A 57,054-nucleotide genomic window follows, 5' to 3' on the forward strand; every position below is an offset into this window, starting at 1 on the left:
TTGTCGAACTCGCCCGGGATACCGGCGCACTCACCGCGCTCCCCCTCGCGCTGTCCATGCGCATCGGCATGCACGTGTGGGTTGGCGAGCTGGGCGCCGCAGCGTCACTGATCGAGGAGCTGGAGACCGTCACCGAGGCGACCGGGAGTCACCTCGCGCCCTACGGTGCCCTCGCGCTCGTCGCCTGGCGGGGCCGCGAAGCCGAGGGCACCGCGCTCATCGAGGCCACGCTCGAGGAGGCGGCACGCCGGGGCGAGGGGATCGGTGTGGCCTACGCCCACTGGACAGCGGCGGTCCTGTACGCGGGCCTCGGCCGGTACGAGGACGCGCTGGCCGCGGCCGGCCAGGTGACCGAGCATCCGCACGAGATGGGCGTGTCCACCTGGGGCTCGCTCGTCGAGCTCGTCGAAGCCGCGACCCGGACCGGGGACCTCGGACGCGCGGCCGACGCGCTGCAGTCGCTCACTCGACTGACGCGCGCCGGCGGCACCGACTGGGCGCTGGGCCTCGAAGCGCGCTCCCGCGCACTGCTGGGTGACGGCCCGGCAGCCGAGGCCGACTATCGCGAGGCCATCGACCGCCTCTCGCGCACCCGCGTTCGGGGCGAGCTCGCGCGCGCCCAGCTGCTCTACGGCGAATGGCTGCGCCGCGCGAGTCGCCGGCTCGACGCGCGCGAGCAGTTGCGCACCGCCTACAACGCGTTCACCGCGATGGAGATGGAGGCGTTCGCCCAGCGCGCCGAGCGCGAACTGCTGGCCACCGGCGAGCACGTCAGAAAGCGCAGTGTCAGCACCATCAGCGATCTCACCGCCCAGGAGGTCCAGATCGCCCGCCTCGCAGGCGACGGCCTCACGAATGCCGAGATCGCCTCCCGGCTGTTCATCAGCCCGCGCACGGTCGAGTGGCACCTGGGCAGGATCTTCGCCAAGCTCGAGATCACCTCACGCAGGCAGCTCCAGCGGCGCTGACCGCCGGAATCGCGACGTCGCAGCCCGTCGTACGTCCTCGCAGCACGCCGGGGCGCTGCGAGGTCACCCCACGTGCTGCGAGGTGCCGGCGCCGACCCCGGCGATGTGGTCGATCACCGTGTCCAGGGCAGCCTCCAGCCCGGCGGTGTCCCGGCGAACCTGGGTGAGCAGCAGGCCTCCCTGCAGCGCCGCAAGCAGCGCCCTCGCCATGCGTTCAGGATCGGCGTCTGCGGGCAGCTCGCCGCGGTCGCGCATCGCCTGGATCCCCGCCCGGATCGCCGATTCCCACGTGCCGAACCCGGCGGCGAGAGCCGCTCGGGCTGCTGGGTCCGTCTCGGCGAGCTCGCCGGCCAGCGAGCCCAGCGGACAGCCCCCTTCGTAGTGGCGCTCGCGCTGGAGCCCGACCAGGAGGTCGCGCCACTTCCGCAGGGCCTCCACGCTGTCCAACCGGTCCAGGAGAGGCTGCTGGGCGCCGAGTACCGCATCCGTCTGACACGCGATCACGGCGCGGACGAGCGCCCGCTTGTCGCGGAAGTAGTGGTAGATCTGTGAGCTGCTCACCCCGGCTGCGGCCTGCACGTCCTCGATGCTCGTCCCGGCGACACCGTGGTCGAACATCAGCCCTGCCGCCGTGGTGACGATCCGCTCCCGGGTCGCCCGGCCCTTGCGCGTCAGACGCGGCTCCGCGGACACGACCCCGTCTGTGCTCACGGCAGCCGATCCTACATTTTGGACCTATCGCTCCAGTCCGAGCGATGCGACGTATGAACCGTCAGCCGCAGTCGATCACGGACCGGCGAGCACCCGCTCTTAGGGCTCTCTTACCGATCGGCCGGGCCGACCGATTTCCCACAGCCGTCACCGTAATTTGGAGTGTCCACACCATTCGAAGGGACCCCCGATGACGCTCCTGCAGGGCGGCCCACGTTCGCGCGCCGGAAATCCCATCCGGTTCCGCAGCCCGCTGCGCGGCCCGTGGCTGACCTCGGTCTTCGGGGCCGTGCTGCTCGCAGCGCTGCCCCTGGTGGTGATCACCGGCCTGCTCGACTACGTCGCATACGGACCGGGACAGAGCATCCCCGGCGACGTCGGCTGGCTGCACCTGCCGTTCTTCGACTGGCCCACCCGCCCGTCGTGGCTGTTCCGGTTGACTCAAGGGCTGCACGTCGGGCTCGGGCTGGTCGTCGTCCCGGTCGTGGCGGCGAAGCTCTGGTCGGTCATCCCGAAGCTGTTCACCTGGCCGCCGGTGCGCACGCCCGCGCAGTTGCTCGAGCGTGCGTCGCTGCTGCTGCTCGTCGGCAGCATCCTCTTCGAGATCGTCACCGGACTGCTCAACATCCAGTACGACTACGTCTTCGGTTTCAGCTTCTACACCGGGCACTACCTCGGAGCGTGGGTGTTCGTCGCCGCGTTCGTCACCCACGTCTCCCTCAAGCTGCCCACGATGGTCCGGTCGCTGCGCTCGCGGTCCCTGCGTGCCGAACTGCGCACCCCGCTCGCCGACACCCGGCCCGAGGAGCCCGACGGCGAGATCGGGCTCGTCCCGACCGCACCCGCGGCACCCACGATGAGCCGGCGGGGGGCGCTTGCCCTCGTCGGCGGCGGGGCGCTGTTCGTCGCCGCGCTGACGGCCGGTGAGACGGTCGGCGGCCCGCTGCGTCCCCTCGCGCTCCTGCTCCCCCGCAGCCGCAACCCCGGCGGTGCCGATGCCGGAGCCAACGAGTTCCCGGTGAACCGCACGGCCGCTGCCGCCACGATCCATTCCGCCGCCACCGGGCCGTCCTGGCGGCTGGACCTCCGCGGGGGCCGGGTCGCGCAGCGGCTGGACCGGGAGATGCTCCTCTCCGGAAACGGCCCGCTGCCCCTGCACACAGCGCGGCTCCCGATCGCCTGCGTCGAAGGCTGGTCGACGGTGCAGACCTGGACGGGGGTGCGACTGCGCGACCTCGCCACGCTCGCCGGAGTCCCGAACCCGGCCTCGGCGTTCGTCGACTCGCTCGACCCGGGCCCGTTCGGCCGGGCCACGCTGTCGGCAGGCCAGGTCCTCGATCCCGAGTCGCTGCTCGCCCTGCGGGTCAATGGCGCCGACCTCAGCGCGGACCACGGCTTCCCGGCCCGTGTCATCGTCCCCGCCCTGCCCGGCGTGCACTGCACGAAGTGGGTTCGCTCGATCGACTTCCGGGCCGTGTGATGGCCCCGTTCCGCCGTCGCTACGGCGCGCGTCCCGGGCACCTCGCGCTCCTGCTCGCCTGCTTCGCGCTCGCCGGCTACGCGGCGTCGTTCCTGCTCGGCGATCCGACGCTGCTCACCGTGCTCGTGTGGTTCGTCGGCGCCGCGGTCGTGCACGACCTGGTGCTGTTCCCGCTGTACGCAGGAGCCGACCGGCTTCTCACCTCGGCTCTCGCCCGCCTGCCGCGCCCGCGCGTGCCGCTCGTCAATCACGTCCGGATCCCCGCCCTGGGCGCGGGTCTGACCCTGCTGATGTTCCTGCCCGGCATCATCCGCCAGGGCGGGGCGACCCACCTGGCCGCCACCGGCCTCGACCAGCAGCCCTACCTGGGCCGCTGGCTCTGGCTGGTCGCGGCGCTGTTCGCCGCCTCCGCGCTGGTGTACGGAGCACGGCTGCTGGTCACTCGCCGCCCGCCCGACCGTGACGGCGGGCCACCGGTGAGCACCGTGCCCGAGCGAACGCCGTAACCGGGTTTTTTGTATCCGCATGCTCGCTCTGCGTAACACGGTGGCACGTGCGGCGATGATCAAGAGTGATCACGACATGATCCGGATCGGATACGCCGTGCTGACCGCGGTCGCCGCGCTCGCGCTGATCGCCGGGTGTGCGATTGGCGATGCAGGTGGATCCACAGGGCCGTCCGCTCAGCAAGTCGTCGACAACTTGAACACGGAGTTCCCGGTGGGTCGTCAGCGGGACAACACGGAGTCGTGCACCTCTGCCGGCTGCGTGCAGCTCATCACCACCGATGCGGTGTCGGTGTACCAGATGCGCGACGACGCGACGGCGGTGCACTTCGCCGACGGGCTCGGCGACAGCGTCGAGCGGATCGGGCCGTTCGTGCTCTCCTACAGCGGGTCCGAGCAGCAGCTCACGACCGCGGAGACACGCGCGGCCTACGCCACACAGGTGCGAGCGCTCCTCAGCGGCTGAGCCGGCCGAGGAGCGGTCTCTCACGACATCGCGGGGATCGCTCCGGTCTTCGCCAGCACCGGGACGTCCACGGGCACCGTGTCCGGATAGATCAGCCCCGTACCGGTGTTGAGCACCACCACATCCTCGGCGCCGGTGAGCCACCCCGACTCCCGCAGCTGTGCGACCGCCGCGAAACAGGCCGCACCCTCCGGGCACACCCAGGTGCCCTCGTCACGGGCCAGTGCGCCCTGCGCCGCGAGCAGCTCCTCGTCGGTGACGGCCACGGCGGTGCCTCCGGTCGAACGCACCGCGTCGAGCACGAGGAAGTCACCCAGCGCCTTGGGCACCGTGATCCCGAACGCGACGGTGTGCGCGTCGGCGGGCGGGCTGCTCTCGTCGAGCCCGGCGTGGAAGGCCTCGACGATCGGCGCACATCCCGCGGCCTGCACCGCGACCAACCGCGGCAGGTCACCGGTGAGCCAGCCCAGCTCACGCAGCTCCAGCAGGGCCTTGTAGATCGCGATGATCCCGACCCCGCCTCCGGTGGGATAGAGGATGACGTCGGGCACCCGCCAGCCCAGTTGCTCGACGATCTCGTAGCCCATCGTCTTCTTGCCCTCCAGCCGGTAGGGCTCACGCAGCGTCGAGGTGTCCTGGTAACCGGGGCGCTCCGCCACCGCCGCCTTGATCAACGCCCCCGCATCCCCGATCAGGCCGTCCACCAGGTACAGCTCCGCGCCGGTCACCACACACTCCCGGCGCGTGATCACCGGAGCATCCACCGGCATCGCGACCAGCGCCCGCATCCCGGCCCGCGCCGCATAGGCGGCCCACGCCGCGCCGGCGTTGCCGTTGGTCGGCATCGCGACACCGGTGACGCCCAGCTCAGCGGCACGTGACACGCCGACCGCGGCACCGCGCGCCTTGAATGCACCGGTCGGGACGAGCCCCTCGTCCTTCATCCGCAGCGTCGGGACACCGATGCGGGCACCGTGCCGGGGCAGGTCCAGCAGCGGGGTCATGCCCTCGCCGAGGGTGACGACGTGCGCGGGATCCCGCACCGGGAGCAGCTCGTGGTAACGCCAGAGATCCGGTGCGCGTGTCGCGATCAGGGCCGGGGTGACGGTCGCCGCCGCCCGTTCGAGGTCGTAGCGGGCCAGCAGCGGGGCGCCGAGCGGGGACGTCCCCTGCACCACGTCGGCATCGTGTCGGGAACCGTCACGGGAACACTCGAGGTGCGAGAGCGTGGAGAACTGGTCGGGACCGGTCGAGGATGTGGCGTTCACGACCAATGGGAACCCCGTCGTGATCCGGTCTCTTCCGATCATGGACCGAGGGCATGACGAACCCGGCGCAGGATGGACGCACACACGAGCGGCATGTGCGTACCCGAGCACTCGACCCCGAGGCCGCGACCTGCGGCGACCGCGCCGCTGCCGGTCGCAGGCCGGGTGGTGCGAGGCCGTCTAGCCCACGCAACTTCGCCCCTGGACCACCCGAGCCAGTCGTTCGCGGGTGTCCGTGGTCAGGTCCGGTATCCAGATCACCATGTGCAGGTCGGGATGCCCTGCGGGGGCCATCCGGTGGAGCCAGAGGTGGAGATCACCGGCGACGGGGTGGTGGATCAACGATCTCCTGGGGGTGAATCCACGGACCTCGTGATTCTCCCAGCAGGAGCGGAAGAGATCGCTCTCGGCGGACAGCCTGCTGATCAGGCGGGAGACCAGCGGGTCGGTCAGCCGCGGACCGACCTCGGTTCTGAAGTCGGCTGCGAGATGTCGCCCGGCGGCCTCCCAGTCGTGCATCAACTCGCGCACGTCCGGATCGGTGAACATGAGCCACAGCTCGTTCCGGTCGGCTTCTCGAACGGTCGCGACGTTGGGGTAGATCGCCTCGAGCGTTCTGGTCCACCCCACGATCTGCCAGTCCGAGGAGGCGACGTATGCCGGAAGGTCGTCCAGCACGGCAAGCAGCCTTCGCGCGTGCGTGGGGGTGCGCCGGGGAATCTTGTCCTCGGTCGGGGGCGGAGCGGCATACCCGGCCAGCGTCAGGATGTAGGCATGCTCGGCGACCGACAGGCGAAACGTACGGGCGAGCGAGTCGAGCACGTTCCGGGACGGTCGGGTATCGCGTCCCTGCTCCAGCCAGCTGTACCAGGTGATGCTCATGCCGGACAGGGCGGCAGCCTCCTCGCGGCGAAGCCCAATGCTTCGCCTGCCGATGGGGGGCAGACCCAGTTCGGCGCGGGGAAGCCGCAACCGCCGGATTCTGAGGAACTCGCCCAGTTGACGCCGCCGTTGCGCATCAGCATTCATGATTCGTGCGACGCACGCATGTAGGGGGCCATGACCTCGGTTGTTGCGGATAGGTCTCCTCGGACGGCTCCGCCGACGGACACGATGTGCAATCGGTCCCGACCGGACGTGCGCATCCGGCGGCCAAGTGCGATATCGGGCCCCCTCGGTGGGCGGCCGGGAGCCTCTCCGGGCATGTCCTGCCGGAGAGAAACGGTGGATGGTGATGACGGAACCGGTTCCTCACGCGAAGTGGAAGGCGCCCTTGGCGCACAGCTCAGGTGGGCAACCGGGGCGGAGCCTTCGATCCGTCGCAGCACCTCTCGACCCGAGACGAGTGGCGACGGACTGTGCCGACCCTGCTGCAGCTCGGGGAGCAGGAGAATGAGCTGCCAGAGCGTGCCCCGTCTCGCGGGGATCCGGCGACCGGATGCAAAACCCGCGCTCAGGATCGTCCAGAGCTGCAAACTGGTCCTGGATCGCGCGCGGCCGACGACGATCCGCCTCGGCAGCCCCGGCACGCTCCGCGTCCCGGCTTCTGCGGGCGTGCCGTCGAGGGGCACGCGTTCTCGGCGCCCGTGGCAGCCGTTTCCGGCAACGTGGCCGGAGAACTACTCGACCTCCTCGTGCAATTGACTCGCGATCGTGTCACAGGCATTCCTTTCGATTCGCTCGATGGTAGACACTCGAAGACAGCTACCTCCCCCCGATACGCATCGTACTTTCGGAAGGTCGAACAGCCGAGGACTGCACTTCTGCTATTGCTGGCGCTAAGCAGAACACCGAGATATGCACGGATCGAGCGGACTGCCCGAAGAGGACAGGAGCCCTGGCCCGTCGCGGAAGCTCTGCGCGCCGGCGTGATCGAAGTTCCCGCATGACCCTGCGGAGATTCTGCGCAACACTGACCAGCGCGCACGCACCGGAGATCCGCCGGTAGCGGGGCCGAAGACCGCACTCCTGGCCGAAACCGAAGGAGCACCCGGATGCGCACTCAACCCCGACCCGACCGCCTGTCGAAGCTCGCTGCTCCCGACGTCGACGTCGCCCGGCTGCGGAAGGGACTGGAGTACGTCACCGCCCACCGCGACGAGCACGAACAACGTTTCTGGGCCCTCCGCCGCCCCGGCTGCGGCACCTCGCACTGCCTCGCCGGCACCGTCGTCCGGCACGAAGGTCTCGCCCTCGACTGGGAACCGATCACCGACCCGGGCTCCCAGTGGCACGGTGCCGACTCCGCGCGCCGGCTCACCGACGGGCGCGAGATCCGCGGCGTCGCGCGCGATCTGCTCGGCCTCACCATGTTCGAGGCCGACGCTCTGTTCTTCGCCGAGAACGACCTGCACACGCTGTGGTGCGTCGCCGAGCACATCACGGGGGGCGAGATCACGGTGCCGCCCGAGGTCCCGAGCGAGCACAGCGATCTGTGCACCACCTGTCGCGTCGTCGCAGGCATACGACCGCAGATCACCTTCTGAGTCCTCACTGACGCACGCGAGAACGCCGACCGCGGTCGCCCGCCGCCGGCGTTCTGCCTATCAGTTCTGCGTGTAGGACGATCCATCGACACGACCCTGCTGCCCGCCCGACGAGTACCCACCCGACGACCGCCCGTATGCCGGCGCCGGGGCAGCAGAAGCGATCTCGCTCCCCTGCGACTGGCTACCCGAGGACTGCCCGTAGCCCTGGTTGCCCCTCTGTCCGGAACCCGTCTGTCCGGAACCCGTCTGTCCGTAACCTGTCTGTCCGGAACCCGTCGAGGATCCACCAGACCTGCTCGACGACTGCCCGTTGCCGGACTGCCCGTTGATCGAGGACTGGCCGTTGCTCGAGGACTGGCCATTGCTCGACGACCGCCCGTTGTTCGACACCTGCACGGCCGTGCTGCCGCCCGTCGGGGTCACGGCGGACCAGGTGTTCGAGACACCCTGGCCGTTGATCTGGCCGGGCCGGTCCTGGGAGTAGTAGTAGACGGGCGATCCGTTGATGGTCACCTGAACGGTGCCGTCGGACCGCTTCATCACGCCGACCTTGGACGCATCGATCCCCGACAGGTAGATCTTCGCGCCGCCGTCCACCGTCATCGGCGGGAAGACCTGCGCACAGCGGCTGTTGCAGGTGGACTGCGGCGGGTTCGTGCTGTCCGAGGCGGACTTGTAGAGCGTCATGCCGGCGCTGTCGGTGACGTAGGTGCCGACCTTGGGACTGGAAGCCGCCTGCATCTGGATGGTCTTGGCCGGCTTATGGCTGGCGGGCGGTGTCACATAGCTCGGGGCCGCCTCCTGGAAGATCTGCACCTGACCCAGCGGCTCGAGCGTCTGCTGGTCCCCTTGCTGGGGAGGCAACGCAAGGGGAGTCGGCGCGATGGGGGCCTGCTGCACCACCGGCGCCAGGGAGGCGGGGGCGCCACCTTGGCCGCACGCGGTGAGCGCGGCGAGGCTCGCGGCGGCGATGACCCCGTACCGGACAACGGAGATGAGCTTCATCAGGAAATCCCTCGATCTGTAGGCGGTCGCTCCGACCCGGTCGCGTGTTCACACGGGCCGACGGCCCGTCGCGGTTCGACGAATCCAGTGATCCACAGCACGACTGCGGACATGAACCGGAAAGCGGCCCACGCCGTGCTCACAATCGGGCGAACCTGGAGTGGCTCCGGCCGTAGCCGCAGTAGACGGCGAGTCCGACAACCATCCACACCACGAACCGGAGCCAGGTCTCGATACTCAGGTTGACCATCAGCCACAGGCAGGACAGCACAGCCAGGATCGGAATGATCGGCATCAACGGGGTGTGAAATGTGCGCGGCAGGTCGGGTCGGCGGCGCCGCAGCACCATTACCCCGATGGACACCAACACGAATGCGAACAATGTGCCGATGTTGACCATCTCCGCCAGATCGCCGATGGGGAACAACGCCGCGACGACGGCCACCACCGCGCCCACGATCACCGTGAGCCGCACCGGCACCTCCCGGGAACCGGTCTTCGCCAGCCCGCGCGGCAGCAGTCCATCCCGGGCCATCGCGAACAGAATCCGGATCTGGCCGAACATCGCCACCAGCACAACGGTCGTCAGCCCGGCCAGCGCTCCCAACGAAATGACCACCACGGCCCAGTTGATCCCGTCCAACGCGAATGCGGTGGCCAAGGTGGCCGTCGTACCGTCTGGCCGAGTAGCGAGCTCGGTGTAGTTGACCATGCCGGTGAGCACGAGCGAGACCGCCACGTACAGAATCGTCACCGGCACCAGCGCGCCGATGATGCCGCGAGGGATGTCCTTCTGTGGGTTGCGGGCCTCCTCCGGACTGGTGGCCAACGCGTCGAACCCGAGGAACGCGAAGAACACCAGCGACGCCGCCGCAAGCAGGCCGGCCACGCCGTAACTGCCGCCCCCGCCGCCCCATATCCTCTCCAGCAGTGTCTGGTGCAGCCACGAGCCCGCATGGTCCGATGTGGACCCGTGGGCGGGCGGCGGGATGAAAGGGCTGTAGTTCGCCGCCTTGACGTAGCCGACTCCGACCACGACCACCAGCAACACCACCAGAACCTTGATCGCGGTGATGACCTGGCTGACCCTGTTGGACAGCTTCACCCCGAGCGCGAGCACCGAGGTGAGAGCCACGACTATCAGCAGCGCGCCCCAGTCGAACTCGAACGGGCCCAACGACACCGTGGCGGCGGACATCGGCACCCCGGCCTGCGCCAGGAACTGGGCCAGATACTGCGACCATCCCTTGGACACCACCGCGCCGGCCACCGCGAACTCCAGCACCAGATCCCAGCCGACGATCCAGGCCACCGTCTCGCCGAACGTCGCATAGGAGAACGTGTAGGCGCTTCCGGCCACCGGGACGATGGAGGCGAACTCCGCGTAGCACAACGCGGCGAGCCCACACGCCACGGCGGCCATCACGAACGCCAGCGACACCGACGGTCCGGCCACGTTGCCCGCGGTACTCGCGGTGAGCGTGAAGATTCCGGCGCCCACCACGGCCGCAACGCCGAACCCCACAAGATCCAGCACTCCGAGCTCCTTGCGGAGCCTTGTGCCCGGCTCATCCGTGTCGGCGATGGACTGCTCGACCGACTTGACACGCGCCCGCCCACCACCGATGGCCGGTGCCTCGTCACGCAGGCTCAAGGAGATTCCCTTCTCCGTCGCAGCACAATGACTTGCACTCACTTTCCGCCATGCCGATCTGATCCATTTCGAATCAGAATGCGTGGAGGGAGCGCCACTACCGGCGCCGGCGCCGCTATCACTACCGCAAAGTCACCCGCCTGCTTTCAGTGCCCGATCGCCCAGGGGCCGCAGGAGGACAGGTCCACTGAGTGGACGCTACCTGGAGTCCCACCACCAGGTCTTCCTATCGTCATCTCCATGACTTCTACGTTGATTGTCGGTGGCACCGGCAGCCTGGGCTCGGGAATCGCCCGCAACAGGGCCGCGCTCGGTGACCACGTCGTACTCACTTCGCGCAGTGCCGATCGCGCCGAGAAGGTGGCCCGCGACATCGGGGGAGATTCCCACGGCCTCGCGCTCGACCTTTCGGACCCCCACGGCATCGAGAGCTCTTTGTCCGAAATCGGACCGGTCGATCACCTCGTGCTCGCCACCGCCGCGAACGACACCTCTCGAAACACCCTGGCGACGTTCGACGTCGACGCCGCGGCGGATTCGGTCACGGTCAAGCTGGTCGGCTTCACCGAGACGATCCGGGTAGTGCGCGAGCGATTCACGCCATCCGCGTCAGTGGTGGTATTCGGCGGATTGGCCCGAAACCGGCCTTACCCCGGTTCCACCATGGTCACCACGTTCAACGCCGGCGTCAGCGGACTGGTCCGCACGCTCGCACTGGAGTTGGCGCCGATTCGGATCAATGCACTGCACCCCGGAGTGGTCGGCGACAGCTCGCGGTGGCGGGATCAGCCCGAGCACCCGGCCATCGCCCGCACGCCGCTCGGCCGGCTCGTCACGATCGCCGAGATCGTCGATGCCACGGACTTCCTGCTCACCAACACCGGCGTTTGCGCGATCGACCTCATGATCGACGGCGGACTGCGAGCGACCTGACCCCGACGCTCACATCGGCTCGGCCGGGTGCGCGGCCAGCAGCGTCGCGATACGGCTCGTGGTTGCCTGCAGCGGAGCGAGAAGAGCGCGCGGCAACCGCGGCAGCGGGACGGCCATGCCGACGCATGCGACGTCGCCGCCGGGCAGCGGGAGCGCATGCGCAGCGCAACTCACACCGTCGATCGCACTGCCGTCGTCGATGGCGAGGGCCGGCCCGCCGGACTGCAGCAGGCGTGCCCCGGCCGAGCCTGAAGGCGCCGGCTCACCCGGCTGACGACGGAACGGCAGCCGACCTCTGCCCACGAACACGTCCAGGTAGATCGGTCCTGTGGCCGCCATCGCGAGCAGGCCCACGTGGGCAGGCGTGGCCGCAGCGAGCTCGATCAGAGGCCGCTGCGCCACGGCGCGCAGCCGTTCGAGCGGTGTCACGTGCTGGCCGAGAGTCAACAGGTTCGGACCGAGCCTGTAGTGCGCGTCGATGCGTTCGACCGCCCCGACGTCCGCCAGTTGGCCCATCAGGCGATGCACGGTCGTGCGCGGCAGCCCGGATTCCCTCGTCAGGTCGGCCAGCCGGGCCCGACCGAGGACGCGCAGCAGTTCGAGCAACTCGAACGCCGACCGGATCACACCCGGTCCACCGTCGTCCCGACCTGCCTCGGCCATACCGGCCCTCCCCCACCGCGCCCGTGACTGCGGGCTCCTGAGCAGCGCGGGAGCCCTCAGCCTACGATCCGCCGTCGATGACCGGAGGCAGGAGCGGCACCGCTACCAGCAGTAATGCTGCTGGTAGCGCTCGCTCGACGTAGGCGCCGCCGAGCGCACGGACAGAATCACGCCGCGACCGCACCGCCGGGCACCCCGGAAAAGATCCAAACCGGGTCCACCATGTGCGCCGGATCACTACTTTCAAGATGAATGTATTTCATCTGCCGTTCCGTCACCGTGATCAATTCCAGGCATCCCGGCCGCGACCAGGTAATTTACACAATTAGTGATCAGATCATTTGATCAGGTGAGATGGGTCACCCAGCGATCATGCGGACGGAACTCGTAGCTTCATGTGGCGGTCGTTCCGGAGAGGAGCGATCGGAAAAACATCCGGAACCGTCGCACCGCCCCCAGTCCCCGGTTCCGGTCCGCCGATCCCCCGTCGGGACTGGGCCGAGACGGCCATTTATCGAGCCGACCCCGTGGCTCGAAGAAGCACCTGGACCCCATTTTTCCAGCTGCCTCTAACCCGCTGCCAAGCAGGTTCGTCTCGGGGTGCGCCATGGAGAAAATCAGAATGAACACCCCGAAACCCCGCAAGAGTCGAGCTCTCCTCCGCGTGGCCGTGGCCGGCGCAGTTGCGCTCGGAATCCCCCTCGCCATCGCCGGAACCGCGAACGCTGCGCCGGCCACCGTCTGGGACCGAGTCGCTCAGTGCGAGAGCAGCGGCAACTGGCAGACCAACACCGGAAACGGTTTCTACGGCGGTCTGCAATTCACGATGAGCACGTGGCGAGGATTCGGCGGCCAGGGCATGCCTCACCAGGCCAGCCGCGACCAGCAGATCGCTGTCGCCCAGCGCGTCCTCGCTGCGCAGGGCTGGGGAGCATGGCCGGCGTGCTCCAGCAAGCTCGGCCTGCGCTGAGCCGAGCCCTGTTCGTGCCCGGGCTCCCCTGCCCTCACCGCTCCCACGGGACGTCGGTGGGGTCGGGCGGGCCCGAGCCCACCGGCCGGGATGTGGTCGGCGGCTAGCCACGGTTACCGCTCGTTGATCACCCGGTGAGGACCAGCGCGTCGACGATGACGGCGCCCTCGCCGGCCGCCCGGAGCATGACCGGGTTGATGTCGATCGCGACGAGGCCGGGGTCGGCCGCCACCATCTCGCCCACACGCACCGCCAGGTCGGCGAGGGCGTCGACGTCCGCGGCGGGTTCTCCACGGACCCCGCCGAGCACGCGGGCGAGCCGCAACTGCCCGATCGCTTGCAGGGCACGTTCGCGCTCCAGCGGCGCGAGCATGACCTGAACGTCCGGGAGGTACTCGACGTACTTCCCGCCCTGCCCGACGAGGACGACAGGTCCGAAGGTGGGGTCGCGGCGAGCCCCGACCACCATCTCGTGCAACGCACGGACGTGCTCGGCGATGATCACGCCACCGAACGTGAGCCCGAGCTGCCGAATCCGCGTGGTGAGCCGGTCGTATGCAGCGCCGGTGGCGTCGGCTGTGATCAGGCCGAGCTCGACGAGGCCGTGCTCGGACTTGTGCGGCGCATCGATCGAGCAGCCCTTTGCGACGACGGCTCCGGGCCCGAGCTCGGCGAACGCCGCGATCGCCTCGTCCCGGCTGCGGCACAGGTGATGTCGCACGACGGGAATCCCTGCGCCGGCGAGCCTCGCGAGCGCGGCGGCCTCGTCGAGTGTGACGGGGTCGGGCGACGCCGCTCCGGTCCCGTACGAACGAGGTTCCGTTCGCGCCGAGCGTCGCAACTGTGCGTGTGTCAGGTAGTGGTCGAGCGCGCCGATCGCGGTCGACTCGTCCGGGTAGACGGTCATGCCGCGGCGACGGAACTCCTCCGCAACCGACTCCTGCGGCGCGGCGACAACCAGAGGTTTGCCCGTACGCGCGGCGAACCCGGCCGCGTCGACGGCGAACCGCGGTACGTCGTAGCCCTTGCCCGCCACGGGAATCCCGAGCAGGAACGCGTCGGCGTCCGGGTCCTCCGCGACCAGGGGCAGTACCTTGCCGAACAGCCCGCTGTCGGTGAGGAGCGCCGCGGTGACGTCGATGGGGTTCGACGAGGTGGCGAAGCCGGGCAGGACCGCGGCGACACGCTCTTCGGTCTCCGCGGACAGTGCGGCGAGCGGCATGGCGCGGTCCTCGGCCGCGTCGGCGGCAAGGACGCACACCGCACCGGAGTTGCTGACGACGACCAGCCGGCGACCCTGCGGGCGCCAGTCCTGCAGATACAACTCCGTCGTGTCGACCAGCTCCGGCATGCTCATGGCCCGCCGGATGCCGAGCTCGGCGAAGTAGGCGTCGATCACGCGGCGCTCGCCGGCGAGCGCCCCGGTGTGCGACTTCGCGGCGCGCTGCCCGGCGGCGCTGCGCCCGCCCATCAGCGCGACGATCGGCAGGTCCCGCTCCCGGGCCACCCGGGCCGCAGCGGCCAGGGACTCCGGGTCGGAGAGGTTCTCCAGGTAGAGCAGGATCAAGCGGACCTGGGGATCGGCCGCGACCGCTGCGGCCAGTTCGCCGACGGTCACGTCGGCGTCGTTTCCGGTGGCGTGTGCGTGCCGGACGCCGATGCCGCGCCGCCTCAGCAGCCCGTAGGGCACCGAGCACATCGCGCCGCTCTGGCTGATGACGGCGACCGGGCCGTCCTGCGGCGGCTGCTCGGCGAACATCGTGGAGAACCCGAGAACCGCACCGGTGCCGAAGTTGGCCAGCCCTTGCGAGTTCGGCCCGAACAGGCGCATTCCGGCCGCCCGGGCCGCTGTGAGCATCCGTTGCTGCTGCGCGACGCCCTCCGGGCTCCCGGTCTCGCCGAACCCCGCCGTCATGACGATCGTCGCGAGGGCCCCGGCTTTCGCCGCTGCCTCCACCGCTTCCACCGCCGACGCTCCGGGTACCGCGACGAGCACGACGTCGACCGGTTCGTCGAGGGCCGCGAGGCTCGGCACCGTACGCAGGCCCTGCACCTCGTCGCGGCGCGGGTTCACGGGATGGATGACGCCACCGAAGCCGTACCGACGCAGGTAATCGACGGGGCGTCCACCGACCTTGTCGGGATCGCTGGACGCACCGATGATCGCCACGGATCCTGGGTCCAGCACAGCGTGCAACGGGTCACGGGCGATCGGCACGGTCGGGGTCCTTTTCTGGGGTCGGGCCGCGTCACGCGAGGGTGAGCAGCGCGGGGACGGACAGGGTGGCCACGTAGTAGCCCATGAACAGCACGCCGGCGGGCACGCGGAGCAGCCGGATGAGGGCGCCCGAGACCACCGAGATCGTGAGCGCCACGGCGAGCCCGAGCAGACCCCCCTCCCACACGCTGATCACGAGCAGAAGGGCGGTGAAGGTCGCGACGACCGTCTCGTGGCTGATGCGCCGCGTCACCCATCTCGCCGCGGAGTGGGCGTAGCGCATGGCGAACGGGTAGGAGATCGAGGCCGCAACGGCCATGGCGATCAGACCGAACACCAGGAACTGCCAGGGGGCGAGCAGGGTGTGCAGGTTCTCGACCCGGCCCGTCTGCTGGTCCACGGTGAACCGCGGTGGAGCGTTGAACAGGGGCGCCGCGACGCTGGCCCCGAGCGGACTCAGCGGCAGGCCGAACGCGACCAGCGGGATCAACGTCTCCCCGAGGTAGGTGGCCTGTGTGACGCCGTTGCGCACCGCCAGCGCAGTGGTGAGCCGGTGATAGGAGTTGGGGATCCGGGCCTTCACGAACTCGCCGACGGCGACCGTCGTCGCGACGGGGCTGAAGACGAAGGTGGCGCTGGTGACGGCGGCGGCACCGACGAGCCACCGGAGCTGAGTGCCGTCCAACACCCGGAACGGGTTGGGGAACCAGCCGCGGCTCTCCGCGCTGTCCGGGGCCAGCCGGACGGTCTGCGGGATCGTGCGGCGCATGCGCTCACGCATGGGCGGCGAGAGGCTCGCGAGGAGATCGAAGATCATCGGGCCGGTGGCGATGCCCAGGAAGAACGCGGCGGACAGGTGGCCGTGATACTGCGTGGCGAGTGCGTTGGCGGCGAGAACCAGCACGACGAATGGCGCCAACGCCGCCACACCCGCCCACCGCGCGGGCGAGAAGTAGGCGATCAGCAGCGCCGCCACCAGGAACAACCACGGCGCCGCGCTCGCAACGGCGTCGGAGAACGGCGCGATCAACGCGGCGACACCCACCGCCACCGGCACCGCGATGAAGGACGCGACGAGCCCGCCCGCAAGGATCTTGTGCAGGGCGATGTGCGGCACGCCGAGCCTGCGCAGCTGCGCGGCCTCGTCCATCAGCGGGACGGCCATCGTGTCGCCGGGAATGCCGAGAAGCGTCGTCGGGATCGCGTGTGTCATGTGCTTGGCCATCACGGCAGCCAGGAAGAACGCGATGACGCCGGACGGCGGGACGCCGAGCAGGATGATCAGCAGCGTCGGCGGGACGATCGTGCCGGTCTCGTCGGTCCCACCGATCACCCCGATGGCGCTGAAGAAGACGGCTGCGACCAGTCCGGCGCCGATGGCCCAGGCGATGTCAGGCAGAAGGCTGGTCACCGCCGGCCTTCCCGGGCACCGCGACGGGCTGCCGGCCTGCCTGATCGACCAGGAGCAGTTGTTCGAGGCCTGCGCGACGCATCTCCTCGATGACGGCGGCGGGCGCGGTGCGCGCGTCGAGAGATCCGCCCGCGACCGCCGAGAGGTCGCGAGCAGCCGCCTCCACCGCAGCAGCGTCCAGCCCGTCCTCGGTCACGATCCGTTTGGGCCGCACCCGCGTCGCGGACACCGCCGCGCCGGCAACCACCGCCGCGAGACCGGCGAGCAGCGCGTACCCGCGGGCGATCCCGGCGTCGGCGATGGCGCCGAACAGAGCGCTCGCGCCGAGGAACACGGCCAACCCGAGGACACTCAACGCTGCGAGCCAGCGCGCGAGCTGCTGCGGATCAACCGTGCCGTCGTAGATCTCCAGCCACGGCCCGCGGTCGCCCCGGTGTGCCGGGTCGGGTTCATCGGTCATGCTGCTCCGCTCGTCGGTGAGCTCGCGGCGTCGTGCCGCTCAAGATCGCCGTCGCGAGATTTCGCCGCACCGCTGCCGGTGTCAACCGCTCGTTCCACCAGTGAAACGGTCTCGTCTGCTTCGAACGCGGCCTTTGACAGGCCGAAGATCCCCTTGCCATAGTCCGCTGACAGTGAGCCAAAGGAACGGCGTTTCATATATGGCACAAACCGGCTATCACTCGCCCGGTGCGGACCTCGCCGCCAGGGTGCTCAAGCTGCTCAGCCGCTACCGCACCCGTGAGAGCACGCTCTCCGAGATCGCCGCCGAGTTGGACGTCTCCAAGACGACCTGCCTGCGTGTCCTGCGCACCCTGCAGGGGCACGACCTGCTCTCCTACGACGACGAGACCCGCCGCTACCGGCTCGGCGAGTACGCGGTCGTGATCGGGGTGCGGGCCGAGGAGGGGCTCGATGTGCTCCACCGGGTGCGCCCGCTGCTCACAGCGATCTCGCGGCACACCGGCCTCACCGCAGCGTTCGTCCAGCGCGCCGGCGACAACCGGATGATGTACATGGCCAAGGTCGAGCCGCCGTCTGCCGCGGGCGTGAGCGTCTCCGTGGGGAATCGGTTCCCGATCACATCGGTCTCCTACGGCAAGTGGGTCGTCGCCTTCGCCGACGACGAGGAGCGCGAGCGGCTGCTCGCCCCCGGACTGGCGCAGATGACGGCAGCGACCACGACCGACCCCACCAGGTACCTCGAACAGGTCGACGCGCTGCGCCGCGGCGAGATCCTCGAGTCCACGGGTGAGTACGTCGCCGGTATCTACGCCGTGTCCTGCCCGGTGGTGAACGCCCGCCACGAACTGGCCGGTGTGCTCGTGGCGCTCGGCGTGCTGGCGGCACTCGGCGACGACGAGCGTCGCGACGTCTGCCGGCACATGAGGCGTATCGCCGCGCAGTGCACGGCGGAGGCCGCTGCGCACCCCCAGCCCTCGACCGGCCGCCCACGCGAGGCGAGCTGACTCCAGGAGGAGACATGCCCCTGTATTTCGAGGACTTCACGACAGGGCAGGAACTGGTGTCCCCCGCTCGGACCGTGACCGAGGCCGACGTCGTGTCCTTCGCGGCCTGGACCGGCGACTACAACCCCGTCCACACCGACGCCGTGGCGGCAGCCACGGGCCGTTTCGGCGAACGCATCGCGCACGGCGCACTCGGCCTGTCCCTCTGCCTGGGCCTCATCTCCCGGACAGGCGCGTTCGAGGGAAGTGCCGTCGCGCTTCTCGGAATCGACGGTTGGCGATTCCGCGCGCCGGTGAGGATCGGCGACACCGTGCACGCGCGGGTCACGATCCTCGACACCCGGTTGACCAGCCGGGGCGACACCGGTGTCGTGGGGCGCCGGTTCTCGCTGGTCAACCAGCACGGCGACGTGACGCAGGAAGGTCGGATGGACGTCATGGTGAAGGTGCGTCCAGCACCCGCGGCCCGATGACCGGCAACGGTGGCCCGTGGCTCAGCGGGGTGGGACTGACCCCGTTCGGCCGGCAGCCCGGTCCCACTGCCCTCGATTGGCAGGCTCGCGCGGCACTGACAGCCCTCGACGACGCGCAGGTTCTCGCGACCGAGGTCGATGCCGTGATCTGCGGCTACGCGACGACCCAGGGCCATCTGATGCCTGCCGATCTGCTCGCCGAGCAGATCGGCACCCGGCCCGGCGCTGCGTTCGGAATGAGTGCGGGCGGCGCGACAGGGCTCGCGATGGTGGCCGCCGCAGCACGGCTGATCCGGGCAGGCGACGCGACGACGGTGCTCGTCGCGGCCGGAGAGGACCGAGCGAGCGGGCAGAGCGGCGACGTCTCGACCAGGACACTGGCCCAGGTCGGGCACCGCCGGTACGAGGTCCCGCTCGGCGCAACCGTTCCCGCCTACTACGCGCTCCTGGCGTCACACCACCTCGCCCGACACAGCCTCACCCCGGCCGACCTCGCGCCGCTGGCCGTGCAGATGCGGGCCCACGCCGTCCCGACCGAGGGGGCTCACCTGCGCACACCCGTCACGATCGCCGACGTCGAGCAGTCGCGCATGATCGCCGAACCTCTCCGGCTCCTGGACTGTTGTCCCGTCTCCGACGGCGGGGCCGCGTTCCTCGTCAGCGCGCAGCCCCGAGGCGGACGGGCAGTGCGCATCACCGGGATCGGAGAGGGGCATCGCCATCAACACATCTGCGAAGCCGACTACGCCGACCTGGGAGCCCGCCGCGCCGCACGCACGGCTCTGAGACGGGCGGGCCGCGATCTCGACGACGTCGACATCGCAGGCATCTACGACAGCTTCACGATCACCCTCGCGATGCTCCTCGAAGAGATCGGTTTCTCCACCCCGGGCACCGGCGGCGCCGACGCCGCCCGCGGCAGCTTCGACCGCACCGGCCGTCTTCCCCTCAACACACACGGCGGCCTGCTGTCCTACGGACACTGCGGGGTGGGCGGCGGGATGGCGCACCTGGCCGAGGTGGTGACGCAGCTGCGCGGGGCCGCCGGAGCGCGGCAGGTACCCCGCCCGCCCCGGACCGCGCTCGCACACGCCGACGGCGGAGTCATGTCGGCGCACGTCAGCATCGTGGTGGAGGCCCCATGAGCACCGAGCTCGGATCGGATGCCGACTGGACCCAGGGCATCCCCCGGATCCTCTACAGCCGGTGCCGGCGATGCGGCCGACGCGGCTACTTGCCCCGGGACCGGTGCCCGACCTGCGGACACGACAGGATCGACCGCCTCCCCAGCGACGGAGTCGGCACCGTCACCGCCATCACCGTCGTCCATCGGGCACCCCGGGGAGGGGATCACCCACCCACACCGTTCGGGATCTGCCTCGTCGAGCTCGACGAGCAGGTCCGCGCGATGGGGCGCTGCGCACCCACGCTGACGGTCGGCGACCGGGTACGTGCCGACTTCACGCACGAGGTTCCATATTTCGAGATGGTCGATTGACGGGAGTCGGATTTATTCTTCCGGTGAGCGAGAATTCAAAAATAGCTCGCCGCTCTGATTCCGCAAGCGGGCGCGTCACCGTACCCTCGAATTCGCTGCGGGGCGAGCGAAAGGGTGATCGTGGACATCTACAGCGATTCCGACACCATTGACTATCTCGTCGTGGGTGCAGGCACTGCCGGATGTGTGGTCGCCTCACGACTGTCCGAGGACCCGGACGTGAGAGTCGTGCTCCTGGAAGCAGGAGCGGCCGACGGTCCGGAGGCGATGTCCGTGCCGTCGACCTGGCCGACGCTGCTGGGCACCTCGGTCGACTGGGCGTACACCAGCGAGCCCCAGACCGCCCTGACCGGCAGGGACCTGACCTATCCGCGGGGCCGGGTGCTGGGCGGGACGAGCAGCATCAACGGGATGGTGCATCTGCGCGGGCACCGGGCCAACTACGACGGCTGGTCCGCGGCGGGCGCGACGGGGTGGGGATACGAGGATCTGCTCCCCTATTTCTGCCGAAGCGAGCACGCAGTCGGCCGTGACGAGCGGTACCGGGGTACCGGCGGTCCCATGATCGTGACAGGCGCCGAGGACGTCCAGCCGTTCGAGAGCGCCGCCTTCGATGCCCTGGCCGAACTCGGCCTCCCGGTCTCGGACGACCTCAACGGCGCCGATCAAGAAGGCGCGGGCTGGATCGAGCAGAACATCGTGGACGGGCACCGGCAGTCCGCGGCCGACGCCTACATCCGCCCCATCCTCGCGCACCGGCCGAACCTGACGGTCATGGCCGGCGCCCTGGTCCGCGGCCTGGTGATCTCCGGCGGCAGGTGCCGGGGCGTGGAGTACGTCCTCGACGGTGCGCGGCGGCGGATCGAAGCCACGCGGGATGTGGTGCTGTGCGCCGGAGCGATCGGGTCTCCGCACCTGCTGATGGTGTCGGGTATCGGGCCGGCCGACGACCTCCGCCGCCACGGGATCGACGTCGTTGCCGATCTCCCCGGGGTCGGCCGGAATCTGCAGGACCATCCGATGGCCCGTGTGATCCGGTCGACGGCCGGGCCGGCGGCCTCCGGCATGGCGGTCCACCGGCTTCTGGGCGCCCTGCTCCGCACCACCCGGTCTCTCGACGCACCGGACGTCCAGATCTTCTTCTTCGACCGCCCGTTCTATCCCGCAACCGTTCCGGTTGACGGCTACGCCGTTGCCGTCGCCGCCGCACGCCCACACAGTCGCGGAACGGTGACGCTGGCCTCGGCCGACCCCGCCGTCGCGCCCCGGATCGATCCCGGCCTCCTCACCGATGACAGGGACGTGGCGGTGTTGCTGGCCGGGCTGCGGATGGCCCGTGAGATCGCCGGCACCCGGGCCCTCGCCGGCTGGAGCGAGGAGGAACTCCGGCCGGGCCCGGACATCGAGGATCAATCCCGGTTGCGCGAATACCTGCGGGAGTCCGTGCACAGCGGGGCCCATCCCGCAGGCACCTGCCGGATCGGCGACGACGACCAGGGAGTGGTCGACACCGAGCTCCGCGTCCGGGGCATCACGCACCTGCGCGTCGCCGACGCATCGGTGATGCCGGACCTGGTCGGAGCCAACCCCAACGCCACGGTGCTGGCCATCGGCGAGCGCGCCGCGGCGCTGATCCGGGAGCACGGAGCGCCCTAATCACTCAGACCGAAGAGACGGACGAAACAGTCGGCAGTTCGCCCATTCATGGTGTTCCGCAGCTCGGATGGCAGTCCGCGTTGCCGACTGGTGCGGCGGCACGGGCGGCACGGCCGCTCGCATACGCGGACCAGTCAATCCCTGCGCCCGGCGCACCCCAGACCACGAGCACCTGAGCGGACTCCTCGCCCGTATTACGGAGATCATGCCGGGATCCGGGAGGTGCGAGAATCGCGTCTCCCGGCTGCAAGCGATGGTTGATCTCGTCGACCATCATCTCCACGCGACCGCTGAGAACCAGATAGAGCTCCTCAAGCGGTTTGTCACGCGGGTGGGAGTGCATTCCCTCACTGCCGCCAGGAGGCAGTCCCCACAACTGGACCGCCACAGGGAGCTGCGACGATTCGCGAAAGTACCACTGCAGGTGCATCGGTGCGGCACCTCCGTGCATCACATAATCGAATGAACCGGTAGCTGCGCGTTCGTGCATGGCTGCTCCTCTGTCGCTCGACGTCGGTCACTGCCTCAGTCCGAGAGCAGTCTCAATCGCACTGGCATGAAGCCACCCCTTCGTCAGCCTTCGCGTTCGTCACGACGCCCGAGTGTGGGTAGGCCTGAAACGGCGGCGTCGCATCGTCCGTAGCAGCGTCTCGGCGGCCAGTTGGCCGGAGATGGCGTTGACACCTCCGCCCGGCCAGGTTCCTGCACCGGCCAGGAAGAGACGGGGTATCGGCGTGCGATAACGACTGAGCCGCAGGCTGGGGCGCAACATCAGGAACTGATCGAGATGGTGGCTGCCGGAGATCGAGTCGCCGCCGGCGAGATTGCTGTTCGCCTGCTCCAGATCGTCGGGAGAGGAAATCGCCCGAGCGCGCACCTGCCCCGTGAGGCCCGGGGCGTGCGCCTCGAGAATGTCGGTGACGCGATCGGCGTAGGCGTCGCGCACGTCCGCCCAGTGGGTTCCACTGATCTGCCCGTCTGCATCGCCCGTGATCTGTGCCGGCACCGTGCGAACCTGGATCCACACCACGTGCTGTCCTGCCCGTTCGACCCTGGTGGGATCGACGACGCTGGTCTGGCCGACCACCAGCAACGGGGCGTCGGGCAACTGGTGTGCCACCGCCTGCTGGTATGTCCGCGCCATGTCGTCGACGTAGGAGCCGACATGGACGTACGCGAAATCGGACAGCCGCGGATCCTGCCACGGAATGCGGCCGTCGAGAGCCAGGTGCAGCATGAAGGTGCCCGGCCCGAATCGATAGTTTCGCGCGGCGGCCGACATTCCGTTGGGGACCGCGGCATCGGCGAGGAGATCCTGCACGAGAAGAGGCAGCACGACGGTCGAGACGACCCCGTGCCGCGCACTGATCCGCTGCCCGTCGGCGAGGGTCACACCGCGCGCACCGCTCCCGTCGACGTCGACGCGGGCGACCCGCGCCCCGGTGAGAACGGTGCCGCCCCTGGCTCTCACCACTGCGGCCATCGCCTCTGGAAGCCGCCCGGCGCCCCCTTCGACCAGCGACATGCCCCCCAGCATGTCGGCGAACATCTCCAGCAAGGGAAAGACGGCGCCACCGGCGATGTCAGGCGCGTAGTCCAGGTGCATGCCCCAGGCAGCCGCCAACGACTTCGCCTCGGGCGTGGAGAAGTATCGGTCGCCGAGTGCTCGGGTGGAGGAGAGGAGCGTTGCCGCAAGATCGCCCGGTGAGACGCCCTTGCGATGGCGCCACGCCTCGCGCACGGACTTCATGGCGACCCACGACGGCTGAGGGCTGGTGTAGATCGGTAGGTAGGAGGCAGCAAACGCGTCGAAGAGTTCACGAAGGCGAACCCACCCTGCCGCATCCGCCGGGGAATGTTCCTGCCACATCGCGAGAGTGGCGTCCTGGTCGCATGTGACGCGAAGATTTGCACCGTCGGGGAAGACCGATGCGTAAGGATGAGCGGACCTCGCGAACCGCAACCCGTGGTTGCCCAGCTCGGCACCGTACTTCGCGAAGAACGGCGATCCGAGGAACAGGTTCATATTCGTTGCGAAGAGATCGTGGACGAACCCGGGCAGCGTCACCTCGCCACTCCGTACCGCCCCGCCCACCGTGGGGTTGGCTTCGACGACCACCACGGACAGCCCCGCGTCGGCGAGCACGGTGGCAGCGACCAGGCCGTGATGACCGGCACCGATGACGACCACATCAGACTCGTCCACGCGGTTCTCCTGTGCATCTCGTCATCCGGCGACGTCGTGCCAGCCCATCACACCCTCAGCGAGGCGTACAGGGCTCAGCGGCAGGTTCCAAGGTCGCGATGTAGGGCAGGTTGCGGTAGCGCTCGGCGAAGTCGATTCCGTAGCCGACCACGAACTCATTCGGAATGTCGAACCCGACATAGCGCACCGGAACATCGGCTTTCTGCGTGCTCTCCTTGCGCAGCAGGGCACACACCTCGAGCGAGGCCGGCTTGCGTACCGCGAGGTGCTGCAGCAACCAGGCCAGGGTGAGCCCGGAGTCGATGACGTCCTCGACGATCAGTACGTGCCGGCTGCTGAGATCCGCCTCGAGATCCTTGACCAGACGCACCTTGCCCGAGGACACGGCGGCCGACCCGTACGAGCTCAGTGTCAGAAAATCCAGCTGCGCCGGGATCGACAACGCGCGGGCCAGATCCGCCAGGAACATGACGCTGCCCTTCAGCACACCGACCATCAGGAGGTCATCAGGGCCATCCTGGCAACGCTCTCGGAAATCCCGGCTGAGCTGCTCGGCCAGCTCGTCGATCTTGTTGCGAATCTGTTGCTCCGTGAGGAGCACACGAGCCACCTCTGCGTCATACACGCCGTATCATCCCGTCTGCGCACAACAGCAAGATTCTTCCCGGCGACCAATGCCTGATGTATCGAGGATTGCGCGCCCTCCGGGTTCCGCCGTATCCCGCAGCACGCTAGCCCCCTGCGATGAATGCCGCAACAACACGCGATCGCCGGCCCGGCGTGAAGCCGGACAGAGCGTGCGCATTCCGGAAGCGCGCAGAAGGTGTTCTATTTTGCACCTTCGCTCTGGAAGAGTACTAGTCCGCGGGCGGCGCGACCAGGAGATGAATGGTCGATCGGACCGCTTTCAGCGCCTCCTCGTCGCGCGTGGCGATGCACAGGACGAAGGTGCCCTGGATGACGGCGAGTATCGCGGTGGCCAACTCCTCTGCCGTGCGGTCGGTGCGGACGTCGCCGCCCTCCTGCCCCTGAGTCAGGAGGGCGGCCAAGTGCTCCCGCCAGGCGAGCAGGGAGGCGCCGATCTGCCCACGGAAGGCGTCGGAGCCGACGGCGACCTCGGTGGAGAGCTTCCCTGCGAGGCAAGCCCGCCGGTAGCCGGACCGCACGAAGAGCTCCACCAGTTCGTCGACGTATCGGCCGAGCCGATCGGTCGCGGAGAGATCCGGCTCGTTCGCCCAGCGGTCGAGCAGGGCGAGCTGGAAGTCCGTGTAGCGGTCCAGGACAGCTCGCGCAAATTCCTCTTTCGACCCGAAATGGTGATAAAAGGAGCCCTTCGGCACCGCCGACGCCTCGAGGATCGCATCGACCGTGGTGCCGTGGAAGCCACGGTCGTAGAAGTACTTCAGGCCTTGCCGAAGCAGCCGCTCCTTGTGCGACAACGGCTCGCTCTGCTGCGTGCTCATGTCCTCTGCGTCCATGGAAAAGGTCCTTTCCGCCCATTCTAACCGTTCGTCGAAGCGGCCATAACCTTCCACGATTCCTTGACGACCTGGTCTAGACGATTTAGTCTAGCGCTCAATACGGGGCCGTGATCAGCGCAAATGTCCGGAGGAAAGGTGTAAATGGGCCACACCGACTATCAGGCCGTGGACACCGTGGCGGTCGTGACGATGAGCAACCCACCAGCGAGCCTGTTCGACGAGGAGTTGTCCGAACACCTCCTGGCCGACTTCGAGCGCGCCTCCGACGAGGGCAAGCGTGCGCTGATTCTCCAGGCCGATGGCGCCGCATTCTCCGGCGGCGCCGACGTTTCCATGTTCCAGGCCCGCACGATCGGCCAGGCACGCGAACTGATCGGCAGGTCCATGCCACTGATCGCCGCGATCGAGGACGCCCCGTTCCCGGTCATCGCGGCGGTGCACGGCCTGTGCCTGGCCGCCGGGCTGGAACTCGTGCTCGCCTGCGACCTGGTCGTCGCCGAAGAGTCGGCTCGTTTCGCCCAGGTCGAAGCCATGATCGGGGCGACGACGTTCCTCGGCGGGGTCTACCGGCTGGCAGAGCGCTGCGGACCTGCCCGCGCCCGGGAGATCACCTTCGGGGCCGAGCAGTACACCGCCGCCACGTTCGAGCGCTGGAACATCATCAATCGTGTCGTCCCGGACGGTGAGCTGCGGGATCACGCACTCGGCTGGGCACAGCGCCTGGCCAAGGGACCGACGGCCGCGCATGCGGTCACCAAGCGGCTCGTCCGGTACGGGCTCGCGCACGGGCCCCGGGACGCCGACCGCTACCTGCTCGATGCCGCGACGCCGCTGTTCGAGAGCCACGACATGCAGCACGCCGTCGGTGAGCTTCTCTCGCAGGGCGCCCGGCAGTTCCTGGCGAACCACGACCATTTGGTCTTCGAGAACCGCTGATGCTCCAGACCCCGTCGACGCAGTCGATCTGCGCCTTGCTGGAGCAGCAGGCACGGCTGCGTCCGCAGGCGCCGGCCGTCTCCGAACTCCGCGACGGCGAGCTGCACACGATGACGTGGGCGAACTACCGCCAATGCGTCATCGACGCCGCGTCGGCGTTTCTCGACCTCGGCCTACAGGCGCGCGAAACCGTGGCCATCCTGGCCGGCAACCGGGTCGAGCATCTGGTCGCCGACCTCGCCACCGCGCACTGCGGCGCCGTATCGGTCACCCTCTACCCCACGCTGTCCGCCGAGCAGTTGGCCCACGTCGCGTCCGACGCGGAACCGCGCATCATCGTCGTCGACGGACCTGCGTCGCTCGCCAGGGTCGCGGAGATTCCGTGGGTCGTGCAGAACCGACCGGTCCTCGTCGCGCTCGACGTCGACGGCGAACCCACGCAGGGCGAGCTCCACTGGCAGGAGCTGACCGCGGGGCACCGCGCGCAGCAGGACGCGACGCTGCGGAGCCGCCAGGCCGCCATCCGCGCCGACGATCCCGTCACCTACGTCTACACATCCGGCACCACCGGTCCGTCCAAAGGCGTGGTGCTGACCCACGGCAACATGCGGTGGATGGCCGGCGCCGTCGTGCGCGCCGGGCTGGCCGACTGCGAGTACCGGGCGATCTCCTATCTGCCACTCGCTCACATCGCCGAACGGCTGTGGAGCGTCTACCTGCTGCTGCAGACGGGCGGACATGTGTTGTGCTGTCCCGCCCCTGACCGGCTCGCGGAGTATCTCCGCGTGTTCCGGCCGAGCTTCTTCATGGCTGTTCCGCGAGTGTGGGAGAAGCTGCGCCTGGGCGCCGAACGGCTCCTCGCCTCGCCCACGTTCAGCTCACGGGAGGACGAACTCACGCGCGGCCGCGACACCCTCCGGTGCGAGTGGGCGCAGCGCTACGACGATGCACCCGTTCCCGCAGCTCTTCGCATGCAGGCCGCTCTGGCCCGCGAAGGAGCACTGCGAGACGTGCGGGCGGCGCTCGGGCTCGAGAGAGCGCTGATGACTGCGAGCGCCGCGGCTCCGATCGCGGACGACGTGCTGAGCTTCTTCGCCTCGCTCGGCATCGAGATCATCCAGGGGTACGGCCTCACCGAGACCGGCGGCGTTGCCGTCTGCGACCGCCTCGGCACCGCTTCCCGCGGCTCCGTCGGCCTTCCCCTGCCGGGCGCCGAGATCCGCATCGCCGGCGACGGCGAGATCCTGGTGCGCTCACCCGGCAACGCCCCCGGCTACCGCAACCGGCCCGATGCGGACGCCGAACTGTTCGCCACCGGGGGTTGGCTGCGCACGGGCGACATCGGCCGGATCGACGAGGCCGGGCGACTGCACATCACGGACCGCAAGAAGGACATCATCATCACCGCGGCCGGCAAGAACATCGCCCCGACCGCGATCGAGTTCCGGGTGGCGGGACGGTCGTTCGTCGACCAGGTACTTGCCTTCGGTGACGCACGGCCGTACGTCGTCGCACTGCTCACCGCCACGCCGGAAAATCTGCTGGAGTTCGCCCGGAGCCAGCACATTTCCGGTGCCGACCCGCACGAACTCGTTCATCATCCGGCGGTGCTCGCACGGGCCCAGTGCGTCGTGGACGAGGCCAACAGCCACCTGTCCCGACCTGAACAGATCAAACGGTTCCGGTTGCTCGCAACGACGTGGACCGTCGAATCGGGCGAACTGACCCCCACGTTCAAACTCCGGCGATCAGTGATCCACCACCGGCACGCCGACGATCTCGCTGCGCTCTACCAGCAGCCCTGAACACCGCCGCACGCTGCGCGACGGCGCCGGTGCTGTCGTCGACGCGATGAATCGCCGAGTGGCGTGGACGACTATGGACGCGGCGTCCAAATTCACATTCCGCTGCTGATCACAACCCACTCACCTAAGGTGGTTTTAGTTTACTACCACCCCGGGTCGGAACGACGGAAGACATCGGGAAGGAGGGCCACGAGTGTCACAAGTTGCCGTGGTGACGGGAGCAAGCCGCGGGATCGGGAGGGCGTGCGCGACGTTGCTCGCCGAACGCGGGATGCGGACCGTGGTCAACTACCGCTCGAGCCGTGCGGAGGCCGACGCCGTCGTCGCCGAGATCAGCGCGGCCGGCGGAGAGGCGTGGGCCGCGCAGGCCGACGTCACCCTGCCCGCCGACGTGGATCGGATGTTCGCCGAGGTCCGTGACCGGTGGGGCGGGGTCGACGCGCTGGTGCACAACGCCCCCACACCGTTCGCGATGGGCTCCTTCCGCGACCTCACTTGGGAGGAACTGGGCGGGAAGCTCGACCAGGAGATGCGTGCGGCGTTCCTCGTGACCAAGGCGGTGGTCCCGGACATGGTCGAGCGCGGCCGTGGCCGGCTGGTCTATCTGAGCACGGGCCTCTCGCGCCGTCCTCGTTCCGGGATGATCGCGCTGGGCACGGCCAAAGCCGCCCTGAACCAGTTCGCGCGCTATCTGGCGCAGGAGTTGGGCCCGCACGGCATCACGGCCAACGTCGTGGCGCCCGCGACCGTCGAGGAGACCTGGTCGGAGGAGAGGCTCGACCCGGCGCTGCTGGAACAGATGGCGGCGGCCACGCCACTCGGTCGCCTCGCGCGCCCGGCCGACGTCGCCCGCACGGTGGCCTTCTTCGCGGGTGACGAAGCCGATTTCACCACGGGAAGCTACGCGCCGGTCAACGGCGGTCTTGCGATGGACTGAAAGGGAAAGATGTAGTGGAAACGCTCGATCTTGCTTACGTCGGACGTGGCATTCATGAGGAGTTGGTCGCGTACATCGCGGACCAGGAGGGCTATTTCGAGGACGAAGGGGTGCGCGTCGCGCTGCGCGACGGGGTCACCTGGCCGACCGAGCGGCTGCGTCGCGGCGCGACGATCGGGTTGGGTCGGTCGATGCTGTCGCGGCTCACCGACGACATCCCGTGGACCGGGCTGAGTGTCAGCACCCACCGGCCGCTGTTCTGGTTCATCGGCCGCGCCGGGCTGGAGTCGCTGCAGGACCTGAAGGGTCGCAAGCTGGCCGTGCACGCTCCGGAGACGGCCCCGGGATGTTTCGCCCGGATCGTGCTGCGCCGGGCCGGGCTCGACCCGGATCGTGACCTCGAGTGTCAGTACCGCATGCCCGGTGACTACGGGATGCACCTGCGCAGGCTGCGCGCCGGTGAGATCGACGCCGCACTGATCGGCAGCACGATGGCTCCCGAACAGGTGGCCGAGCAGGAGGGATGGCGGGTGCTCGCCTGGGTGGGCGACCACTTCCAGATCCCGACCGTGGGAGTGATGGTCGACCCGACCTACATCCCGCTCGACAGCCCGGCGCTGCACGCGATGGTCCGCGCCAACCGGCGCGCCCTGCACACCATCCAGGACCGGCCCGACACCGTGGTCGACCACGTACGGAGCTTCATGGGCCGCCACACCGACGAGGAGATCCGCGCGCACCTCGACCGATTCGTCATCCCGTACTTCACCCACGACGGCCAGGCCGACCTCGAGATCGGGGACGCCGCGATCACGGCCGTCGCCGCGGAACTCGGCGTCCCCGCAACATTCCGGGCGGCCGACGTCTACCGCACCGACCTCGTCCCCATCGACCGATAGAACTTCCCCCGATCACGTCATGCCGAGCTGTCGACATCCGGCGTGTTGGACTTCTGCCATGGCCAGCGGCCGGTGATCTCCAGCTCCAGGGAGAAACTCAGGAACGTACGGATGATGACGATTCCGCCCAGCACCGCCACACTGTTGAGGCTGGGCATGACCGCCACGGTTCGGACGATGTCGGCGGCCACGAGTAGTTCCAGTCCCAGGAGGACGGTACGGGCGAGCATTCGCCGAAACTGGCGGTAGACGTCGGCCCCGGCCGTGTGCTTCGCAAGTCGTATGACCGCAACCACAGCCGCGATCGCTGCACCCACGGCGATGATCGCGACGCCGGCGGCGTCGATGATCATCCCGATCTTCTCGATCACGTCATCAAAGAGCATCTCGCTCCGTCCCTGCATCCCTGTGACTCCTCTGTACAGCATCCCCTCGCTGCATCAGACCGGGATTCACCGGAAAGCCGGGTGCCGACGCGGTCGGTGCTTATTCAGGCGCGGATTCGCCCCCGTTGGAGGTCAGGGCGCGGCGGACGTCATCCGACCATGGGACGGCGTGTGGTGAGTCCGGCGCGGCCATGGCGATCACGAGGTTTCCTGTGGCGGCGACCCGGCCTTCGCTGGTCACGACGAAGTCGTATCTCATCGACTTCTCGCCCACCCGCACGATCGCGAGTTCGATCCGCACCTGCTGGCCGTGCCAGAGTCGGCTGCGGTAGTCGACCTCGTAGTGCACACGTGGGATGCGGCCGAAGAGGTGGCCCACGCCGAGCCGGTCGAGCAGCACCGACTCGGCGGCCTCCACCCAGCGCAGCACCACGCTGTGGTGGTGGTGACCGGCGGCGTCGGTGTCGATCCACTCGAGCTGACGATGGATGATCACGCTCGGCAGCCGGTCGGACTCGGGCTGGGCCGGCGCCTGCGCCGTCGACGGTGCAGGGGACGTCATGACAGGGCCTCCGTCGGCGCATCGGCAAGCGCGTAGTCGCCGCCGAGCAGCGACCCCGCGCCGCTCGCCTCGGCAGGAAGTCCGATCGCTCGCATCATTCGGTGTGCGGTGCAGATCGCCGTCGAGACGACGGGCTTGCCGAGCTCGTCCTCGACCTCCTGGACCACGTCCAGCGAGGGCATCTGCACGCACGCCGAGAGAACGACGACGTCGGCGTCGGGGCGGTCGAGTTCCCGCGCGATCCGGACGAGGTTGCGCTGGTCCTGGGCGGCGACCTCGAGGTTGCCGGGGACGCCGAGCGCGACGTGATCGAGCACCCGTACGCCCTCGCCCTCGATGTAGTCCATGACGGTCCGGGCCAGCTCGGGCAGATAGGGCGTGATCGCCACGACCTTCCTGGCACCGAGGATCCGCAGCCCGTCCACCAGCGCGCCGGCGCTGGTGACCACCGGTGCATCCGCGCCGTTGTCGGCCGTGGCTTCGCGCAGCCTGGCCTCGGAGGTGCGGTGGTATCCCGGCCCGATGCTCATGATCGCGACGAGGCAGGCGTAGCCGAGGACGTCGACGTGTGCGTCGGACAGCTCGACGGCACATCGGTCCGACTCGGCGTCCATCGCGGCGAGCTTCTCCGCGGTCACCTCGGTCATCCGCATACGGCTGGAGTGGAACGTGAACCGTTCGGGATGCAGTTGCTCGCGGCGACGGAAGAGCTCGGGCACCTCCGTCTCCATGGTGACGTTCGAGCTGGGCACGATCTGCCCGATGCGATACCTGCCGGCAACGCTCATCGTGCGTCCACCACCGGGTTGCGCAGCGTGCCGATGCCCTCGATCGTCGCTTCGACGACATCGCCGGGCTTCAGGAACTGCGGCGGGTTCTGTGCCGCACCGACGCCCTGCGGCGAACCGGTGGCGATGACATCGCCCGGTTCGAGCGTGACGCCCGCGGAGATGTCGGCGATCAGCTCGGCGATCGAGAAGAGCATGTTCGCGCTGTTGCCCTTCTGCTTCACCTCGCCGTTGACCTTCAGTCCGAGATCGAGCGTCTGCGGGTCGGGTACCTCGTCGGCGGTGCGGATCGCGGGGCCGAACGGTGCGTACGAGTCCTGGCCCTTGGAGAAGAACCACTGGCCGGATCGGCGCTGGTCCCGCGCGGAGATGTCGTTGACGATGCTGTAGCCGAACACGTGGTCGAGCGCCTCGTCGCGGCTCACCTTGCGGGCGGTGCGCCCGATGACCACGGCGAGTTCGCACTCCCAGTCGAGCTGACCGGTCAGGTTCCCGTCGTGCAGGATCGGTTCGCCGGGCCCGACGACCGCGGTGGCCGGCTTGCTGAACAGCACGGGCCGTTCGGGCAGGTTCTTGTCCGTGTCCAGGGTGCGGCTGGATTCCTCGACATGCTCGACGTAGTTCAGCCCGACCCCGATGATCTTGCCGGGGCGCAGCGGCGCGTGGAGGGTGACGGAATCCAGCGTCAGCGTCGCAGCTTCCAGCGCTCGCGCAGAGGCGTCGTCGACGAGCCGGTCGAGCTCGCGCCGAGCCTCGGCTCCGCCCTGTACGACAGTCAGCAGATCCTGCAGCGCGCCCGAGGAGAGCGCACCCAGATCCAGCACTGCGCCATCGCGCAGCGCGCCGGGCCTCCGTCGACCGCCGTCGGTGCCGTCCGAGAAGGTCACAAGGAGCATCAAGGCCTCCGAATCATGAGGTCGTACAGGTCGGTGAGAGATCTGGTGGTCACGCGTCGACGGACTGGTGGCCGTCGTTCTCGGGGTACGCCTCTTCGCGGAAGAAGCCCAGCGAGCGCATGACAGGGAAGTCGTTGAACGAGAAGAGGCAGGCGTCGTCGGACCGGCTCGCGTTCGCGTGTTCGTGCCATGCCCATGAGGGGACGCAGAAGATGTCGCCCTCGCTCCAGTCGAAGCGTTTGCCTGCGATGATCGAGGTGCCGCTGCCCTTCGCGGCTGTGTAGATCTTCGACCCGACCTGGCGATGGGCCAGAGTGGCCTCGCCGGGGCGCAGAAGCTGCATGTGGGCGCTCATCGTGGGCATCACGGAGCCACCCGTGAGCGGGTTGCTGTACTCCATGATGATGCCGTCGTACGGAGACCCGTCGGAGGCTTTGGCCGCGTTCAGCAGTGCCTCGTACGTCGGCTCCCACGGGTAGGCGAGCAGTGGCGAGTGGTTCTTGTGCCAGGTGTCCCCGAACGGGCGCAGCCGGCCCGCACCGTAGGTCAGCAGCGACGAGTTCACCGGCCCCTGTTGCTTCTGATAGACGTCGGGGTGCACCTCGTAGAACGGGGCATCCAGCGCGTTGACCAGCGGAATGTCGAGCCCGTCCTGCCAGATCACCGGGCCGTCGGAGTCGATGCCCTCGTTGCCGTGCTCGTGCCACGTCCAGTTCGGCGTGATGGCGAAGTCGCGCGGCCCGACCTTGAGCTTCTGCCCGTCCACAATGGTCCAGGCGCCGGTGCCCTCGATGACGAAGCGCAGGGCCGCGGCCTGGTGGCGATGCGCGGTCATGGACTCGCCGGGACCCATGACCTGCAGGCCGGTGTAGAGCAGCCCGACAGTCGCAGCGATGTCCCGGCGTTGCGGGTTGTAGAGCGCGACCACCCGACGGCCCGCGTCATCGCCGCTCACCAGCTTCAGGGCCTCCAGGACGAGGGGCCGCAGCTCCCGGAAGCTCCACTTCATCGGGATCGACTGTGGCTGCGGGTACCACGGCTCGATCTTGTTCGCGATCGTCCACAGCGCTCCGGCCTCCAGGCCGGCCAGCTTCTCGTAGTACTCCTCGAGCTCAGCAGTGTCCGTGACACGCGCCCGGCCGAGGACGTCGTCGCTGTAGGCCATGGCCTCTCCTCCGTCTCAGTGCGGCGCTCGCGAGGCTCCGCGCGCAGCTCCGACTATAGCGCCTTTTTGACGGACGTAAACTCGGCTATAGTCCGCGTCTGTGACGACCGTCAGCAAAGGAGCATCCATGCGGATCGCCGTCGTAGGGGGTGGGCCGGGCGGCCTCTACCTCGCCGCCTTGACCAAGCAGCTCGACCCGGCCCGCGAGGTCGTGGTCTGGGAACGCAACGCTGCGGACGACACGTTCGGGTTCGGCGTCGTGTTCTCCGACGAGACGCTCAGCGGCATCGAGGATGCGGACCCCACTCTCTTTGCAGCAGCGGAGCGCAGCTTCGCCCGGTGGACCGATATCGACGTGGTGCACCGCGGGCACAGGTCCACCTCCGGCGGCCACGGATTCGCGGCGATCAACCGGAAGGTCCTCCTGCAGCTGCTGCAGCAGCGTTGCGCGGACGTCGGGGTCGATGTTCGTTTCCGGACGGTCGCTCCACCGGTCGAGGAGCTGTCGGACCAGTTCGACCTCGTCGTGGCGGCCGACGGCGCGAACTCGGCGATTCGGAGGACGTTCGCCGACGTCTTCGGCCCGGAACTCGACGTTCGATCGGCGCGCTACATGTGGCTGGGCACCGACAAGGTCTTCGACGCCTTCACGTTCGTGATCGCCGAGACCGCACACGGACCGATGCAGGTGCACGCCTACCCGTTCAGTGCCGATCGGAGCACGTTCATCGTCGAGATGAACGAGCAGACGTGGCGCGCCGCCGGCTTCGACTCCACGGAAACCACGGCCCTCCCACCCGGCGTCAGTGACGAGGCCGGCATCGCCCGCATCGCCGAGATCTTCCGCACGGAACTGGGCGGCGCCCGGCTGATCGCGAACAACTCGAAGTGGATCCGGTTCACGACGATCCGGAATCGGATGTGGCGGCACGCCAACATCGTGCTGCTCGGGGACGCCGCTCATACCGCGCACTTCTCGATCGGATCAGGCACCAAGCTCGCGATGGAGGATGCGCTCTCACTCGCGGCATGCCTGAACGAGCACCAGGACGTTTCCGCAGCACTCAGCGCCTACGAGGGCGAACGCCGCCCCGTGGTCGAGAGCACGCAGCGCGCGGCGCAAGCGAGCCTGCAGTGGTTCGAGGACATCGCGCACGTCGTCGATCAGGACACGCCGCAGTTCGCGTTCAATCTGCTCACACGGAGTCGCCGGGTCACCTACGACAACCTGCGAATGCGCGACCCGGACTACGTCGAATCCGTTGCGGCATGGTTCGACCACCACAACAGTGATGCAGAACGCGGCACCATTCCCGATGGAGATCGCAACGGACGCCGCCGCCCGGTGCCTCCGCTGTTCCAGCCGTTCCGCCTGGGCCCCGTGACAACGAAGAACCGCATCGTCACGGCGCCGGTCGCCACCTTCTCCTCACGGGACGGCGTTCCGGGCGACGAGGAAGAGCTATGGCTCGCGAGCGCGGCCCTCGGCGGATCAGGCCTGGTACTGGCCGGAATGACCGCAGTCAGCGCGGAGGGGCGGAGCACGCATCGCTGCGCCGGCCTCTACAACGATGCACAGCACGCGGCGTGGCGCGACATCGTGGCGCGTATCCACCGCGTCTCGGACGCGCTCATCGGCGTCCAGATCACCCATGCCGGGCGCAAGGCGGGTACGACCTCGTCGACCGTGGCTCCCTCACCGATCCCGTACACGCCGGGCGACCCCGCACCTCACGAGCTCGACGAGGAGGAGCTCGCCAAGATCGTCGAGGAATTCACCGCCGCGACCCAGCGCGCCGACTCGGCAGGGTTCGATGTCCTCGAGCTTCAGGCCGGACACGGGCACCTGCTCTCGACCTTCCTCTCCCCGCTGACCAACGTGCGTACGGATCGATACGGGGGCGACCTGGCCGGCCGGCTGGCCTTCCCGCTCGAGGTCCTCTCGGCGGTTCGCAGCGCCTGGCCGACGAGCAAACCGGTGCTGGTGCGCATCTCCGCCGTCGACTGGGCGGACGGCGGCACGACGATCGCGGATGCGGTCGGGATCGCACGGGCGATGCACGAGCACGGCGCCACCGCGATCGATGTCTCCAGCGGCGAGGTGGTGCCCCACGAGGAGCCTGCATACGGGCGCAGCTACCAGACTCCGTTCGCCGAGCGGATCCGCCACGACGTCGGCGTCCCGACCATCGCCGTCGGCGGGATCTCCAGCCAGGACGACGCCACCTCCATCGTGCTCGCGGGGCGCGCCGACCTCGTCGCCGTCGGCCGGGCCGCGTTGCACGACCCCGCCTGGGCGCTGCATGCCGCTGCCGAGCTCGACTACCGCGGAGCCGGGGCGCAGTGGCCCGTTCACTACGAGCCGGGGAGCGCCCGCCCGCCCGGGCCACGCAGCGACCGCCGCCGTCCGAGGCTCTCGCTCTCGACCACGCCTGTACCCGCAGTTCACCAGCGCTGGCGACCCGCCGGTGAGGCGAACTCCGACCTGCTACTGACGAGGTGACTGCAATGTTCACACTCCCCACGTTCACCGCAGCTGCGGTGCAGCACAGCCCGGTTTTCCTCGACGCGACAGCGACGGTGGCCAAGGCCGTGAACCTGATCGACGAGGCAGCGGGCAATGGGGCATCGCTCATAGCCTTTCCCGAGGTCTTCGTGCCCGGCTACCCCTACTGGAACTGGACCATGAACCCGGTACAGGGTTCGCCGTGGTTCGAGAAGCTGTACCGCTCGGCGATCGACGTACCGGGCCCTGAGGTCGAGGAACTGTGCGCGGCCGCGCGGCGGAAACGCGTCACCGTCGTGATCGGAGTCAACGAACGCGGCAGGTTCAGCCTGGGGGTCCTCTACAACACGGTCCTCACCATTTCCTCGTCCGGCGAGCTGCTCGGCGTGCACCGCAAGCTCGTTCCCACGTGGGCCGAGAAACTCACCTGGACCGCGGGAGACGGGAGCTCGCTACAGGTTCACGAGACCGAGGTCGGGCGCCTCGGAGTGCTGGCGTGCGGAGAGAACACCAACACGCTCGCCCGTTTCGCGCTTCTGGCGCAGGGCGAGCAGGTGCACATCGCGTCCTACATCGCACTGCCGGTCGCACCGGAGAACTACGACATGGCCGATGCGATCGCCATCCGCACCGCCGCTCACGCGTTCGAGGGCAAGGTGTTCTCGGTTGTCTCCACCTCGACGATCTCGCCGGAGATGATCGACGCGATTGCGGGTGACGACGCGTCCGTCCGGGACATGCTCGCGCGGAAGCGCAACGCCCTTTCCGGCATCTTCGGTCCCGACGGCCGTCCGGTCTCCGAGCCGCTGATCGACAGCGAGGGCATCGTGTACGGCGAGATCGACCTGTCCCGCAGCATCCAGGCCAAGCAGATGCACGACATCATCGGCAACTACAACCGGTTCGACATCTTCACCCTGGAGATGAACACCACCCCGCAGCGGCCGTTCGTCCGACGGGGCCCGTCCGATGAGACCCCTGCCGTTCCGGTCGATGCCGACCCTCCGGGCCTCCGGATGTCACCGCCGACCGGCGACGACGAGTGACGAACAGCGCCTCGATCACGCCCGCTCACCATTTCTCCCCGACTCGACGAATATGAGGGTGTGCAATGCAGCTCTCCCCCAGCGCTCACGAGGATTCGTTCTGCCGTGACCGCCTCCCACCGTTCGACCAGTGGCCGGAACTGCTGTTCGAACTGCCGGAGTTGCACTACCCGCAGCGCCTGAACTGCGCAACCCGCCTGCTCGACGGCGCTGTCGCGCGGTGGGGCGCCGACCGACCGTGCGTCGTGGCCCCCGGGACCTCGTGGACCTACGGGGACCTGCTCGCCCGGGCCAACCAGGTGGCCAACGTTCTGGTCGGCCTCGGGGTGGTTCCGGGAAACCGGGTGCTCCTGCGCGGGCCGAACAACCCGTGGCTCGTGGCGTGCTGGTTCGGCGTGCTCAAAGCCGGCGCCGTCGCCGTGGCCACCATGCCGATGCTGCGGACGCACGAGCTCACGAAGATCGTCGACGTGAGCCGCCCCACGCTCGCGCTGACCGATCATCGCTACGCCGCGGATCTGCGGGCTCTCGACGCCTGCCTGCCGGTCATCGAGTACGGCGGGGCCGGTCCCGACGATCTCGCAACACGCGCTGCAGCGGCGTCGACCGACTTCGACGACATCCGGACCGCGGCCGACGACGTCGCTCTGCTCGCCTTCACCTCCGGCACCACGGGGCGCCCCAAGGCCACGATGCATTTCCACCGGGACGTGATGGCGATCGCCGACACCTTCTCCCGCCACGTGCTGCGCCCGGAGCCCGACGACGTGTTCGCCGGTACTCCCCCGCTGGCCTTCACGTTCGGTCTCGGCGGACTGGTGGTCTTCCCGATCCACGCCGGTGCAGCCACCTTCCTTCTCGAGCGGGCGACACCCCTCGAGCTGATCGAGCAGGCCGCCACGAACGATGTCACCGTCCTGTTCACGGCTCCTACCGCGTACCGCGCGATCCTGTCGTCCGACAGGGCCTCGGACTTGCGCGGTCTGCGGCGCGCGGTCTCCGCCGGGGAGGCGCTCCCCCGAGCGATCGCCGAGCGGTTCCACGAGACCACCGGCATGCGTCTCATCGACGGCATCGGTGGCACAGAGATGCTGCACGTCTTCATCTCCGCTGCCGACGACGACGCACGGCCCGGCGCCACCGGGAAGGTGGTGCCCGGTTTCCGGGCTGCCGTGCTCGACCCGGACGGCATGCCGGTGCCTGACGGCGCACCCGGGCTGTTGGCGGTCAAAGGCCCGACGGGATGCAGGTATCTCGCGGACGAGCGCCAGACCAGCTTCGTCCGTCACGGTTGGAATCTGACCGGTGACACCTACATCCGCGATGCCGACGGTTACTTCATCTACCAGGCCCGCAGCGACGACATGATCGTCTCCTCCGGCTACAACATCGCAGGCCCCGAGGTCGAGGAGGTTCTGCTGCTCCACCCCGACGTCGCCGAGTGCGCGGTGGTGGCCGCGCCCCACCCCGACCGCGGCTCGATCGTCGCGGCGTACGTCGTGCTGCGCGCCGGAGTGAGCCCGGACCAACAGAAGGTCGAGGAACTGCAGAACTTCGCCAAGAACCTGGCGGCGCCCTACAAGTATCCGCGCCTCGTCGAGTTCATCCCGGAACTCCCCCGCAACCCATCGGGCAAGATCCAACGGTTCCTACTACGGCAGCAAGCGGCCCAGATGTACCCGGAACCGCTGAACCTGCCGGCCTAGCCGCGGCCATGTTCGGCGCAGCGGCCGGCTCCCGCACTCTGCCGCGCGCAATGCCAGGTAGTTCGTCTCACGAATTGTCGGGCGATCGAATGTTACCCTGGCGGAGTGGACGAGCGTTCTGATGGCCGAATCGGGGTCGTGGCCGCACTGGTGCGGTCCTCGTTCCTGGTGAATGCCGTGTACGCCGAGTCGGGTCGGGAGTACGGCCTCACCCCGCAGCAGGGACAGTTGCTGTGCGTGTTGATGTCGCAGCCCTACGGCATGAGCGAGTTGGGCGCGATGCTGGGGCTGGCCAAGTCGAGCCTCACCGGCCTGGTGGACCGCACCGAGCGCAACGGCCTGGTCAGGCGCGAACCGGACCCACGGGACATGCGCGCGGTACGGGTCGCCCTCACACGCCAGGGCAGCAGGCTCGCAGCGGAGTTCTACGCCGAGACCTGCCGGCGGGTCGAGAAGCTGTCGGCAGGTCTCAGCGCCGCCGAACGCGACACACTCGCAGGCCTGCTCGGCCAGGTCGTGTCGGACAACCAGGTTCCGGCGGTCTTCATGGAACCGGACGACGGTCCCCCCGCGGCTCACACGCCGTAGTGCCGAGGAAACGAGGGCGTCGTGATCCCCGCCCACCGGATGCCGCCGGCCCACTGGTCACGGTTGCAGTTCGTGGTACGAACTAATATAGTTCGTACCACGAACTGAACTTCTCGTCCGTGGAGTGGGGAACATGAGTCGTACGGGGACAGTGTCCGAACAGGAAGTCGTCTTCGGCTTCGGCGCGCACAGCGCCATCGACGACGGGCCGGAGCTGCTGCGCATGGCTGAGCAGGCCGACCGTGACGGGCTCGACATCTTCTCGCTGTCGGACCACCCCTACATCGGCGAGCGCCTGGACGCGTACGCGTCCGTCGGATTCATCCTCGGACGGACGCAGCGCCTCTCGGGCTTCGCCAACGTCAGCAACCTGCCGACCCGGCCCGCTCCCATGCTGGCGCGGACGGTGACGTCGCTGTCGGCGCTCTCCGGCGGCCGCATCGTGCTCGGCATGGGCGCAGGTGGGCTGTGGGATCGGATCTCCGGGATGGGGGTGCCGCGGCTCTCACCGGGAGAAGCCGTGAACGCCTTCGAGGAGGCGATCGTCCTGGTCAAGATGCTGTCGGGCGGCGGTCAGCCGGTCACCTACCGGGGCCGCCACTTCCAGGTGGAGCAGCTGGAGCCGGCTCCGGTGGCCGCGCCGCCGGTGTGGACCGGATCGGTCGGCCCGAGATCACTGGCCGCCACTGGTCGGGTCGCCGACGGCTGGATCCCCGGCCACGCGGCGGACTGGCTCAGCGAGCGGTACCGGGCGTCGCGGCCGATCATCGACGAAGCCGCGGCGGCCGTCGGGCGCGACCCGCGCGAAATCCGCACGGTCTTCAACCTCCCCGGACGGATCACCGACCAGCCGCAAGCCGCCACACGTGACAGCGACGGCCGCTGGATCGGCGGTTCCGCCGACCAGTGGGTCGAGGAACTGACCGGGGCAGTGCTGGAGCACGGCGCGTCGGGCTTCATGCTCTTCTCGAGCGAGGGCGGCGTGCAGGACGTCGTCTCCGTCGGCCGCTGGGCCAACGAGATCGCGCCGGCGGTGCGCGAGGCGATCGCGACGGAGAACGGTTAGACGGCTCCGGCGGCACCCACGGTCTGCGGGAGGAGCACCGCGCGGGCGTGCGCTGCTGCAGGGCCGGCAAGCATCTCGCGCAGCATCACGAACAACTCCTCCGCCTCGACACCGTTCCAGTCCGGCGGCAGCAGATCGAGCGGGAGTCCGGGATCGGCATAGGGCAGTTGGCGCCACGCGGTGACCATCTCGACGTACGCGGGGAAGGCGGCAGCTCCGTCGGGACGGGCGCCGCTCGTCCACCGCTCCCGCACCGGACGGTACTGCTCGATGAATCCGGTGTAGAGCGCTTGCAGGTACTCGAGGTCCCACCAGGCACGAACGTTGTCGCGGAGGTCACCGAACGCAACATGCTCCGCGCGGAACACCGACGTGTACTCGCTGATGTCGAGACGCTTGAGTGCCTTGTTCGCCTCGGCCTCCAGCTGCCCCGGTGCGATCCACACCCCCGGTGCCACCGTGCCGAAGCCGAGCCGCGTCAGTTCGGACCGCAGCTGGTAACGCCTGTCGCGTTCCGACTCCGGGACGGAGAAGACGACCAGCAACCAGCCGTCGGCCCGTGTGGCGCGCCGACGACCGAAGATCCGGGCGTCGCCGATCGCGAGGATCTGCCTGGCCTCGGATGTGAGCGCATAGCCGGCAGCCCCGTCGACACGGCAGGATTGGAGCAGCCCACGCCGCTTGAGCCGCGAGATCGAAGACCGGGCGGCTTGGGGATCGACGCCGAGGTCGGCCATCAGGCGTACGACCGCCGCCACCGACATCCACCCGTCGTGCTCCCGGGCGTAGAGCCCGTACAGAGAAACGATCAACTGGCGTGGCGGAGACACCAGTGCCGCAGCGTCTGTCGGATTCTCCACAGCAGTCACGAGAGCACCCTAACTTCGAGCATCACGGACGCCGGACCAGCAACGTCGCCGGCTCACGTTCCGTCAACCGGTCCGGTTCACCCCCGAGAGCACTTGTGCCGGATATTTGACGCCCGAAAAGCAGGCGCGATAGTGTCTCCGTACTCAGGAGGCCGTGATCCGGTCGTCGGTCACGACAGCCTCCCAACGGATCCGAGAGTGGAGATCCTCATGCCCGACCAGCCGCCCGATCGTGCCGCCTACCCGAAGTCGGGCGCAGACATGGTGATCCGCGCACGGGCTGTGCACACGCTCGTCAGCGGGCAGGAGGCGCAGCGCGCGGTCGCTGTCCGCGGCGACCGGATCGTCGCGGTCTCGGCGGACCGTGACGGCCTGGACGACTGGATCACGCCCGACACCACCGTCATCGACGAGCCGGCCGCAACTGTGCTCCCGAGCTTCGACGACACGCACACCCACCTCATCTTCGCTGCGCACGGCGCGCACGACGTCCCCGTCCACCGCGCCAAGGACATCGCCGAGTTCCTCCACCTCATCCGAGAGCGAGCGGCGATCACCCCGGACGGCGAGTGGATCCGCACCACCACCAACTGGCAGGAGCTCAACCTCGCCGACCGCCGGATGCCCACCGCGACAGAGCTGGACACCGCGACGGACCGGCATCCGATCCTCGTCAAGCGCGGCGGCCACAACGACGTCGTCAACTCATACGCACTGCGACTGGCCGGCATCACAGAAGACACGCCCGCGCCGTCAGGGGGTCTCATCGGCCGGAACACCGACGGCACCCTCAACGGCCGACTGGTCGACACCGCCATCCATCTGGTCGAGCACCTTCTTCCACCGGCCGACGACCAGCGCCGTATCTCCGGCCTGGACCTGGCCTCGCACGACTACGCCCGCACCGGGATCGGCACCGTCCGGGACTGCGCCGTGCCGCTACCGGATCTCGACGTCCTCCAACGCACGCTCGACGCCGGCCGACTCGGCACCCGAGTCCGAGCCCTGGTCTCAGCGATGGGTAAGGCCGACCCGGACGATGTCGACGGCCTCCTCGACGGAATGGAGCCGTGGCGCTACCGACACGACCCCTGGCTGCGCGTCTGGGGCATGAAGTTCATGCTGGACGGCGGGCTCGAGGGCGGCGCGACCGAGGAGCCGTACGTCGGGCACGACGATTTCTGCGGTCTGTTGCTGTGGGAACCGGACGCGCTGACAGAAGCTATCGAGCGCGTCGTGCGGCGAGGGTGGCGAGTCGGCACGCACGCCTTCGGCGACCGCGCGGTGCGCATCCTGCTCGACATCTACGAGAACGTCCTCGAACGCAATCCCGCACTGCCACCGCACTCGCTGGTCATCGAACACGGCGGCCTGGCCGGCCCTGAGCAGCGCGCACGAGCGATCGCACTCGGCATCCCCGTGACGATCCAGCAGCCACTGATGCACGACACCGCGGAGGTCGGGATCAGCCACTGGGGACAGGAACGCGTCGCGAACCTGTTCCCGGCCCGCGAGTGGATCGACGAGGGTGCCCTCGTCACCGCCGGGTCGGACTTTCCGGTCGGCCCGTTCGGTGCCATGCCATCCGTGTGGGGCATGGTCACCAGGCAGACGGTGGTGGGAGTCCAGGGACGGGAGCACGCGATCAGCCGGGACGAGGCGATCGCGCTCCACACGACCGACGCCGCCCGATTGGTGGGCGAGAGCGACCTGCGCGGCCGTCTCACTCCAGGCAGGCTCGCCGACCTCACGGTCTGGCCCACAGATCCGCGAAACTGCTCGATCGCGGAACTCCGTGACCTCAGACCGAGTTTCACCGTCGTCGGTGGTCGCACAACTCACGACGCGAGACTCACGAGCTAGCGTCCGTGCCGGCCGACCATAAAGAACATTCACGCCTTTCTTCGCTTACCCGGGCCGTGGACCTGCGGATACGGGTTCGACGGTCACCGCAGCTGGTTCAATGGTCGGTGTGCCTCGATGCGAATCGAGCGCTGCCGCAGCCGGTCGAGGGGCGGACGTGCCCGAACACCTGTCAGCCGGGCTGAGCGAGCAGCACGACGGTGCGCTGTGCTGTCGCGGCGCCGAGGGCAATCTCCCGATCGAGCTGACGAGCTTCGTCGGCCGGCACAACGAGCTGGCCGAAGCCAGGAGATCGCTCGGTTCGGCGCGTCTGGTGACGTTGACCGGGATCGGTGGTGTCGGCAAGACCAGGTTGGCGCTGCGAGCCGCCGAGAAGGTCCGGCGCGGCTTCCCCGACGGTGTGTGGCTGGTCGAGCTGGGTGAGCTGTCGGACGCGTCCCTGCTGGTGGACGTCGTCGCCGCGACGCTCGGGGTGCGGGCACCCGTCGGCAGGCCGGTCGAGGACGCGCTCGTCGACGTGCTCGCCGACACCGGATGCCTGCTCGTCCTCGACAACTGCGAGCAGATCGTCGAGGCGGTCGCGGCGCTGTCCGAACGCGTACTGCGGCGGTGTCGCCGGGTGCGCATCCTGTGCACCAGCCGCGAGGAACTGCGCACCGATGGCGAGGTCGTCCTGCGCGTGCCGACGCTGACGGTGCCGGGCGGCGCCGGTGATGCGAAGCTCACAGACCCGTCGCAGTCCGACGCCGTCGCTCTCTTCGTCGACCGCGCCACGGCCGCCGTTGCCGGATTCACGCTCACCGATGGCAACGCGGCAACTGTTGCCGACATCTGCCGGCGGCTGGACGGGCTGCCGTTGGCCATCGAACTCGCCGCGGCGCGTCTTCGGACACTGTCTCCGACGCAGATCCTCGAGCGGCTCGCCGACCGGTTCGCGCTGCTCACGCTGAGCGGCCGCGGAGCCCCGACCCGTCAGCAGACCCTCCGGCTGTGCATGGACTGGAGCCATGACCTCTGCACCCCTGCAGAGCAGCTCGTTTGGTCGCGCCTGTCGTATTTCGCCGGAACCATGGACATCGACGTCATCGCGGCGGTCTGCGAGGACGCGGTCGAGGCGATGTGCGGGCGGGAGACAGGCGGTCCGGACGAGCTGCTCGACATCGTGACGTCGCTGGTCGAGAAGTCGATCCTCGTTCGCGAGGACTCGGGGAGTGCGCCGGTCCGGTTCCGCATGTTGGAGACCTCCCGGGAGTACGGGCGAGAGAGGTCGCGCGCCCGCGGGGACGAGCACGACGTGCACGAGCGTCTCTCCCGCTGGTACGAGGACCTTGCCGTCGCGGCGCAGGAACAGTGGATCGGGCCCCGGCAGCTGGAGTGGATTGCCCGTCTCGAGCGCGAACAGTCGAACTTCCGCTACGTCCTCGACTACTGCGCGCTCGAGAACCCCCAGCGGGGCCTGCGGATGGCGGCCGCCCTGTTCCCGTTCTGGAACTCGCGCGCCCTGTTCAGTGAGGGGCGCCACTGGCTCGATCGGCTGCTCGCGCAGGCCGACGGAGAGGTCTCCGCCGAGGTCACCATGGCCCTGCATGCCGACATCGTGCTTACCGCGTCGCAGGGCGATCTCGACGCAGCCGACGTCCTCGTAGCCAGAGCCAGGGAGATCGCGGAGTCGAGCGAGGATCCCACGATGCCAGGGCTCGCCGCGTTGGCCGACGGGACCGTCGCGCTGTTCCGCGCCGAGTGCGAGCGTGCCCAGGCACACCTCGAGAACGCCGTCCGCGTGCTGCGCGCCGGCGGTGCTCCTGAACAGCCGCACCTGTCGGCCCTCGTCATGCTCGCCTTCTCCCATGAACTGCAGTCAGCAGGCCACCGCGCCATTCGGTGCTTCGAGGACGCCCTGGAGATCAGTCGTGCTCACGGCGAGTCGGTGTACCGGTCCTACATTCTGTGGGGGATGGGCGTCTCGCTGTGGCGCAGCGGCCGCCGGGAGGACGCCAGGGCCCGGTTCCACGACGGTCTGCGTTTCGCGGACGACATCGGTCATCCCCTCGTCGCTGCGTCGTGCCTCGACGCCCTCGCGTGGATCGCCACCGAGGAGGGGGATGCCCGGCGTGCCGCCGTCCTGCTCGGGGCCGCTGACGCGCTCAGCCGTCGCAGCGAGAGCATCACGACGTTCCTGCCCGCCCTACTGGTCCACCACCGCGACTGCGAGCAGAGCATCCAACGGACGCTCGGAGTACGTGCGTATTCCGCGGCGTACCGGAGGGGCGTCGGACTCGCGAGCTCTGGTGACGTGACGGCGGCGCTGGAGTCGACGACACCGCCCGCCCCCGGGCCGACGGCGTCGATCCTGCCGACCGACGCGGCGGACAGCCCGCTGACTAAGAGGGAGTCCGAGGTCGCGGCGCTCATCGGCCGAGGACTGACCAACCGCGCCATCGCCGAGAAGTTGGTCATCTCGCAGCGCACGGTGCACGGGCACGTCGAGCACATTCTGGCCAAACTCAACTTCTCCTCCCGCGTGCAGATCGCAGCGTGGGTGGTCACGCACCGGGCGTCGGCCTGACGAGGCGGTGCCACGCACGGCGACCGCGCGTCAAGGGGTAGGCATACCCACTTTTCTCCGACGCGTATACCCGTTTCACGGTTGGCGTCCTCTTACCCGTGCCCGTTGACGTTGTTGTCTCTACGGTTGGGATCAACACACCCATACGCCATCACACGGCGTTATTGACCAAGAGCGATCGACATGTGCCGGCGGCGTCTGTTCGTCGTGCGGCCGGGTGGCTGGGAGGGGGCACACCCGCCCGCACGACTTCACGACGACCTAGCGGTGTGACCAGCGAGTTTCTCGTGAAGATCGACGCACTGACTCGGAAGGAGACAACCGCATGACCGCGCAGATCGACGCGCCCGCCCAGAAGACGCTCGGGTGGTTCGGCGCCGGCGGCCCGGAGAAGGAACCGCTCAAGGAGAACGTCTTCGCCACGATGGTGACCCATCAGGGGATGCAGCAGCAGCGCGAACTGTTCCCCTATTTCGGGCCGAACGACCTGGTTCCGGCCGGCGCGTTCTCGTATTCGTTGCCCGATATGCCGAGGTTTCACTTCTACCATTACAACGAACAGCAGGAGATCGTCATCAGCATGGCGTCCGAGGGCGCTCCGCTGAAGACCGGGCAGATCCACGTCCAGGACAACACCCACGGCGTGACGACGTTCCTCACCAAGCCCCACGCGCCGCGGATGGAGTCGTATCAGATTTGCCTCATCACCATCCGGATGAGACCGTTCGCGCCACAGAACGAAGCCAAGATGTTTCGTTGCTCCGAGTGCAACGAATTGATCTTCCGGTACGACGAGGACATGCACGTCGGCCCTCCGCACCGCTTCTACCAGGAGCTCCCGAACATCCGCGTGTACGCCGACGCCGTCGACAAGTTCAACGCGACAGACCGCATCTGTCCCGCCTGCGGGCACCAGAACGAACCGTTCCCGCAGGACATCGCGGGGTGGCGCCGCTACGCCGACTACATCGAGCTGGCCAACCGGGCGCGCGGCGACATCGAGAAGGCCGCAACCGCCGAGGGTTTCGACGTGGAGGTCGCGCAGTGAGAGAGCACCCGGTCCGGAAGAAGACGATCAACACCTTCAAGGAGGCGAAGAAGACCTGGGGGTCGTACGACGACTTCCCGCTGGCGGCGGCCGGGGTCGACCCCGCTCCACACCTCAGCCGCAACCGCGTGGCCCAGCCCTTCCACCTGGTCACCGCGATGGACGAGCTACTGGTGACGATGGCGGGCACGGGTCACGTCGAGTTCCGCACGCCGAGCGGCACGAAGACTCTCGAATTCGAGCCCGGCGACGTGATCTACCTGCCGGCTCGGATGCCGTCGCGCGTCCTGCCGGCCACGGAGGCCATCCACGTACGGCTCAAGACCACTGCACCGTTCCAGGAAGCCGCCGCCTTCTTCTGCACCTCGTGCGACTCGCTCCTGCACTCGGTCGAGTTCGTCGTGGACGTGCCACAGCGGGCGTACTGGGACGCGGTCGTCGCGTTCAACTCGACGGTCGACCAGCGGACTTGCTCGACGTGCGGAGTGGTGGCCGATCCTGTCGATCTCTCCGACATCGCGTGGGACGACGTCGCTGACGTCCTGACGGCGTGACCTCGGTCGAGATCGACGTCCTGGTCGTGGGAGCGGGCCCGGCCGGACTGTTCGCGGCCTACTACGCCGGCTTCCGGGGACTGCGGGTCGCGGTGGTCGACTCGCTGTCGGAGCCGGGCGGTCAGATCAGCGCGATGTATCCGGAGAAGATGATCTTCGACGTCGCCGGGTTCCCCTCCGTCAAAGGCCGCGAGCTCGTCGGAAACCTGGTGGCACAGGCCGCGCCGTTCGACCCTGTCTACCTCCTCGGGCAGCCGGCCCAGCGGCTGGAGACGGTGGGAACGCCGGGAGCCGGTGGCGGGTTCCTCGTCAGCAACGACACCGGTCTGTCGGTGCACGCCAAGGCCGTGATCATCACGGGTGGGATCGGGAAGTTCGAGCCGCGACCCCTTGCGGCTGCACGCGACTTCGGCGGCCGGGGGATCTCCTATTTCGTGCGCGATCCCACGGAGTACGCGGGAACGGACGTGGTGATCGTCGGCGGTGGCGACTCCGCGTTCGACTGGGCGGACACGCTGCACGGCTCGGCCCGGTCGGTCACGCTCGTCCACCGACGGCGGGCGTTCCGCGCGCATCCCGCAACGGTCGACCGGGCCCGGACCGCCGGGATCGACATCGTCGTCGAAGCGGAGGTGACCGGCCTGCACGGAGTCGATCGGGTGGAGGCGGTCGACATCCGCAGCGGCGAGTTCGGCGAGCGGACGATCCCGTGCCAGAAGGTCATCGCAGCGCTGGGCTTCACCGCGAACCTCGGCCCGCTCCTGGAGTGGGGGATCGACGTCAAGAATCGCCGGCACATCCCCGTCGACTCGGCCATGCAGACGAACGTCGCCGGTGTCTTCTCCGCCGGGGACATCAACGACTACCCGGGCAAGGTGCGCCTCATCGCCGTCGGTTTCGGCGAGGCGGCGACGGCCGTCAACAACGCGGCGCACTTCATCGACCCGAGCCGACCCGTGTTCCCGGGGCATTCCACGGACGCGGCACCCGAGCCTGTCGCCGCCCGATGAACAAGGAAGGAGTTCGGCGATGCCATACGTGATTGCGGAGCCCTGTGTCGACGTCATGGACCGCTCGTGTGTGGACGAGTGCCCGTCACGTCGCGGACAACATCCGGTTCTTCGCCGAACCGCTCCCCGGCCAGGGCAGGCAACCCGGTGGCGCCGAGGACTTCGGTCCCGTGGGGGTGGACACCGAGTTGGTGCAGGACATCCCTCCTCGCGACGCCGGCTGACGACGAAAGGCCGCTCGGTCCGCTGCGGCGACAAGCTACGTCGCGGTCCCGCGCTCCAGCCGGGTGAGCCTCGACCGGATGTCCTCCAGAATGGCGCGAACCGGCGCTGACAAGCCTGCCGTCGCCTGCTGGGTTCGGCTGAACACCGCACCGGCGACCGCGGCACCGACCGCCGTGCGGAGCCTGGCGAGGTCGGCGCCCGTAGCTCGGAGGGCAGCCGCCACGCCGTCATCGTCGGGCCCGGCGGCGAGCCCCAGCAACAGGTGTTCGCACCCGACGTAGTTGTGCTGCAGGCCGACCGCCTCGCTGACGGCTCGATCCAGGGCGCCGCGTAGATCAGTCCCGTTGCCGTGTCCCCGGGCCTCCGCGACGACATCCGGCGGCTCCACGTCAAGTGCGGCGAGAACGGTCAACGCCAAGTTCTCGCCCTCGTCGACCAGGGCACTCAGGAGTTCGACAGTGGTGGTCGGCTTGGTGAGCAGCGCGCGATCGACCGTGCTCCGTGCTCGCGCTGTGAATCGGTTCCAACTTGCCGTTTCGGTCATGTCGAGTCCTCCGCTGGGCACTGTGCCGCCGGTGGCTGCGAGTACCGCCTGTGCCAGCGCCTGTTGGCACACCGAGGACACCGGCACCCCGGCTTCCTTCACAGCGGCGGCCAGGTCGTCCGGCAGGTACACGTTGATCTTGGGCACAGCAGCCTCCGAGCCTGTGGTTACAAAGGGTTATAACCCCTTGTAACCCCATCTCGCAAGACGCTCGTCGGCGCGCACGTGCCCTCAGAGTCCGCGGCCCGATCGACTCTCCGCGCAGGCGATACAGGTCTCAGCCGCAGGCAATGCCTCCAGCCGTGCCTCTCCGATGGCATTCCCACACCGCACGCACCGGCCATAATCACCCGCGGCCAGGCGATCCGCCGCCCGATCCAGTGCCGCCAGATCGCGTCGCGCGCCGGCCAGCAACCCCTGCAACTGCGCACGCTGGACCGCGATCGTCACCCCCTCGGGGTCGTGCTCGTCGTCGTGCGTGGTGAAGGCCTGCTCCTCCGCCAACGACCCGACCTGCCGCTCCAGCCCGGCGATCCGATCCGCGGTCTCTTCCCGCTCAGCAGCGAGCTGCGCAGCGACGTCAGGGCTGTACATGCAGGTGAAACGGGTACGTACAGGCGACGGTTCCGCCGGGCAAGCTACCGTTTCGCGCGGCGATTGCGATCTGCCCGTACGCGACTCCGACGGAAGATCCTCGACGGCCGGAGCGCGGACGTACGCTCCTTGCCGACCGCGGCTGCCACGACGTCAGGAGAGCGGCTGCCGTTCGTCCTGCGGTTCGCAGAGGCGCGCTCCGCGAGTTTGCTGACGGAGGGTCCGATGCGGAGGTTTTCCTGGTGGACGTCGCTTTCAGCACCACGAGCACCGCAGCCGCCGACGTGCTTCGGCGACTGCACGAGGCGCTCGACACCAAATTCGTAGGCCTCGACGTCGCGCCTCGTACCTGCGGTTCGTCACCCACCGGCCTCCATGCCAGGTTCTCCTCCCACGAGCTCGATGACCTCAGCATCGCTCGCTTCACCAGCACTCCGGTCTCCGCCTATCGCACGCCCCGCCACATCGACCGCGCCCCCCGTGACGAGTACATCGTCGCGCTCCATATCAGCGGGGCGGCCCGCTTCGCCCAGGACGGGCGGCGCACCGTCCTGCGCCCGGGGGACATCGCCGTGCTCGACTCCGACCGGCCCTATGCATTCGAGCTGGGCGGTCCTGGGCCGTTCGAGCACGTCGCAATCCGCGTCCCGCGTGGACGACTCACCGCGGGACGCCCGCTGCCGGTCGGGATCGCGGGGGCCAGGCTCGCCGCCACCAGCGACGCCGGCAGGCTTCTGTCGCCGTACTTCAGAACGCTCACCGCGCCGGACTGGAAAGCGACCGTCCTCACAAGCCGCTTCCTCGACTCCGGCCTCTCACTTCTCGCAGCCGTGCTGGAGGAGTCCGCCTCCGGCACGGCGCCCCGCCTCTCAGAGCTTTGTCGCCTCCAGCGCGAGGCCCGCCGACGGCTCGCCGATCCGGACCTGTCGCCTGCGACCGTCGCAGCCGCCGGCCACATGTCCGTCCGCCAACTGCATCGCCTTTTCGCGGAGGACGGCACGACGTTCGGCACGTGGCTGCGAAACGAACGCCTCCGGCACTGCTATGTCGACCTCACCGACCCCGCCCTGCTTCACCTGCCGGTCGCCGATATAGCGCAGCGCTGGGGTTACCGCAGCCCGGCGCACTTCTCCCGCGCCTTCAGCGACCGCTACGGAACCACGCCGCGCGATGTCCGCCGAAGGGCCGGCATCCGTCGGTCGCCAGGGTTCGACCTGCTGAGGAACGTGCCGAACCAAGGGATCTGAGCGGGCGGCTTGTCCGAGCGTGCCGGGGTGGTTGCTGCAACGTGCCAGTGGGGCGTTCCGAGACAGACGGGGGCCTAGCATCCCCCACGATGACCTCGCGTCGCGACGGCTGCGCAGCCGTCGTCCGTCAGCTGACGCGCGAAACAGGCGGGGCTTGCCGGGGGTGCACCGCGAGGGGGGTGCGCCCCCGGTCGAACGACGCCCGAGCCCTACGGCGGTTCCGCCGAGCTGCACCGCGTCGGTCGTTGGTGTCACGGTCCAGTCCATCAGTTGCCGCCAATTCGTCATCTTTCGGTTGAGTGTCGGTCAACCGGGATATCCGCGGTACGGAAGGCGTGGGCCTGATCACCTTGCTACTTCCACGCTCCTCTACGCTCACGCGGCGTGCCCGCCGTTCTCGAATTCATCCGACAGGTGGCAGCCGGACTGTTCAGTGCCGGCTCGGTCTACATTGCGATTGCGTTGACACTTGCCGCTATCGCACTGGTAGTGCGCTTGTACGTCAGTCGGAAGCGGCTGTCATTCGAAGAGGACTTCAACTCCAAGATCGGCATCGTGCCGTTCGGCCACAACAACGATCCAGCCGCGACGATCCTAAGCGTCTTCAACAGCGTCAGCGTCGTCGTCATCCGGGTATGGAACTCCGGCCGGGCCACGATCGAGGCGGACGACTATCGCCGCGCGCTGCGCTTCGTGGTCCGTGGCCGCTACATCTTGGATTTTCGGCTCTCCCAACCGCAGCCCGACGACCTTCGGAGTCCGGTCGAGAAGGATGCGCAGATCAGCGCTGTAGTGACCGACTCGGGCACTCCACCCCCGTTCCGTAGTCGAGAAGACCTGCTGAAGGAACTTCCCGAATCATTGCTGAGCCCGGATGCAGAACACAAGAACAACAGCCGCGAACTGCGGCTACCCAGGCTCAAGCTGCGGCCACGAGACGAGTTCCGGTTGGTGGTCGCGCTTCGAGAGGACGAGAAGGCCCCACCGGAGGGCAGGCGGCTGGACAAAGGCTACGAGTTCGATGGTGAGCTGCACTCGGGCAAGCTCATCGATCATGGCGCACCGCGGCGACGCCCTTCAGCCAATCAGCTCCTCGTCGGGGCCGTAGCGGTACTCGCCGTGATGCTCGTTCTCGCGCTCTTCGTGCGGCCGATGAGCCCGGAGTTCTGCGCTGACGGCGAACTCCGGATCGTCGGCTCGAGCGCGATCGAGCCGACCGTGCGGGCCATCTCCGACGGATATCGGGCCAGCTGCGGGGGTGCCCGGTTCAGCCTGGACGACATGGACGGGAGCCTCGAGGGCATCCGAGAACTGCAGGACAAACCCGACGAGCGACAGCGCCTCCTGGCCTTCTCCGACGGCCCTGCGAATGGGCCGACCGGACAGCTCGATCGGCACCCGGTCGCGGTCCTCGTCTACGCACTGGTGGTCAATCGCGCCGCCGGTATCCAGAGCCTCACCACCGACCAGGTCCGCCAGATCAACGCCGGAACCGTGCGCAACTGGTCCGAGCTGGGCGGCGCCGACGTCCCGATCCGGCTGGTCGGTCGGGGTCCCGACTCCGGGAGCCGGCAGGCGTTCGAGAGTCACGTCCTCGGCGGTGCCGAAGCGCCTGTGTCGTCGAACTCGTGCTACTCCAACGACCGGGTCCCCGACGCGCCGGTGATCCGCTGCGAACGATCGACCACCACGGAGTTGCTGACCGAGGTCGACCGCGTCGAAGGCGCCATCGGCTACTCCGACGCCGCGCCGGCCGCGCAGTTCGGCAGGCTGATCCGACTGCGCCTCGACGGCGCCGAGCCCACACGGGAGTACCTGGAGACCACATACAAGTTCTGGACTGTGGAGTACGTCTACACCAACGGCGTTCCCGAAGGCGAGGGCCTGTTGAACAACTTCGTCGACTACCTCGCCGCCGACCCTGCAGCCCGGCACCTGCAAGATGCGGCCTACGTCCCGTGCGTGGGCTCCGACCGCAGCATCGCGCAACTCTGTCTGATCGAGCGCTAGCGGGTGAAGAACCGCCCATGCGCTGACCCAGGAGAGCATTCGTCGGACCGCTGGATGGATTCCCATCCAGCGGCCTGACGAAATTGCTTGTCGAACTATCTGAGTTTGCCGGCGTGGAACCTGAGACCAGGGATCAGCCCGCCGAGAATTCCGGCGATTACACCGGTCAGGACCACCAACAGCTGGATCCACGTGGATCCCAACACCTCCGGTACGGTTGCCGCCAGGACAATCGCCGCGATCACTCCGAGGGCCAGGCCGCCCAGGCCCCCGAGCATGACGAAACGAGCATCCCGCCGTTCACGCCGGCTCTGTTCCTCCTTGATCCTTGACTGATACCAGGGAAGTACGGGATCGCTCTTAGGGGAAGAGGATGCGGTCTCCGAGGGCGGCGTGGCCGTGCTGTAGAGATCTCCCTTGTCAGGCTTGGACCAGAGATCATCTGTCATCGATGCAGAACCTCCATTGGGGCATCGACCGGTCATGGCGGCTCAACGAGAGCCTGCTGACGAGCCCTGATACCCGGACAGCAAGGTTTGCGCCAGGTGGCACCGGCGACGACAACACCATTCCCACCCGCCCCACTGATTTGGTGGAAAAGTAAGGCAAACCTCATCCAGACATCCCGCGCGGCCACCCATAACAATCTGACTTTCAAATTTGTATTCAGAGGTGCTACGGTCGGATTCCCGACCCCGGACCTCGAGGAGCCCGCCCGTGGGTACGCACGACCACAGCTACTCGACCGCGACGGAGCTCGCTGCCGCCATGGATGCGGGCGAGGTCTCCGCCGTCGAACTCATCAAGGCGGCGATCGAGCGGATCGAGCAGTACGACGCACCGATCAACGCCGTCAGCGTGCGCGACTTCGACCGTGCGCTGGCCGCGGCCCGCGCGGCGGACGCCGTCCGTGCCCGAGGCGAGAATCGTCCGCTCCTGGGAGTCCCGATCACGATCAAGGACTCCTTCAACGTCGCCGGCCTCCCCACCACCTGGGGTATCCCGCCGTTCAAGGACTTCATCCCCGCAGAGGACGCCGTCGCGGTCGCACGCCTGAGGGCCGCCGGGGCTGTGATCCTCGGCAAGACCAACGTGCCCTTTGCGCTGGGTGACCTGCAGACCTACAACGCCATCCACGGCACGACGAACAACCCGTGGGACCTCACCCGGACCCCCGGTGGATCGTCGGGTGGCTCGGCCGCAGCCCTCGCGGCGGGCTTCGGTGCGCTGTCCGTCGGCTCCGACATCGCCGGTTCACTGCGTATACCGGCCCACTTCACCGGCGTCTACGCGCACAAGTCCTCGTTCCGGCTGTTGCCGTCACGCGGCCACTCGGCTCCGCCTGCGCCACCTCTCGCGTACGACCGCGACCTCACCGTGATCGGCCCGATGGCACGGAGCGCAGGCGATCTCTCGCTGATGCTCGATCTCCTTGCCGAACCGGACGAGACCGGGATCGGGATCGCCCACCGGCTCGACTTGCGTCCCGCACGACACAAGACGCTGGCGGACCACCGGATTCTCGTCGTCGACACACATCCGCTCATCCCGACGTCCGCCGAGATCCGCTCCGCGATCGACGGCCTCGCATCCGAACTCACCGCGGCCGGCGCGCGGGTGGAGCGCCAGAACGACCTCCTTCCCGACCTGGTCGAAGCGGCCCGGCTCTACATGCGTCTCCTCCTCGCCTCGATCGCCGCCGCCTACCCGCCCGAGGCCTACGAACGCGCCCGAGCGGCTGCGGATCGCGTCACGCCCGACGATCCGAGCCTCGCCGCCGAGCGGGCGCGGGGCGCGGTCCTGAGCTATCGCGACTGGGTCGCCGCCGACGCGGTACGTACACGCCACAGCGCCCAGTGGCGTGCGCTGTTCGCCGAGTTCGACATCGTCGTGACACCGGCCGCGCCGACGACGGCCTTCGCCCACGATCACAGCCCCGATCAGTGGGCGCGCACGATCTCGATCGACGGTGCCGAACACGACTATGCCGACCAACTCGTCTGGGCCGGCCTCGCCACAGCACCAGGCCTGCCGGCCACCGCCGCCCCCATCGCCCGCTCGGTGGAAGGTCTCCCGATCGGGGTTCAGCTCGTCGGACCGATGTTCGAGGACCGCACTCCCCTGCGTTTCGCCGAGCTTCTCGAACGCGAGCTCGGCGGCTTCACCCCGCCTCCGACCTTCTGACCACGGGCGACGACCCGCCTGTGGTCGTGCCGCGTCCCGGCGGGCAGCACGGTGCACAGGTGGACGAAGCTCCCGTGTGGGGGACCGTCAGACCGGCGAGCCCTGTGTGCGGTTGAACTCGTCGGCATTGTTCGAGACGCCGGACGGGTACCTCGACTGCGGACAGAGCGCTGCACACCACAACCGAGGGAACCCCATGACCGCACTGACGCTCGCCGACGCGCGCAAGATCATCGCTGCCGCCGAGGCCAAGGCCGAGGAGATCGGCCAACCCATGAACGTGGCCGTAGTCGATGCAGGCAGCAACCTCATCGCCCACATCCGCATGGACGGTGCCTGGATCGGATCGGTCGACATCTCGATCAACAAGGCCTGGACATCCCGCGCCTTCGACATCACGACTAAGCACCTCGGCGAGAACTCCCAGCCCGGCCAGGACTTCTACGGCATCCTCGCCTCCAACAACGGCAAGGTGATGATCTTCGCCGGCGGAATCCCGCTCACCCGCGACGGCAAGGTGGTCGGCGCGATCGGCGTCAGCGGCGGGACCGGCGACCAGGACCAGACCGTCGCCGAGGCAGGCGCCGCCTCCCTCTGACACCACGACGGTCCCATCCCTGGAGACGGACTGCGCCCGCCCAGGGACGGGCTTACTGCACCGTGCCCGTAGCCGACGGGCGGCTCTCGGAGTGGTGGCGCTGGTAGTGGCGCGCGACGCGAGCCCGGTTGCCGCACCCGGCGGAGCACCATTCCCTCCGCGGATGCTGCTTGACGAAGAACAGGAGACAGCCGGGGGCCAGACACGCGCGGAGCTGGTCGCGTTGCGCGCCCGCGAAGAGCTCGACGGCCTGGTGAGCGATCAGGGAGACCGCGAGTTCGCCGTGGGTGCCGGTCGTCCGGAAGGCTCGGGCAGGCTCCCCGCCGGTCGGCCACAGCAGCTCCGGCCAGGCCGGTGCGAGAGCGTTGAGGGTGTTGATCGCGTCCTGCCGTGCGGGTATCGCGGACGTCACCGGAACACGAGGATCGTCAGTCGCCTCAGCGGCCAATCGGCGCAGAGCGTCGCGCAACCCGCGCAACCGCCCGGCGACCTCGCCGATGGCTCCCCCGCTGAGCTCCGCCGAATCCACGCTTCCGCCGGACTCCGCCTCCAGGCGATCGCCGATCGCGTACAGCCAGCCGACCGCGGCGGCGTCGTCGCTCAGCGCGTCCTGCACGTCACCCCGGTCGATGCGGACCGTGTTCATCAGCTCAACCGCGAGCGGCTCGCCGAGCAACGTGGCACCCGCGGGCACCTCTGCGCGTCCCATCTGCCCACCGTACCACGCAAACTAATGGTTTGATGCCACGTTTCCCATTTGACAGCGGCCCACACGCGTGGCAGCGTGACTAATGGATGCGATGCAATGTATCCATTAGATCTAGAGAGTGGTCATACGGCCACGGAAAGGACATCACCATGTCCACGCTGCCTCAGCTCGAACCCGCCGACTCCATCGGCGCCGTAGCCGACGTGCTCGTCCAGACCAGGAAGA

Annotated in this window: 54 protein-coding genes and 1 pseudogene (2 of these 55 running past the window's edge); 32 read left to right on the forward strand and 23 right to left on the reverse strand. The window is 68.6% G+C overall.

Features of this window, described 5'->3' with window-relative positions:
- Positions 1 to 968, forward strand: the end of a protein-coding gene (locus tag ABD743_RS03235; RefSeq protein ID WP_344718791.1) for an ATP-binding protein. Its footprint begins 1,708 nt before the window's first position; only the last 968 of its 2,676 coding nucleotides appear in the window; its start codon lies beyond the left edge, outside the window; the stop codon is at positions 966 to 968.
- 63 nt (positions 969 to 1,031) lie between these two features.
- Here ABD743_RS03235 and ABD743_RS03240 read toward each other — a convergent pair whose 3' ends face one another.
- Positions 1,032 to 1,679 carry a TetR/AcrR family transcriptional regulator gene (locus ABD743_RS03240; RefSeq protein ID WP_344718620.1) on the reverse strand — a complete coding sequence of 216 codons (648 nt, stop codon included), beginning with the start codon at positions 1,677 to 1,679 and terminating at the stop codon, positions 1,032 to 1,034.
- A gap of 190 nt (positions 1,680 to 1,869) precedes the next feature.
- Between ABD743_RS03240 and ABD743_RS03245 the strand changes: the two genes are divergently transcribed.
- From ABD743_RS03245 to ABD743_RS03255, 3 genes are read left to right on the forward strand one after another with little or no spacing between them, the layout of a single operon-like run.
- Complete coding sequence (locus tag ABD743_RS03245; protein WP_344718622.1) at positions 1,870 to 3,159, forward strand: molybdopterin-dependent oxidoreductase; 1,290 nt, start codon at positions 1,870 to 1,872, stop codon at positions 3,157 to 3,159.
- Complete coding sequence (locus ABD743_RS03250) at positions 3,126 to 3,665, forward strand: hypothetical protein (protein WP_344718624.1); 540 nt, start codon at positions 3,126 to 3,128, stop codon at positions 3,663 to 3,665. The genes ABD743_RS03245 and ABD743_RS03250 overlap by 34 nt, the downstream gene beginning before the upstream one ends.
- A gap of 19 nt (positions 3,666 to 3,684) precedes the next feature.
- Positions 3,685 to 4,131, forward strand: coding sequence for a hypothetical protein (locus ABD743_RS03255; protein ID WP_344718626.1), 447 nt, complete (start codon positions 3,685 to 3,687; stop codon positions 4,129 to 4,131).
- Between the two features lie 20 nt (positions 4,132 to 4,151).
- Here ABD743_RS03255 and ABD743_RS03260 read toward each other — a convergent pair whose 3' ends face one another.
- Entirely contained in the window at positions 4,152 to 5,441 is a 1,290-nt protein-coding gene (locus ABD743_RS03260; protein WP_344718628.1) for a threonine synthase, read from the reverse strand.
- A gap of 138 nt (positions 5,442 to 5,579) precedes the next feature.
- Positions 5,580 to 6,428, reverse strand: coding sequence for a helix-turn-helix transcriptional regulator (locus ABD743_RS03265; protein WP_344718630.1), 849 nt, complete (start codon positions 6,426 to 6,428; stop codon positions 5,580 to 5,582).
- 965 nt (positions 6,429 to 7,393) lie between these two features.
- On the opposite strand from ABD743_RS03265, the gene ABD743_RS03270 reads away from it, so the two are divergent.
- Entirely contained in the window at positions 7,394 to 7,885 is a 492-nt protein-coding gene (locus tag ABD743_RS03270) for a hypothetical protein (protein ID WP_344718632.1), read from the forward strand.
- 60 nt (positions 7,886 to 7,945) lie between these two features.
- Here ABD743_RS03270 and ABD743_RS03275 read toward each other — a convergent pair whose 3' ends face one another.
- Complete coding sequence (locus tag ABD743_RS03275) at positions 7,946 to 8,893, reverse strand: COG4315 family predicted lipoprotein (RefSeq protein ID WP_344718634.1); 948 nt, start codon at positions 8,891 to 8,893, stop codon at positions 7,946 to 7,948.
- Positions 8,894 to 9,032: 139 nt separating this feature from the next.
- A complete protein-coding gene (locus ABD743_RS03280) occupies positions 9,033 to 10,547 on the reverse strand; it encodes an amino acid permease (RefSeq protein WP_344718635.1) in 1,515 nt (504 codons plus the stop codon).
- 240 nt (positions 10,548 to 10,787) lie between these two features.
- On the opposite strand from ABD743_RS03280, the gene ABD743_RS03285 reads away from it, so the two are divergent.
- A complete protein-coding gene (locus tag ABD743_RS03285; protein WP_344718637.1) occupies positions 10,788 to 11,480 on the forward strand; it encodes an SDR family oxidoreductase in 693 nt (230 codons plus the stop codon).
- 9 nt (positions 11,481 to 11,489) lie between these two features.
- On the opposite strand, the gene ABD743_RS03290 is transcribed toward ABD743_RS03285, so the two are convergent.
- Positions 11,490 to 12,143: a helix-turn-helix domain-containing protein gene (locus tag ABD743_RS03290; protein WP_344718639.1), complete on the reverse strand. Its 654-nt coding sequence runs from the start codon at positions 12,141 to 12,143 to the stop codon at positions 11,490 to 11,492.
- 607 nt (positions 12,144 to 12,750) lie between these two features.
- Between ABD743_RS03290 and ABD743_RS03295 the strand changes: the two are divergent.
- Positions 12,751 to 13,104 (forward strand): annotated as a pseudogene (locus ABD743_RS03295) (transglycosylase family protein); the annotation flags it as partial.
- 136 nt (positions 13,105 to 13,240) lie between these two features.
- On the opposite strand, the gene ABD743_RS03300 reads toward ABD743_RS03295, so the two are convergent.
- From ABD743_RS03300 to ABD743_RS03310, 3 genes are read right to left on the reverse strand one after another with little or no spacing between them, the layout of a single operon-like run.
- Positions 13,241 to 15,331 carry an acetate--CoA ligase family protein gene (locus ABD743_RS03300; protein ID WP_344718641.1) on the reverse strand — a complete coding sequence of 697 codons (2,091 nt, stop codon included), beginning with the start codon at positions 15,329 to 15,331 and terminating at the stop codon, positions 13,241 to 13,243.
- A 31-nt stretch (positions 15,332 to 15,362) separates the two neighbouring features.
- The gene (locus ABD743_RS03305; protein WP_344718643.1) at positions 15,363 to 16,742 is read right to left on the reverse strand and encodes a tripartite tricarboxylate transporter permease; all 1,380 of its coding nucleotides are present in this window, start codon (positions 16,740 to 16,742) and stop codon (positions 15,363 to 15,365) included.
- The gene (locus ABD743_RS03310) at positions 16,723 to 17,202 is read right to left on the reverse strand and encodes a hypothetical protein (RefSeq protein WP_344718645.1); all 480 of its coding nucleotides are present in this window, start codon (positions 17,200 to 17,202) and stop codon (positions 16,723 to 16,725) included. Before ABD743_RS03310 ends, ABD743_RS03305 begins: the two co-directional genes overlap by 20 nt.
- A gap of 199 nt (positions 17,203 to 17,401) precedes the next feature.
- On the opposite strand from ABD743_RS03310, the gene ABD743_RS03315 reads away from it, so the two are divergent.
- The 5 genes from ABD743_RS03315 to ABD743_RS03335 all read left to right on the forward strand — a co-directional run bounded on the left by ABD743_RS03315 (position 17,402) and on the right by ABD743_RS03335 (position 21,835).
- A complete protein-coding gene (locus ABD743_RS03315; RefSeq protein WP_344718647.1) occupies positions 17,402 to 18,208 on the forward strand; it encodes an IclR family transcriptional regulator in 807 nt (268 codons plus the stop codon).
- A gap of 14 nt (positions 18,209 to 18,222) precedes the next feature.
- Positions 18,223 to 18,681, forward strand: coding sequence for a MaoC/PaaZ C-terminal domain-containing protein (locus tag ABD743_RS03320; RefSeq protein WP_344718649.1), 459 nt, complete (start codon positions 18,223 to 18,225; stop codon positions 18,679 to 18,681).
- Positions 18,678 to 19,826 (forward strand): thiolase family protein, encoded by a 1,149-nt coding sequence (locus tag ABD743_RS03325; RefSeq protein ID WP_344718651.1) that lies wholly within the window; start codon positions 18,678 to 18,680, stop codon positions 19,824 to 19,826. The genes ABD743_RS03320 and ABD743_RS03325 overlap by 4 nt, the downstream gene beginning before the upstream one ends.
- Positions 19,823 to 20,179: a Zn-ribbon domain-containing OB-fold protein gene (locus ABD743_RS03330; RefSeq protein ID WP_344718653.1), complete on the forward strand. Its 357-nt coding sequence runs from the start codon at positions 19,823 to 19,825 to the stop codon at positions 20,177 to 20,179. The genes ABD743_RS03325 and ABD743_RS03330 overlap by 4 nt, the downstream gene beginning before the upstream one ends.
- A gap of 162 nt (positions 20,180 to 20,341) precedes the next feature.
- Positions 20,342 to 21,835 (forward strand): GMC family oxidoreductase, encoded by a 1,494-nt coding sequence (locus tag ABD743_RS03335; protein WP_344718793.1) that lies wholly within the window; start codon positions 20,342 to 20,344, stop codon positions 21,833 to 21,835.
- 46 nt (positions 21,836 to 21,881) lie between these two features.
- Here ABD743_RS03335 and ABD743_RS03340 read toward each other — a convergent pair whose 3' ends face one another.
- From ABD743_RS03340 to ABD743_RS03355, 4 genes are all read right to left on the reverse strand, one after another.
- Entirely contained in the window at positions 21,882 to 22,325 is a 444-nt protein-coding gene (locus tag ABD743_RS03340; RefSeq protein ID WP_344718655.1) for a cupin domain-containing protein, read from the reverse strand.
- 99 nt (positions 22,326 to 22,424) lie between these two features.
- Positions 22,425 to 24,041, reverse strand: coding sequence for a phytoene desaturase family protein (locus tag ABD743_RS03345; protein WP_344718657.1), 1,617 nt, complete (start codon positions 24,039 to 24,041; stop codon positions 22,425 to 22,427).
- Between the two features lie 55 nt (positions 24,042 to 24,096).
- On the reverse strand, positions 24,097 to 24,666 hold the full coding sequence (gene hpt, locus ABD743_RS03350) for a hypoxanthine phosphoribosyltransferase (protein WP_344718659.1): 570 nt from the start codon (positions 24,664 to 24,666) through the stop codon (positions 24,097 to 24,099).
- A 232-nt stretch (positions 24,667 to 24,898) separates the two neighbouring features.
- Entirely contained in the window at positions 24,899 to 25,519 is a 621-nt protein-coding gene (locus ABD743_RS03355; RefSeq protein WP_344718661.1) for a TetR/AcrR family transcriptional regulator, read from the reverse strand.
- 144 nt (positions 25,520 to 25,663) lie between these two features.
- Here ABD743_RS03355 and ABD743_RS03360 point away from each other — a divergent pair, with 144 nt between their 5' ends.
- The 4 genes from ABD743_RS03360 (at position 25,664) to ABD743_RS03375 (ending at position 30,099) form a co-directional block, all read left to right on the forward strand.
- The gene (locus ABD743_RS03360) at positions 25,664 to 26,458 is read left to right on the forward strand and encodes an enoyl-CoA hydratase/isomerase family protein (RefSeq protein WP_344718663.1); all 795 of its coding nucleotides are present in this window, start codon (positions 25,664 to 25,666) and stop codon (positions 26,456 to 26,458) included.
- Positions 26,458 to 28,263, forward strand: a complete 1,806-nt coding sequence (locus tag ABD743_RS03365; protein ID WP_344718665.1) for an AMP-dependent synthetase/ligase — start codon at positions 26,458 to 26,460, stop codon at positions 28,261 to 28,263. The genes ABD743_RS03360 and ABD743_RS03365 overlap by 1 nt, the downstream gene beginning before the upstream one ends.
- A 193-nt stretch (positions 28,264 to 28,456) precedes the next feature.
- Positions 28,457 to 29,200: an SDR family NAD(P)-dependent oxidoreductase gene (locus tag ABD743_RS03370; protein ID WP_344718667.1), complete on the forward strand. Its 744-nt coding sequence runs from the start codon at positions 28,457 to 28,459 to the stop codon at positions 29,198 to 29,200.
- Between the two features lie 14 nt (positions 29,201 to 29,214).
- Positions 29,215 to 30,099, forward strand: a complete 885-nt coding sequence (locus ABD743_RS03375; RefSeq protein ID WP_344718669.1) for an ABC transporter substrate-binding protein — start codon at positions 29,215 to 29,217, stop codon at positions 30,097 to 30,099.
- A 17-nt stretch (positions 30,100 to 30,116) separates the two neighbouring features.
- Here the strand turns inward: ABD743_RS03375 and ABD743_RS03380 are convergent, their stop codons facing one another.
- The 5 genes from ABD743_RS03380 to ABD743_RS03400 form a co-directional block, all read right to left on the reverse strand.
- Entirely contained in the window at positions 30,117 to 30,485 is a 369-nt protein-coding gene (locus ABD743_RS03380; RefSeq protein ID WP_344718671.1) for a DUF1622 domain-containing protein, read from the reverse strand.
- Between the two features lie 100 nt (positions 30,486 to 30,585).
- A complete protein-coding gene (locus ABD743_RS03385) occupies positions 30,586 to 31,047 on the reverse strand; it encodes an acyl-CoA thioesterase (RefSeq protein WP_344718673.1) in 462 nt (153 codons plus the stop codon).
- Positions 31,044 to 31,835, reverse strand: a complete 792-nt coding sequence (locus ABD743_RS03390) for a maleate cis-trans isomerase family protein (protein ID WP_344718675.1) — start codon at positions 31,833 to 31,835, stop codon at positions 31,044 to 31,046. Before ABD743_RS03390 ends, ABD743_RS03385 begins: the two co-directional genes overlap by 4 nt.
- Positions 31,832 to 32,731, reverse strand: a complete 900-nt coding sequence (locus ABD743_RS03395; RefSeq protein ID WP_344718678.1) for a fumarylacetoacetate hydrolase family protein — start codon at positions 32,729 to 32,731, stop codon at positions 31,832 to 31,834. The genes ABD743_RS03390 and ABD743_RS03395 overlap by 4 nt, the downstream gene beginning before the upstream one ends.
- 49 nt (positions 32,732 to 32,780) lie before the next feature.
- Entirely contained in the window at positions 32,781 to 33,896 is a 1,116-nt protein-coding gene (locus ABD743_RS03400) for a cupin domain-containing protein (protein ID WP_344718680.1), read from the reverse strand.
- Positions 33,897 to 34,023: 127 nt separating this feature from the next.
- Between ABD743_RS03400 and ABD743_RS03405 the strand changes: the two genes are divergently transcribed.
- From ABD743_RS03405 to ABD743_RS03425, 5 genes are all read left to right on the forward strand, one after another.
- Positions 34,024 to 36,399, forward strand: a complete 2,376-nt coding sequence (locus tag ABD743_RS03405) for an oxidoreductase (protein WP_344718682.1) — start codon at positions 34,024 to 34,026, stop codon at positions 36,397 to 36,399.
- Positions 36,400 to 36,404: 5 nt separating this feature from the next.
- Positions 36,405 to 37,448: a carbon-nitrogen hydrolase family protein gene (locus tag ABD743_RS03410; protein WP_344718684.1), complete on the forward strand. Its 1,044-nt coding sequence runs from the start codon at positions 36,405 to 36,407 to the stop codon at positions 37,446 to 37,448.
- A 65-nt stretch (positions 37,449 to 37,513) separates the two neighbouring features.
- Complete coding sequence (locus ABD743_RS03415; protein WP_344718686.1) at positions 37,514 to 39,154, forward strand: AMP-binding protein; 1,641 nt, start codon at positions 37,514 to 37,516, stop codon at positions 39,152 to 39,154.
- 105 nt (positions 39,155 to 39,259) lie between these two features.
- Complete coding sequence (locus tag ABD743_RS03420) at positions 39,260 to 39,742, forward strand: MarR family winged helix-turn-helix transcriptional regulator (protein WP_379659068.1); 483 nt, start codon at positions 39,260 to 39,262, stop codon at positions 39,740 to 39,742.
- Positions 39,743 to 39,875: 133 nt separating this feature from the next.
- Positions 39,876 to 40,808: an LLM class flavin-dependent oxidoreductase gene (locus tag ABD743_RS03425; RefSeq protein WP_344718688.1), complete on the forward strand. Its 933-nt coding sequence runs from the start codon at positions 39,876 to 39,878 to the stop codon at positions 40,806 to 40,808.
- Here ABD743_RS03425 and ABD743_RS03430 read toward each other — a convergent pair.
- Positions 40,805 to 41,677, reverse strand: coding sequence for a PaaX family transcriptional regulator (locus ABD743_RS03430; RefSeq protein WP_344718690.1), 873 nt, complete (start codon positions 41,675 to 41,677; stop codon positions 40,805 to 40,807). The genes ABD743_RS03425 and ABD743_RS03430 overlap by 4 nt on opposite strands.
- A 210-nt stretch (positions 41,678 to 41,887) precedes the next feature.
- Here ABD743_RS03430 and ABD743_RS03435 point away from each other — a divergent pair, with 210 nt between their 5' ends.
- The 6 genes from ABD743_RS03435 to ABD743_RS03460 all read left to right on the forward strand — a co-directional run bounded on the left by ABD743_RS03435 (position 41,888) and on the right by ABD743_RS03460 (position 48,942).
- A complete protein-coding gene (locus ABD743_RS03435) occupies positions 41,888 to 43,540 on the forward strand; it encodes an amidohydrolase (protein ID WP_344718692.1) in 1,653 nt (550 codons plus the stop codon).
- A 157-nt stretch (positions 43,541 to 43,697) separates the two neighbouring features.
- The gene (locus ABD743_RS03440; RefSeq protein WP_344718694.1) at positions 43,698 to 46,106 is read left to right on the forward strand and encodes a LuxR C-terminal-related transcriptional regulator; all 2,409 of its coding nucleotides are present in this window, start codon (positions 43,698 to 43,700) and stop codon (positions 46,104 to 46,106) included.
- A gap of 325 nt (positions 46,107 to 46,431) precedes the next feature.
- Positions 46,432 to 47,154: a cupin domain-containing protein gene (locus ABD743_RS03445; protein WP_344718696.1), complete on the forward strand. Its 723-nt coding sequence runs from the start codon at positions 46,432 to 46,434 to the stop codon at positions 47,152 to 47,154.
- Positions 47,151 to 47,708 carry a cupin domain-containing protein gene (locus ABD743_RS03450; RefSeq protein ID WP_344718698.1) on the forward strand — a complete coding sequence of 186 codons (558 nt, stop codon included), beginning with the start codon at positions 47,151 to 47,153 and terminating at the stop codon, positions 47,706 to 47,708. The genes ABD743_RS03445 and ABD743_RS03450 overlap by 4 nt, the downstream gene beginning before the upstream one ends.
- On the forward strand, positions 47,705 to 48,718 hold the full coding sequence (locus ABD743_RS03455) for an NAD(P)/FAD-dependent oxidoreductase (protein WP_344718700.1): 1,014 nt from the start codon (positions 47,705 to 47,707) through the stop codon (positions 48,716 to 48,718). Before ABD743_RS03450 ends, ABD743_RS03455 begins: the two co-directional genes overlap by 4 nt.
- Before the next feature lie 68 nt (positions 48,719 to 48,786).
- On the forward strand, positions 48,787 to 48,942 hold the full coding sequence (locus ABD743_RS03460) for a hypothetical protein (RefSeq protein WP_344718702.1): 156 nt from the start codon (positions 48,787 to 48,789) through the stop codon (positions 48,940 to 48,942).
- A gap of 35 nt (positions 48,943 to 48,977) precedes the next feature.
- Here the strand turns inward: ABD743_RS03460 and ABD743_RS03465 are convergent, their stop codons facing one another.
- Both ABD743_RS03465 and ABD743_RS03470 read right to left on the reverse strand, forming a co-directional pair.
- On the reverse strand, positions 48,978 to 49,634 hold the full coding sequence (locus tag ABD743_RS03465) for a Clp protease N-terminal domain-containing protein (RefSeq protein ID WP_344718704.1): 657 nt from the start codon (positions 49,632 to 49,634) through the stop codon (positions 48,978 to 48,980).
- Between the two features lie 84 nt (positions 49,635 to 49,718).
- Positions 49,719 to 50,081 carry a TraR/DksA family transcriptional regulator gene (locus ABD743_RS03470; RefSeq protein WP_344718706.1) on the reverse strand — a complete coding sequence of 121 codons (363 nt, stop codon included), beginning with the start codon at positions 50,079 to 50,081 and terminating at the stop codon, positions 49,719 to 49,721.
- 242 nt (positions 50,082 to 50,323) lie between these two features.
- On the opposite strand from ABD743_RS03470, the gene ABD743_RS03475 reads away from it, so the two are divergent.
- Both ABD743_RS03475 and ABD743_RS03480 read left to right on the forward strand, forming a co-directional pair.
- Positions 50,324 to 51,328, forward strand: a complete 1,005-nt coding sequence (locus ABD743_RS03475) for an AraC-like ligand-binding domain-containing protein (protein ID WP_344718707.1) — start codon at positions 50,324 to 50,326, stop codon at positions 51,326 to 51,328.
- A 489-nt stretch (positions 51,329 to 51,817) separates the two neighbouring features.
- Positions 51,818 to 53,338: a substrate-binding domain-containing protein gene (locus ABD743_RS03480; RefSeq protein ID WP_344718708.1), complete on the forward strand. Its 1,521-nt coding sequence runs from the start codon at positions 51,818 to 51,820 to the stop codon at positions 53,336 to 53,338.
- A gap of 95 nt (positions 53,339 to 53,433) precedes the next feature.
- Here the strand turns inward: ABD743_RS03480 and ABD743_RS03485 are convergent, their stop codons facing one another.
- On the reverse strand, positions 53,434 to 53,787 hold the full coding sequence (locus tag ABD743_RS03485) for a hypothetical protein (protein ID WP_344718709.1): 354 nt from the start codon (positions 53,785 to 53,787) through the stop codon (positions 53,434 to 53,436).
- 268 nt (positions 53,788 to 54,055) lie between these two features.
- Here ABD743_RS03485 and ABD743_RS03490 point away from each other — a divergent pair, with 268 nt between their 5' ends.
- Positions 54,056 to 55,522 (forward strand): amidase, encoded by a 1,467-nt coding sequence (locus ABD743_RS03490; RefSeq protein ID WP_344718711.1) that lies wholly within the window; start codon positions 54,056 to 54,058, stop codon positions 55,520 to 55,522.
- 196 nt (positions 55,523 to 55,718) lie between these two features.
- Complete coding sequence (locus ABD743_RS03495) at positions 55,719 to 56,120, forward strand: GlcG/HbpS family heme-binding protein (protein WP_241042504.1); 402 nt, start codon at positions 55,719 to 55,721, stop codon at positions 56,118 to 56,120.
- A 52-nt stretch (positions 56,121 to 56,172) separates the two neighbouring features.
- On the opposite strand, the gene ABD743_RS03500 is transcribed toward ABD743_RS03495, so the two are convergent.
- Positions 56,173 to 56,829: a CGNR zinc finger domain-containing protein gene (locus ABD743_RS03500; protein WP_344718714.1), complete on the reverse strand. Its 657-nt coding sequence runs from the start codon at positions 56,827 to 56,829 to the stop codon at positions 56,173 to 56,175.
- 149 nt (positions 56,830 to 56,978) lie between these two features.
- Between ABD743_RS03500 and ABD743_RS03505 the strand changes: the two genes are divergently transcribed.
- Positions 56,979 to 57,054: the 5' portion of a carboxymuconolactone decarboxylase family protein gene (locus ABD743_RS03505; protein ID WP_344718716.1), read on the forward strand. The gene runs 473 nt beyond the window's last position; the window shows 76 of its 549 coding nt (coding positions 1-76); its start codon is at positions 56,979 to 56,981; its stop codon lies off the right edge, out of view.

The organism is Pseudonocardia yunnanensis, assembly GCF_039534065.1.
GTDB lineage: Bacteria > Actinomycetota > Actinomycetes > Mycobacteriales > Pseudonocardiaceae > Pseudonocardia > Pseudonocardia yunnanensis.

Coding starts and splice junctions, on each gene's coding strand:
- ABD743_RS03330 (WP_344718653.1), top strand. CDS start 19,823: ATGAGCACCGAGCTCGGATCGGATGCCGACTGGACCCAGGGCATCCCC.
- ABD743_RS03425 (WP_344718688.1), top strand. CDS start 39,876: ATGAGTCGTACGGGGACAGTGTCCGAACAGGAAGTCGTCTTCGGCTTC.
- ABD743_RS03395 (WP_344718678.1), bottom strand. CDS start 32,731: ATGCTCCTTGTGACCTTCTCGGACGGCACCGACGGCGGTCGACGGAGG.
- ABD743_RS03380 (WP_344718671.1), bottom strand. CDS start 30,485: ATGCTCTTTGATGACGTGATCGAGAAGATCGGGATGATCATCGACGCC.
- ABD743_RS03315 (WP_344718647.1), top strand. CDS start 17,402: ATGGCACAAACCGGCTATCACTCGCCCGGTGCGGACCTCGCCGCCAGG.
- ABD743_RS03495 (WP_241042504.1), top strand. CDS start 55,719: ATGACCGCACTGACGCTCGCCGACGCGCGCAAGATCATCGCTGCCGCC.
- ABD743_RS03445 (WP_344718696.1), top strand. CDS start 46,432: ATGACCGCGCAGATCGACGCGCCCGCCCAGAAGACGCTCGGGTGGTTC.
- ABD743_RS03245 (WP_344718622.1), top strand. CDS start 1,870: ATGACGCTCCTGCAGGGCGGCCCACGTTCGCGCGCCGGAAATCCCATC.
- ABD743_RS03500 (WP_344718714.1), bottom strand. CDS start 56,829: ATGGGACGCGCAGAGGTGCCCGCGGGTGCCACGTTGCTCGGCGAGCCG.
- ABD743_RS03435 (WP_344718692.1), top strand. CDS start 41,888: ATGCCCGACCAGCCGCCCGATCGTGCCGCCTACCCGAAGTCGGGCGCA.
- ABD743_RS03485 (WP_344718709.1), bottom strand. CDS start 53,787: ATGACAGATGATCTCTGGTCCAAGCCTGACAAGGGAGATCTCTACAGC.
- ABD743_RS03415 (WP_344718686.1), top strand. CDS start 37,514: ATGCAGCTCTCCCCCAGCGCTCACGAGGATTCGTTCTGCCGTGACCGC.
- ABD743_RS03260 (WP_344718628.1), bottom strand. CDS start 5,441: ATGATCGGAAGAGACCGGATCACGACGGGGTTCCCATTGGTCGTGAAC.
- ABD743_RS03340 (WP_344718655.1), bottom strand. CDS start 22,325: ATGCACGAACGCGCAGCTACCGGTTCATTCGATTATGTGATGCACGGA.
- ABD743_RS03310 (WP_344718645.1), bottom strand. CDS start 17,202: ATGACCGATGAACCCGACCCGGCACACCGGGGCGACCGCGGGCCGTGG.
- ABD743_RS03255 (WP_344718626.1), top strand. CDS start 3,685: ATGCTCGCTCTGCGTAACACGGTGGCACGTGCGGCGATGATCAAGAGT.
- ABD743_RS03320 (WP_344718649.1), top strand. CDS start 18,223: ATGCCCCTGTATTTCGAGGACTTCACGACAGGGCAGGAACTGGTGTCC.
- ABD743_RS03325 (WP_344718651.1), top strand. CDS start 18,678: ATGACCGGCAACGGTGGCCCGTGGCTCAGCGGGGTGGGACTGACCCCG.
- ABD743_RS03275 (WP_344718634.1), bottom strand. CDS start 8,893: ATGAAGCTCATCTCCGTTGTCCGGTACGGGGTCATCGCCGCCGCGAGC.
- ABD743_RS03405 (WP_344718682.1), top strand. CDS start 34,024: ATGCGGATCGCCGTCGTAGGGGGTGGGCCGGGCGGCCTCTACCTCGCC.
- ABD743_RS03385 (WP_344718673.1), bottom strand. CDS start 31,047: ATGACGTCCCCTGCACCGTCGACGGCGCAGGCGCCGGCCCAGCCCGAG.
- ABD743_RS03410 (WP_344718684.1), top strand. CDS start 36,405: ATGTTCACACTCCCCACGTTCACCGCAGCTGCGGTGCAGCACAGCCCG.
- ABD743_RS03290 (WP_344718639.1), bottom strand. CDS start 12,143: ATGGCCGAGGCAGGTCGGGACGACGGTGGACCGGGTGTGATCCGGTCG.
- ABD743_RS03365 (WP_344718665.1), top strand. CDS start 26,458: ATGCTCCAGACCCCGTCGACGCAGTCGATCTGCGCCTTGCTGGAGCAG.
- ABD743_RS03390 (WP_344718675.1), bottom strand. CDS start 31,835: ATGAGCGTTGCCGGCAGGTATCGCATCGGGCAGATCGTGCCCAGCTCG.
- ABD743_RS03265 (WP_344718630.1), bottom strand. CDS start 6,428: ATGAATGCTGATGCGCAACGGCGGCGTCAACTGGGCGAGTTCCTCAGA.
- ABD743_RS03355 (WP_344718661.1), bottom strand. CDS start 25,519: ATGGACGCAGAGGACATGAGCACGCAGCAGAGCGAGCCGTTGTCGCAC.
- ABD743_RS03270 (WP_344718632.1), top strand. CDS start 7,394: ATGCGCACTCAACCCCGACCCGACCGCCTGTCGAAGCTCGCTGCTCCC.
- ABD743_RS03400 (WP_344718680.1), bottom strand. CDS start 33,896: ATGGCCTACAGCGACGACGTCCTCGGCCGGGCGCGTGTCACGGACACT.
- ABD743_RS03285 (WP_344718637.1), top strand. CDS start 10,788: ATGACTTCTACGTTGATTGTCGGTGGCACCGGCAGCCTGGGCTCGGGA.
- ABD743_RS03470 (WP_344718706.1), bottom strand. CDS start 50,081: ATGTACAGCCCTGACGTCGCTGCGCAGCTCGCTGCTGAGCGGGAAGAG.
- ABD743_RS03360 (WP_344718663.1), top strand. CDS start 25,664: ATGGGCCACACCGACTATCAGGCCGTGGACACCGTGGCGGTCGTGACG.